Genomic DNA, 55115 nt, shown 5'->3' with positions numbered 1-55115 from the left:
CGAGCGCATGCGTGGGTCGACGAACCGGAACCGTCCCGAGACGAGCCCGAGGCATTCGGCCAGACGCCCGTCCGTGATCACCTCGACGGGACAGTCGGCCGCCGCCACGAGGACGTCCGTGCGGTTGACCACGCTGACCGACGCGATCAGGAGCGCACGGCGCTCGGTCTCGTCCAGCGCGAGGATCGCCGGCTCCAGCGCGGCGTGGACGGCAGCGCCCGCGGGCAGCGGGTCGGGGAGCAGGCGCGCCCCGGCGAGCTGGTCCGCGTCGAGGTGCTCGGCCGCCTCGAGGATGCACACGAGGTTGCCGTGCAGCTCACGGGCCAGGTGCGCGGCGACCGACGGGGCGACCGGGCCCGCGTCGTTGGCGCGCAGCAGCCTCAGCACGTCCGTGCCGTCGACACGGGGCAGCGGACGCGTCCGCACGTCGTAGGGCAGCCGCCCGAAGTCGTCCGACGACGTGGCCGTCCCCAGGAGCACGATGCGTGCCTGACGCTGGGATATCGCGGCGACGGCGACGGCTCGGCTGAGGGCGTCGATCCGGTCGATGTCGTCGGCGACGACGATCAGCGTCCGGTCCGCCAGCGCAACCTTGAGGTACTCGCCGAGTGCAGCGGCCGCCACCTCCGGCAGGTAGGGGTACGTCGGCGCGGCAATGTCGAGGGCCTCGACGAGACGGTCCGCCACCGCGACACCGGTGGCGGCGACCACCTGGGCGACCAGACTCTCGACAGCTCGGCCCGGGCCACGGTCCGTCGGCGCGACCTGCGCGCTCGACCGGACGACGACGTGACCGAGGTCCTCGACGGCGTCGACGGCCTGGTCGAGCAATGTGCTCTTGCCGGAGCCGGTCTCGGCGGTCCACACGATCGCACCGTGACCGGCGTCGACCAGGTCCCGCGCGTTCTCGATCTCCATCGTCCTGGAATCGAGCACCACGCCGCTGCGACCGCTGCGTCGGGCCTGTGGCTCAGCGCGGCTGTCGGTAGTTCGTGTCGTAGACGTCATCGTCGATCCTCCCGTCCGGCGTGGACGACGATGGAAATGTTAACAACCTTGAGAAAGCCTGGATACACCCGTCCACGACTTTTGTCCTGTTGACCGAGCCTGGGAGCGCTTTCACGCCTCGAGGAGGATCGTCACCGGTCCGTCGTTGACGATCTCGACCTGCATGTGAGCGCCGAACTGCCCGGTCGCGACGCGAATACCGCGCTCCACCAGGCCCGCGACCACCTGCTCGACCAGAGGTTCGGCGACCTCCCGCGGGGCAGCCGCGTTCCACGACGGGCGTCGGCCCTTGCGTGTGTCCGCGTAGAGCGTGAACTGGCTGACGACCAGCACCGGTGCGTCCGCATCCTGGACACTGACCTCGCCGTCGAGGAGGCGGAGCTCCGCGATCTTGCGCACGATCAGCGCGACCTGCTCCGGGCCGTCGTCGTGCGTCGCGCCGACGAGCACGCAGAGCCCGGGCTCGGCGATCTGCCCGACGACCTCGTCGTCCACGCGCACCGCCGCGCGGGTCACCCGCTGCACGACCGCCTTCACGAGAGCACCGCCACGATCTCGCCCACGGGCAGCCCGCCGCCGAGGATCGGGCTCTCGCCGATCGTGTCCAGGCCCGGGGTGTCGACGCCGACCGCACGCAGGGCCGCGACGGCGATCGCCGCCCGCGGTCGGTCCGCGCCGTCGAGCACCTTGAACGCCACACCGGTCCCGTCAGGCAGCCCCAGCGCGAAGACGCCGTCGGCACCGTCCTTGGCCACGACACCCGGGATCTCGCGCATCAGGCGCGTGTTGGTCCTTTCGGGACCGCCGACCATCTCGGGCACCGCGGACATCGCCCGGGCGACGCGTGCCTCGGCGCTGCCCGGTGCCGTGCCGGGGGCGGCCGCCACACGGCCGAGCGCACGCGCCAGGCCCGCGAGCGTCGTCGCGAACAGCGGTGCCCCGCACCCGTCGCGAGTCACCGGGAGGCCTGCCTCGTCGCCCGTGAACTCCGTGATCGTCGCGGCGATCGACCGCTGCAGCGGGTGGTCCAGGTCCAGGTAGGTGGCCGTGTCCCACCCGTTGGCGACGCACGTGGCCAGCATCGCCGCGTGCTTGCCGGAGCAGTTCTGCACCACGCGCGCCGGACCGTGACCCCCACCGCGCCAGATCGCGGCCTGCACCGCGTCGTACGGAAGGTCGGGCGTGTTGAGGAGGTCGGACTCGTGCAGCCTGGTCCCCGCGAGGATCTCGCGGGTGCCCGCGACGTGCACCACCGCGCCGTCGTGCGAGGCCGCCGCGAGCGCGAGCAGGCGGTCGGGGAGGTCCAGACCGTCCCGCACCATCGCGACCGCCTGCATGGGCTTCACCGAGGACCGCGGCCAGAACACGACGTTCCCGTCCCCGCGGGCGGTACGCACGGAGCCGTCCGGGGCGGTCACCACCAGATGGCCGAGGTGGACCGACTCCACCAGGTCACCGCGGACGACGAGCGCGAGCTCGACGGCGTCGCGCGCGATCGGGGCCGTCACCATCCGCCCGACCCCTTCCGCGGGCCACGACGCCGGTACGGCGCGAGGCGGGGACGCACGTCCACGAGATAGACGATCGCGGCCACGGCGGCGATGAGGTTCAGGAACCCGAGGTTCATCCGGAGCGGCGGGACCGCGATGAACGCGAGAGCCGCGACGACGGCCAGGATGCCCGTCCAGATCGGCTTGGTCAGCTTGCGCTCCGACGTGAACGCCTCGGCAGGGCGGCGCAGACAGTCGACGAGGGCGAAGACGGCGATGGCGAGGATGGCGACCGAGAGCAGGTCCATCACGAGAAGCTGGGCGGAGTAGAGCACCTCCCGAGCCTACGGGACGACGGTGAGGCCTTCGCGCCGGGCAGCCCCGGCCACCGACTCGTCCCAGGCTGCGACCAGGAGCTCCTCGTGGGCCACCGTCAACGCGCTCGCCACGTGCAGCGCGTCGTCCGTCCGGACGGGTGTCACCGCGTTCTCGACGACCTGGACCGCACGCCGCGACACCTCCGGGGTTAGCTCGACCAGATGAAGACCACCACGGAGCCCTTGCCACGCCGTCAACGCCGTCACGTACGCCGCGTCGTCGAGCGCACCCGCATGGTGGCCTGCACGCAGCACCGCCGGGATCTCCACGACGGCGGCCCGGCTGGTCACCACGAGGTCCGCGCGGTTCCACAGGGTCGCCGCCAGCTCCGAGCCCGTGCCCGGCGTGCAGAGGTGCACGAGGGCGCTCGCGTCCATGTAGACGAGCACGTCAGCGTCGGATCCGTCGGACGAAGCTGGTCACGCCCGAGGTGCGGGCCGTGCGCTCCGGCGCACGGACCTCGGCCCGTGGCGCGTCCGGGGCCGTCAGGACCCCGTCCCGGATCAGCTGGGCGACGAGGTCCGCGGAACCGATCCCGGACAGGCGGGCGACAGGCACGCCACGGTCGGTGATGACCACGTCCTCACCGTCCCGAGCGCGCTCGATCCACTGTTTGAGCTCGGCGCGCAGTGCGCTGACGGCAACGTCCATGCGGGACAAACTACCGGTCGCCCCGCTCGGTGCACCAGGAATCCGCAAGAGATTCTCCGGCGGCTCCTACAGCTCCGGGAGCAGGGCCCGCGCCCGGGCAGGGTCCTCGCCGGCGGCCTCGAGCATGTCGACCACGGGCGACCGGAGGAGCAGCACCAACGACTGGACGTGCCAGTCCCCCTGCCCGAGCTCGTGGGGATCGAGCTCGGTCGCGACCTCCTCGAGGATCTCGCGCGCGACGAACGGGTCGATCCCCCCGGACAGGGCCGACGCGAGCACCCGGCAGCCCGACCCGAACCGCTCGACGACGTCGGCGATCGCCGAGACGTCGTGCTCGGCCAACGGGGTGCCGAGCGCACGCCGGGTCAGCACCCGCACCGACCGCACCGCGCGGTCGGTACGGACCGAGGCGTCCTGGAGCCGCCGGATCTCCGGCAGGTGACGTCGCTGCACCGCGTTGACCCGGGCGACGTCGGCCGAGTTGGTCGCGACCGACTGCCACTCCTGCAACGACGGCTCGGAGGCCCGCAGGCGCACGAGTGCCGTCTCCAGGTCGTCGGCATCGGCGTCGCGCAGTGCGTCAGCCAGGCGCGAGAGTCCGGACGCGAACTCGAAGACCGCGTCCGACGCCGCACGGCGGGGGCGGGCGCGCGGGTCACCGGGGAGCATCACGGCCACGGCGAGCGCGACGGCGGCCCCGACGAGGGCGTCGGTCCACCGGTCGAACGGGGTGACGCCGGTCCCTGGCTGGATGCTGCTGATGACGATCGCCTGCGTCCCCGCCTGCATGGTGAGCATCGGCCCGCGGTCGATGAATCGCGCCAGAAGAGTCGCGACGGCGAGGACGAGCCCCACCTGCCACCACCCGCCACCGATGCCGAGCACGACGAGCTCGCCGAAGAGGACGCCGATCGCGACGCCGACCCCCAGCTCCACGACCTTGCGGACCTCCCGGTCTGCGCTGAAGCCGAGGCAGACCCATGCCGCGACGGGCGCGAAGAAGGGGAACTCGTGACCCACGACGAAGTGTGCGAACGCCCAGGCCCCGGACGCCGCCGCCGAGGCGAGCATGATCGGCCAGAACGCCGCCCGCACGCGGTTGAGGCCCTGGCGGACGCGCGCGTGCACGACGACGCGGGGGCGATCCGTCCGCGCAGAGTCCGACACGTCCCCGCTCATGAGGACAGCGTGCCGTCTCGTGTCAGGCTCGGCACCTTCAGATCATGCTGGCGGGACCGTCGCGGCGGGGAGTGACGCCCCGGGCGACGGGCCGGCGGGCGGCCGGACGGTCGACGGACACGCCGTCGCCGGGGACCACCTGTTCCTGGGCGGCGCTGACGGCACCGCCGTCGCAGTCGACCAGCAGCTCGGCGTCCGACGGCGCGGACCGCTTCAGGACGGCGAGCGCGACGGGTCCCAGCTCGTGGTGGCGGGCGACGGACGTGACCGCACCGAGGGCACGGCCGCCCTCGTCGGCGCGGATCTCCGCGCCGGGCTCCGGCAGCAGGTGCCCGGACCCGTCCAGGTGCAGCATCGTGAGCCGACGGGGCGGGCGTCCGAGGTTGTGGACGCGCGCCACGCTCTCCTGCCCGCGGTAGCAGCCCTTCTGCAGGTGCACGGCGGTCCGCAGCCAGTCAAGCTCGTGCGGGATCGTGCGGTCGTCGACGTCGACCCCGAGGCGTGGCCGCCAGGCGACCACGCGCTCGGCCTCCGACGCCCACGTGCCCGCGAGCTGCCACCCGGCGGCCTCACGGGCGGCGACGGCGTCGACGAGCTCGGCGCGCGGGACCAGGACGAGGCGCCAGGCGCGCTCCGCTCCCGGGTGCTCGTCGGCGGGAGGCCCGTAGCGCGTGCCGCCTGCGGCGACGGCGGGCCAGGGGTCACGCCACGTCACCGGTTCGCCGTCGATCCCCTCGGCGTCGACGGGCTCGCCGATCACGGCGAGCTCTGCCGAGAGGTCCGTGATCTCGACGCGCATCATGAACTTCATCCGGTCGAGCCACGCCGCAAGGTCCGCGGCGTGCGAACCCTCGGTGACCAACCAGGTCGCCTCGCCGTCGTCGACGACGCCTGCGGCGTGCTCGACACGGCCCTGCGGGCTCAGTACAAGAAGCTCCGTCGAGGTCCGCGGGGCGAGGTCCTGCAGGTGCTGCGAGGTGATCGAGTGCAGCCACGACAGCCGGTCCGGACCGGCCACGCGCACGACGCCGAGGTGGGACTGATCGACGACGGCCCCGCCGCGCTCGAGCGCACGCTGCTCGGCGGTCGGGTCGCCGTAGTGCCAGGCGACCCCTGTGTCGGGGCCGGCCGCGGGGACGGCGCCCGGCCGGTCGAGCAGGGGGCTGGCGAGGCCCGTCACTTCTGTGCCAGACGCGCGGACGCGTACGGCTGGAGCTCGTTGCCGAAGGCCGCGAGCTCCTCGTGCCACAGCAGGTCACCCTCGACGAACCCGTACATCCGCTGCGAGGCGGTGACCTCCGTGGCGGTCGTCGTCCGTGCGACGAAGTCGGTCGCCAGCTCGATGCGGCCCTGGCCCACCGTCCCGAGGAACAGGCTGGCCCGCCCGGCGGCGTCCGCGACGATCACCTCGACCGGGAAGCGGTTCTCGGGCAGCCCCTCGGGCCGCTCGCTCGACACCCGCCAGTAGCCGGTCTCCGTCGACCAGACCGTGGACGGGACGTCGTCGTCCACGCTCGCCTCGGCGTCGGGCCACAGACCGACGGCCGGGTCCGCCGGCGTGGGCTGCTCGTCGAGGATCCGGATCGTCGACTCGTAGCGCAGGTACGGGCCGCCGTCGTGGTCGAACGTCACGTCGTTGACGAAGACCGCCTCGTCGACGCCGGGGTAGTTGACGACACCCTGGCCGCGCCAGCTCCCGACCAACCACGCGAGCGGGTAGACCTCCGGGGAGAGGTCGTCGGAAATCTCGAACGGCATGAAAACCTCAGTTCTGACCCTTGTAGAGCTTGTACACGACGTAGAACGCGAACCAGGTGATCGTGACGGTCGCCGCGATCAGCAGGCCGAGGAAGATGAGTTCGAGGGCATGTGTCGACATGCGAGCGATCCTACCCGCCGCGCCGGAGCCTGGGGAGTCGGCACCGGCGGCGTCTACGCTGGCGGCTGTGAACGCACCTATGCCGCGCAGGCTCGTCCTCAAGGCCACGAGCGGCGCCGACCGGCCAGAGACGATCAACCAGGTCTTCACCGTCGCCACCGCCGCACTCGCCGCCGGCACGGAGGTCGGTGTGTGGCTCACCGGCGAGGCGGCGTGGATGGCCGTGCCGGGCCGCGCCGACGACGTCGCGCTGGAGCACGCGGCTCCGTTGGCCGACCTCGTCGCCGCGGTGCTCGAGGCGGGGACGCTGACGGTGTGCACGCAGTGCGCCGCACGGCGCGGGATCACCGAGGCCTCGGTGCTGCCCGGCACGAGGATCGCCGGGTCGTCGCTGTTCGTCGAGGAGATCCTCGACCCGACGGTGCAGGCTCTCGTCTACTGACCCGCGGACGGGTCTACCGGCCGCCGGACGTGCTCTGCCGCGCCCGGAGCCGCTGCCCGAACATGTACAGCTCGCAGCCCAGGCACAGCCCGAACGCCGCGTTGAGCAGCGCCGCCATGAGCGCGATCGCGGCCGCCACGGGAACCGCGCCGGCCGACCAGGTGAGGCCGAGCACCACGCCGATCAGGCAGATCACGAAGCCCACCTGCTGCGCGAAGCGCGGCGGTCGCGGGTCCTCGCGCTCCGTCGGCGGGTCGAGCCGCGGGGCGATCCATCGTCGGTACAGCCGCCCCTGCCACGTCGCGCCCGGCCCCCAGACCGCGCCGATGCCGAACCCGACGGTGACCAGCACGAGCAGGCCCCACGCCTCGGGGGTCGCCCCGAGGAGGACGACGATCGCGAGGAGGAAGGCCGTGATCCCGGCGCCGACGCGGGGTCCGCGCGGGTCGATTCCCTGAGTTGTCATCGTTCTGCTCCGGTGTTCTGCGCGGGGGTCGAGATCTCGGCGCGGGCGCGGGCGACCGCCTCGCGTGCCTGTGTGGGCGTCATCGCACCCGACGCGCGCACGACCTCGGTGCCGTCGGTGCCGACGACCACGACGGTCGGTGTGCGCAGGACGCGCAGCGCCGCGGCCAGGTCCCGGTGCTCGGCGACGTCGAGCTCGACGTGGACGACGCCCTCGTCCGCGGCGGCGACCTCGGACAGCACGCGGGCCGTCTGCCGGCAGGCGCTGCAGATCTCGGCGGACATCTGCATCAGCACGATCCGGTCGTGCGGGAGCCCGAGGTCGGCCCACGGTGCGGCACCTGCCCGCTGCGCGGGCCCCGTGTCGCTCGTACGGACCACACCCTGACGCGAGCGCCACCACACGCCGACGACGACGCTCAGGGCGAGGACGGCCAGGAGCATCCAGAGGTTGTCGGTCATCCGGCCAGCACCCGCCCCACGACGTAGACGATCGCCCCCGTCACCGCGACAGGCACGCAGATGGCGGCGACGCCGGCCGCCCGGCTGTCGCGGACCACGGGCACCCGGTCGAAGAGAAGGTGGTTGGACGCCACGACCACACCGGCGACGACCCCGGCCCAGAGTCCGCGCGTCAGTCCGAGGTCGGGCATGAGCCAGCCGACCAGCCCGGCGGCGGCGACGGCGACGCCGACGGTCGCGACCTCGCTCCACCAGCCGCGGAGCGGGAGCGCCGCGAACGCGGCGGCGATCGCCAGACCGACGGCGCAGGCCACGACGAGCGGCACGCCGGAGTCCCCCCGTGCCGAGGCGAGCCAGCCGGCCGCGGCGACCGCCACGACCACCCCGGAGACAGTTCCCGTCACCGAGTCGACCAGGCGTTCGCGCCCGTCACGTCGGAGGAACTCGTTGACGAACGCGAGCAGGAGGGCCATCGCGAGGACCAGCGGAAGGTTGCGCAGAGCCTGCTCGCCCTCGGTCAGGTAGACGGTCGCGACGGCACCGAGCCCGGCCAGCGCGATGACGAATCGCGTGCCTCCGGCGGCAGGGAGATCCAGGAGCGCGGGCCACCCGATCACGACGAGCAGGACCAGCAGCGTGGCCGCGCCGGCAAGCACCGTGGGGCCGAAGTACGCGGCGACGGCGACGAGGGCGGCGAGGCAGGCGGTCGCGACCGAGCGGTTCTCGGTGCGCATCAGCGGGTCTCGGGTCGGGTGGACACGCGTCAGATTCTCGCAGACGACGCGCCCGAGAGGCGACGTCGGCCGCGAACCGCGCGGCCACGGGCTCCGGGCACGGTAACCTGGGCCACCGTTCGAGTGGTCTGCACTGTAGGAGGTATGCCGGTGGCCGTCCTCTTAATTCTCACGCCGTCCAACGGCGGGTCCGCGGACGTGCTGCCCTCGTTGGGCCTGATGAACCACCGGATCCGCGTCCTTCCGATGGAACCGTCGGCGCTCGTGGACGCCCCCGACGCAGACGTGGTCCTGCTCGACGCGCGCCGCGACCTGGTCGCCGCGCGCACCACGTCCCGCATGCTCCGCGCGACAGGGATGGACGTCCCGCTCGTCCTCGTGATGACCGAGGGAGGGTTCACCGTCGTCAACGCGGAGTGGGGGGCCGACGAGATCATCCTGGACTCCGCCGGGCCCGCGGAGGTCGAGGCGCGGCTCCGACTCGTGCGCGAGGCGTCGCCGAGCCGCGCGACCGACGAGCACGAGGAGATCGCCGCCGGGGAGCTGGCGATCGACATCAGCGGCTACTCGGCACGGCTCCGCGGGCAGCCCCTCGACCTCACGTACAAGGAGTTCGAGCTCCTCAAGCACCTCGTGCAGCACCCGGGGCGCGTCTTCACCCGCGCACAGCTTCTCCAGGAGGTCTGGGGCTACGACTACTACGGGGGCACGCGCACGGTCGACGTCCACATCCGACGACTGCGGGCCAAGCTCGGCGCCGAGCACGACCAGCTGATCGGCACGGTCCGCAACGTCGGCTACCTGTTCAACGCGCCGAAGGAGAACGGCCCCGAGGTGACCGTGGTCGACGACGGCAGCCTCTCGTGATCGCGGACTACACGGTCGCGCTCCAGCCGGGCCCGTGGCGGCACGAGATGGTCCCGGCCAACGGGTCGCGGTTCCACGTCGCCCTCGCCGACCCGCCGTGCCCGGCGGGCGTCACCCGGACGCGGAACGACTCCCCGCTGGTGCTCCTGCTGCACGGGTTCGCCCAGACGTGGTGGGCGTGGCGCCACCAGATCCCCGCGCTCTGCGACGCCGGGTACCGGGTCGCCGCGATGGACCTGCGCGGTACCGGCGGATCGGACAAGCCTCCGCTGGGCTACGACGCGCCCGCACGGACCCGCGACGTCGCCGGGGTGGTCCGCGCGCTCGGCGCCGACCGCGCCGTCGTGATCGGTCACGGCTCCGGCGGTGCGCTCGCGTGGGGCACGGCCGCGCTCCAGCCCGCCGTCGTGGCCGGCGTCGGGTGCGTGGCCAGCCCGCACCCCGCCCGGCTCAACGTCCCGCTGCGCAAGGCCCTGACACCCGTCGCTCTGCGCCGTCTGGCCTTCGCCCAGGTGCCGACGCTGCCCGAGCGGGGGCTGGTGAGCGGCGAGCTCGTCGACGAGTACCTCGCCGAGGCCTCCGTCGTCCCGCCGGCACACGACGTCGTCACGGCCTACCAGGCCGCGCTGCGCATCCCGTTCACCGCCCACAGCACGATGGAGGCCGTGCGGTGGACCGTGCGCTCCGCGGGACGTCCGAGCGGTCGCCGGTACCTCGCCGCGCTGCGTCGTCCGGTGACGGTCCCTGCTCTGCAGGTGCACGGCGAGCGCGACCCGTACCTGCGGCGGTCGACCGTCGACACTGACGCCGCGGCGATCGCGCGCCATCTCCGGTTCGAGTCGCTCGACGGCGTCGGCCACCTCGTGCCCGAGGAGGCACCGGAGCGCGTGAGCTCGCTGCTCGTCGACTGGCTCGACGAGACCCAGGAGCGCCGGTCTACGACGTCTTGACGAGCCGTTCGGCTCGGACCGGGTCCTGCTCCCCGACCCCCGAGGACGGGCACAGGTGCGCGAGGGCGCACGCCCCGCACGCCGGCGTGCGGGCGTGGCAAACCCGACGCCCGTGGAAGATCGTGCGGTGCGAGAAGATCGTCCACTCGCGCTTCTCGATCAGCCCCGCGACGGCGGACTCGACCTTGACCGGATCCTCCTCGGCGGTCCACCCCCACCGGCGCACGAGCCGCCCGACGTGCGTGTCCACGGTCAGCCCGGGCACGCCGAACGCGTCACTCAGCACGACGTTCGCTGTCTTGCGGCCGACGCCCGGCAGAGAGACGAGCGCGTCCAGGTCGGCCGGGACCTCGCCGTCGTACCGCTCGACCAACGCCTGACCGATCCCGACGACGGACCGCGCCTTGGCCCGGAAGAACCCGGTGGGCCGCAGGATCTCCTCGAGCTCCTCGCGGTCTGCCCCGGCGAGCGCCGCCGCGTCGGGGAACCGGGCGAAGAGCTCCGGCGTGGTCGCGTTGACGCGCTTGTCCGTCGTCTGGGCGGAGAGCACCGTGGCGACCAGCAGCTCCAGCGGTGAACGGAAGTCGAGCTCGCAGTGCGCGTCCGGGTGGACCACGGCAAGCTCGCGGTTGGTGCGTCGCGCCCGGCGGACCAGTGCGAGTCGGCTCTCGGTCGTCACGCCCGCAGCCTACCGACCGCCCGCAGGACCCGCCCTGACCTCCGCGGTCTTCACAAAGTCGGCGCATTTGCACCGATGGTGCAAACTTGGTGGTGACGGATCCCGACGGGATCGACGTCCGCGGGTGATCCCGTACGGACGGTCGGACGGACGACGAAGGACATTACGCGTGGACGACGACGTTGTGCTCTCGGCCCCTCTCTTCGCCACCATGGAACGCGAAGAGACCCGGCGACTCTTTGAGTCGATGACCGAGATCGACCTTTCTCGCGGCGAGGTGCTGTTCCGCGAGGGCGAGCCCGGCGACCGGCTCTATGTGATCGGCAGCGGCAAGATCAAGCTCGGCCGCCGCTCCACGGACGGCCGCGAGAACCTGCTGTCCATCCTCGGCCCCGGCGAGATGTTCGGCGAGCTCTCCCTGTTCGACCCGGGCCCCCGCACCGCGACGGCCTCCGCCGTCTCCGAGGCCACGGTCCACGAGCTGGCCCACCAGTCGCTCGTGTCCTGGATCGAGGCGCACCCGGGCGTCGCGACGCACCTGCTGCACGCGCTCGCGCGTCGTCTGCGCCGCACCAACGAGACGCTGGCGGACCTCGTGTTCTCCGACGTGCCCGGCCGCGTCGCCAAGGCGCTCCTCGACCTGTCGAACCGGTTCGGCGAGCAGACCGACGAGGGTCTGCGCGTCGCCCACGACCTCACGCAGGAGGAGCTCGCGCAGCTCGTCGGTGCCTCGCGCGAGACGGTGAACAAGGCTCTGGCCGACTTCGCCGCCCGCAACTGGGTCCGCCGCGAGGGACGTGCCATCGTCCTCCTGGACGTCGACCGCCTGGAGCGCCGCGCGCGCTGACACGCCCCGCACGCACGAAGGCCGCCCGATCGTCGATCGGGCGGCCTTCGTCGTCGGGCCCCGCGGACTCGCACGGGACACCGCAGCCCTACTCCTCGAGCTCGACGACGAGCTCGACCTCGACGGGGGCGTCGAGCGGGAGCACGGCGACCCCCACCGCGGAGCGCGCGTGCACGCCCGCGTCCCCGAAGAGCTCGCCGATCAGCGTGCTCGCCCCGTTCACGACGGCGGGCTGTGCGGTGAACGAGGGGTCGCTCGCCACGTAGCCGACCACCTTGACGACGCGCGCCACCCGGTCGAGCGAGCCCGCGACGTCGTGGATCGCGGCCAGGGCGTTGAGCACGCACACCCGTGCCTGCTCGGCGGCGGCCTCGGGCGTCACGTCGGCACCGACCTTGCCCGTCACGGGCAGCGTCCCGTCGACCAGCGGCAGCTGCCCGGCGGTGTAGACGTACCGACCCGACCGCACGGCGGGCACGTACGAGGCGAGCGGTGCCGCGACCGGGGGAAGCTCGAGGCCGAGCTCGGCGAGGCGCCGCGCGATCGTGCCGGGTGCGGAGGCCGTCACGCCTCGCCCGTCGGACGCTTGAGGTAGGCGACGAGCCCGTTGCCGTCAGGTCCGGGGACGACCTGGACGAGCTCCCAGCCGTCGGAGCCCCACGTGTCGAGCACAGCCTTGGTGTTGTGAATGATGAGCGGAATGGTCGCGTATTCCCAGGTGGTAGCCATGTGCCGAGCCTAGCCGGACGACGGGGCCTCACATCTCGTCGACGCGTCCGTCGCGATCCCCACACGATCATCACACCTTGGCCACGCCCGTCCCCCGCTCCGGCAGGCCCCTCCCGTAGGCTAGGGCCATGGTCAATCGGTCTCACGGACGCCACGTCAACGTGGTGCAGCTGCTCGCGCTGATCCTTGCCCTGGTCCTCCTCGCCGGCGTCGGCGGGATCCTCGCCGGCGGCCTGCTGGTGCCGCTGGCCGCCGGGGCGAAGACCGTGACCGACACCGCCGTGCAGGTCTTCGACGACCTGCCCGACGAGCTGGAGCCCGGGCCTCTGTCGGAGCAGTCGGTGATCGTGGCCAACGACGGCAAGACCGTCATCGCCCGCTACTGGACCGAGAACCGCATCGTCGTCCCGCAGGACGAGGTCTCGGACAACATGCAGAACGCCGTAGTCGCGACCGAGGACAAGCGGTTCTACGAGCACGGGGGCGTCGACGTCGAGGGCACCGCCCGTGCCGCCGTCAACAACTTCGCGGGCGGCGACCAGCAGGGTGCGTCGACGCTGACCCAGCAGTACGTCAAGAACGTGCTGATCGAGAAGGCCGTCCGCGACGACGACCCGCTCGCGATCGAGGCGGCGCAGGAGAGCACGCTGGAGCGCAAGGCCAAGGAGGCCAAGCTCGCGATCTCCCTCGAGAAGCAGATGACCAAGGACGAGATCCTCGAGGCCTACCTCAACATCGCGCAGTTCGGTGTGGGCATCTACGGCGTCGAGACGGCCGCCCGCTACTACTTCGGCAAGAACGCCGCCGACCTCAACGTCACCGAGTCGGCCACGATCGCCGGGATCACCAAGTCCCCGACGGCGTACGACCCGACCCGCAACCCCGAGGACACCGAGAGCCGCCGCAACATCGTCCTCAAGCTGATGTACGAGCAGGGGTACATCACCAAGGACGAGTACGACACCGCGCGCTCGAGCAGCATCGAGGACACCCTCGACGTGCACCCCACCGAGGCGGGCTGCCAGGCCAACCAGACGTACGCGTGGTTCTGCGACTACGTGACCAAGGAGATCGTCGACAACGAGCTCTACGGCGAGACCGCCGAGGAGCGTCAGGAGCTGCTCTACCGCGGCGGGCTGACCATCACGACGACGATCGACCCGGACATGCAGAAGGAGGCCCAGAAGTCCGTCGCCGCCGGCGTGCCGGCCGACGACGACTCCGGTCTCGAGAGCGCGCTCGCCTCGATCGAGCCCGGCACGGGCAAGATCCTCGCGATGGCGCAGAACCGTCCGTACGACGCGACCACGGAACCCGAGCCGTTCACGACGGCGATCAACTACTCCGCGGACCCCGCCCACGGCAACTCCGGCGGGTTCCAGGTGGGCTCGACGTTCAAGCCGTTCGTGCTCGCCGAGTGGCTGCGCTCCGGCCACACGCTGTACGACGAGGTCCCAGCGGCGAAGCAGACGTACGTCGTCAACCAGTTCGACACCTCGCCCTGCGCGCGCCTCTCGAGCGAGACGTGGAGCCCGGCCAACGCCGAGGGTGTCGCGTCCGGCAACATCTCCGCGCTCGAAGCCACCAAGAAGTCCGTGAACTCGGCGTACGTGGCCATGGGCAAGCAGCTCAACCTCTGCGACCTCGCCGACACCGCGTGGGACATCGGCTACCGCCCCACCACCACCGCGATCGCCACGGACACCCACGCCAAGGGCGACAAGCTCAATGCACCGACCGAGGAGGACGTCAACGTCTTCGCACCGATGATCATCGGTACCCAGGCCTCCGCGCCGCTGCTCCAGGCCTCCGCGTACGGCACCTTCGCCTCCGGCGGTACCTACTGCGAGCCGCTGGCGATCACGAAGGTCACCGACACGGACGGCAACACGATCGTCGAGCCGGAGTCGACCTGCACCGAGGAGGCGATCGACCCCGACATCGCCAACACCGTCGCGTACGCGATGACGCAGGCGTTCACCCCCGGCGGCACGGCCTCGAACGACGGCCTTGCCGACGGTCGACCCGCCGCCGCGAAGACGGGAACGACGAACCTCAGCAGCCAGACGTGGTTCAACGGCTACACCCCGCAGATCTCGACGAGCGTCTGGGTGGGCAACGCCGAGTCCGAGGACGACCACCTCCAGTTCGAGGTGAACGGCGTCTGGTACACCCCGCTCTACGGTGGCGACGTCGCCGGGCCGATCTGGACGGACTTCATGGACGACGCCGTCGCCGGGATGCCCGTCGAGGACTTCGGGACACCGAGCGCCAGCATGATCGGCACTCCTGCCCCGCCGCCCGCGCCCGCGCCCGCGCCGACGTCCGACGACTCGGACGACTCCGACTCCGACTCCGGCGACTCGGACGGCGGCGACGGTGGTGACGGTGGTGACGCCGACGGCGGCGGCAACGGCAACAGCGGTGGGAACGGCAACGGCAACGGCAACGGCGGAGACGACTCCGGGAGCGAGGACTGAGCGCGCGACGCACGGCAGCGCGGACGGTCGCCTGGACGGCCGGGCTCGGCCTCGCGGGCATCGCCTACGCGCACGTGGAGACCAAGCTCTTCACGGTCCGTGAGGCCACGCTGCCGGTCCTCCCGGCGGGGATGGCCGACCTCCGTGTCCTGCACATCTCCGACCTGCACCTGACGCCCACGCAGCAGCGCAAGATCGACTGGGTCCGCTCGCTCGCCGAGCTGCGACCGGACGTCGTCGTCGACACCGGCGACAACATGGCGCACCGTCAGGCGCTCGCACCGCTGCTGCACGCCTTGGAGCCGCTCCTGGCGTCCTCCGCGGGGACGTTCGTGATGGGCTCGAACGACTACTACGCCCCGCACGCCAAGAACCCCGCCCGGTACCTGCTCCCCGACGCACGGGTCCCGCGCCGCAACCCGGAGCGCGATCTCCCGGCCGAGGAGCTCGCGCGCGAGCTCCGGTCCGCGGGGTGGAAGGACCTCACCAACCGGCGCGACGTGCTCGAGGTGGGAGGTCGTCGCATCGAGCTCGCCGGGGTCGACGACCCGCATCTCGACCTGGACGTGTTCCCGACGCCGGCGCCGCGCTCCCCCGGGGCGTTCCGGCTCGGTGTCGCGCACGCCCCGTACCGGCGCGTGCTGAACGCGATGCACGACGACGACTCCGACCTGATCCTGGCCGGCCACACCCACGGCGGGCAGCTCTGCGTGCCGTTCTACGGCGCTCTTGTCACCAACTGCGACCTGGACCGCCGCCGTGTCTCCGGCGTCCACGGGTGGCCCGGCGAACGCCCGGACAGGCCGGGTGGTGAGGGCTCCACGATGATGCACGTCTCGGCCGGGGCCGGGACGTCGCCGTACGCGCCGGTGCGATTCGCGTGCCGCCCGGAGGCCACGTTGCTGACCCTGACAGCCGCTCCGTAGCGCCGGTTTCGTCGAACGGGCATGTGTCGGCTATTCTGAGCAGGCTTCGCTACGCAGTGGAGCACCGGGGTGTGGCGCAGCTTGGTAGCGCGCGTCGTTCGGGACGACGAGGTCGCAGGTTCAAATCCTGTCACCCCGACCAGCACGAAGGCCTGAGATCCAGTGGATCTCAGGCCTTCGTCGTTCTCGGGCCTTCCGGCGTGCCTTCACCCGGCCCGCGCCCGTCGCGCTCCGCTACTCCTCGGTCTCGCAGAGCACCTGCGGGTCGCCGGAGACGACCGTCGGCGAGAGGCGGACGGTCTGCACGGTGTCGACGCCGAGGGTCGAGACGGCGAGCGCAAGATGCTGCACCCGCGTCCCCGTCCGCGCGTCGCCCTCGGGTGGGTCGGGCACCACCCATGCCGTGACGCTCTCCCCGGGGCCCACACGGCTGCTGCTCTCCCCCGGGCTCCCGTCGCTCTCGAAGACGACCAGGACGCCGTCGTGCGCCCCGGAGAGTGTCGCTGCGACGCTGCCGTCGTTGACGAGCTCGACCCGTGCCGCGGGTCCGTCGACGGCGACGACGGCCCGCGTCCCGCCCGCCGTCTCGCAGTGGGGCGCCGAGTCGGGCGTCGTCCCGGCCGCCACCTCGGTGGTGCCGGTGGCGACGGTCGTGGCTGCTGCTGCGGGCGTCTGGACGAACCGTGGGCCCTGCCGGGCCGCGACCTGCCAGATCACGACGACGACGATCGCCACGATCAGCGTGACGGCGACCAGCATGTGCAGGTGGTGCCGGTGGGCGAGCTCGTGACGCGCGGCGTCAGGTGAGGGTGTCGGCGCCGGAGCGCCCGGGGGCGGCGTCGATGTCGACATCGACGGCGGTGGACGGCTCGGCTGCTCCCCCATGTCCTGACCCTAGTGAGCCGTCCGGGGCACCGCCCGTCGAGGCGGGGGTGATTCTCCCGGCGACGACGACGTAGCCGAGCCCGACGACGACGGCACCGCCCACGAGGTTGCCGAGCCCGACCCAGACGACGTTCTCGCCGAACGTCGCCCACGTCGTCATGTCTCCGGTGAACAGACCGAGGCTGAAGGTCGTCATGTTGGCGACGACGTGCTCGAACCCGGAGGCGATGAACGCGAAGACGGCCCAGAAGATCACGATCGCCCTGCCGACCTCGGTCTTCAGCCGACCGCAGGCCCAGATGGCCGCGCAGACGAGGATGTTGCAGAGGACCCCGCGGAAGAACATCTCCCCGGCGGTCTCGTGGGCCTTGTGGTCGAGCATCGACGCCAGCATCTCGTGCGCCGCGGGGTTCGACTCGAGCACCTTGGACTGCACGACCATCCACGCGAACGCCATGGAACCCAGGAGATTGCCCACCAGGCACAGGGCGAGGGTCCCGACCGCCGTCGTGAACCGCACTGCGCGGGTCGCCACGCCCTGGCTGAGGATCATCATCGCGGAGGTGGCGAGCTCGGACCCGGCGAAGACGACGAGGGTCAGGGCCGCCGCGAAGACGACGCCCGAGACGAGCTGGCACGCCGGGTCCCCGGCGGCGAGGAACGGGCCCGCCGTCGCCAGCATGAGCACGACGCCGACACCGATGTACATCCCGGCGAGCATCGCGGAGACGGCGTAGCGGAACGGGTGCTGCCGCGCCGTCGACACCTTGACCTTGGCGGCGTGGCTCTGCTCGGTCACGGTCTCGGGGAGGGTCAGCACGTCCATACTTTGTGCCTATTTTCACAAGCCTGCACCGGTGCCCGCGGAGCGGACGAGCCACGTCCACCTACCGGTCGACGCGAAGCCACTCCCCCGCACCGAAATACACCGAGTACACCGTGCAGTGCACGACGACGTGCCGCAGGTCCGCCACGTCGACGCCGTCGGGCACGGGGAAGGACAGCTCGGGAGTCCGGTCGGGCACCCGGCCCAGCTGGACCGCCGAGCGGTCCACGCGCCCGTCCTCGCGGGCCGTCACGTAGAGCCGGACGTCGGGGGCGCCCGGGGCGACCCAGAAGTCCGTCAGCCGCACGACGGCGGAGCCGTCGGCCTCGCGCTCCAGGACCGCCCTGCCGCGGGCCTCGTGCCCGGTGATCGTCGCGGTGGCGTCGGTCGTCATCGGTCCGTCCTTCCGTCGTCGTCGGCGTGCTCGGTCGCGAGCGGGCGGGCCAGGCGCGTGACCTGCGCGGACAGCGCGTGCAGGTCGTCCTCCGTCCGCGCCGCCACGAGATAGGTCTCTCGGTCCCGTGCACGGTCGCGCATCGCGGCACGACGCTGCGTGAGCAGGATCAGCGGGCCGTAGAACGCCGAGATCACGCCGAGCCCGCCCGCAAGCCCCGCGACCATGATCATCGGGTAGGGCTCGAACGGCCGCCAGACGACGTTCACCGCGATCCAGACGACCATCGCCGTCGCGAGCGCCAGCGAGAACCACCAGGACGCCACGACGGCGGCGACCCTCGAGGCGGCCCGCTCTGCGGCCCCCATCGGAGCCTCGGCGAACATGCTCAGCGCGTGCCCGCATTGCGGGCAGGACGGCGGGGTGTCGGCGTGGTCCACCCCGCCATCGTGACCCGTCCGGCGCACGCGCGCCCCCTGGGGGCGCAAGCGGTCAGGCGCGCCGGGCGCGCACCGCCGCCGCGAGCTCGCGCAGGAGGTCGGCGGTCGTGTCCCAGTCCATGCACTTGTCCGTCACGGACTTGCCGTACTCCAGGCCGCTGGGCGCCGGTGCCTGCGCGCCCGCCACGAGGAACGACTCCATCATCAGGCCCGTGATGCCTGCCTCGCCGGACGCCAGACGCTCGGCGATCTCGCGCACGACCTCCGCCTGACGCACGTGGTCCTTGCCCGAGTTGCCGTGCGAGGCGTCGACGACGAGACCGTGCTCGACGGCGCCACCCAGGCCCGAGGTGCGCGCGACGTCGAGGGCTGCGGCGACGTCGTCGGGCGAGTAGTTGGGCCCGCCCCGGCCGCCCCGGAGGATCACGTGGCAGTCCGGGTTGCCGGCAGTCTCGACGGCCGCGGCACGCCCCACGGAGTCCATGCCGAAGAAGGTGTGCTCGCTCGCGGCGGTGATGCAGCCGTCGACGGCGATGCGGATGTCGCCGTCCGTGGCGTTCTTGAAGCCCACCGGCATCGACAGGCCGCTGGCGAGCTGGCGGTGCACCTGCGACTCGGCGTTGCGGGCGCCGATCGCGCCCCAGCTCACGGCGTCCGCGATGTACTGCGGGCTGGTCGGCTCGAGGAACTCGCACGCCGCCGGGACCCCTGCGTCGAGGACGCCGAGGAGCACCTCCCGGGCCAGGCGCAGGCCACGGTTGACGTCGTGGGTGCCGTCGAGATCGGGGTCGTTGATCAGGCCCTTCCACCCGACGGTGGTCCGGGGCTTCTCGAAGTACACGCGCATGACGACGACCAGGTCCTGCTCCGTCTCCCGCGCGACGGCGGCCAGGCGCCGCGCGTAGTCGAGCGCAGCCTCCGGGTCGTGGACCGAGCACGGCCCGACGATGACGACGAGCCGGTCGTCCGTCCCGTCGAGCACGTCGCGCACGGCACGGCGCGACGACGTCACGAGGTCCGATCGTGCGTCACCCAGCGGGAGGTCCGCGAGCATCTCCGCCGGAGCGGGCAACGGGTCGAGGGCGCGGACGCGGAGATCGCTCGTGCCGGTGCGCGGGGCGTAGTCGGGTGTCGTGGTCACGTCGTCCATCGTGACACCTGCGGCACCCTCCGGCGCGGAGGTGTCCACCGTTCGTGCTGCCGGGACGAGCGTGGGATCGAGGTCGAGCGAGGTCGAGGTCATGCGAGGGGCTCCTGGTTTCTGATCTGCTCAGGCGGAGCCGGCTCACCGCATCCTGTGTCCGGAGCGGCCCGTCTGAATGACGAAGGGCCCGGACGCGGGTTGCGTCCTGGCCCTGTTCTGGCTCCGGTGGGTGTGGTTGGTCAGGCGTGCGCCCGCTCGGCCCCACCAGGAGCCAGCGTAAAGCGCCAATACCAACGGATGTCCACGAGCAGAACGTAGCACGCGCCGTCGAGCGGACGCCGACAGGTGTCCACGATGCGGTCCGTCACGGCGAGAGGAAATCTGCGGGCGGTGCGTCTAGCGTCGGCCCATGGCCATTCCCGAGCACGTCGCCCACCTCCGCTCCCGCGTCGGCACCGATCTCCTGTGGATGCCTGGTGTCACCGGCGTCGTCCTGCGCGACGACGGGCGTCTCCTGCTGGGCCGGCGCGCCGACTCAGGACGCTGGGCCCTCCTGAGCGGGATCCTCGACCCGGGTGAGGAGCCGGCCCGCGGGTTCGCACGGGAGGTGCTCGAGGAGTCGGCGGTCGTCGTCGAGGTCGTCGGCCTGGTCTCGCTCACGACGACGCCCGTCATCGTCTACCCGAACGGGGACCGCACCCAGTACCTCGACGCGTTCTTCCTGGCCCGGGCGGTCTCCGACGAGGCCGCCGAGCGCGCGCAGGTCAACGACGACGAGTCGCTGGCGATCGGGTGGTTCTCGGTCGACGACCTTCCCGACGTCCCACCGTCCGTCTCGTCGAGGATCGCCGAGGCCCTCGACTTCGCGCGGGAGCCGGGGCCGACCCGGTTCGTCTGAACCACCTCAGTCGCGGGCGTAGCGCACCCTCAGTCGCGGGCGTACCGCTCGACGAACGCCCGCATGATCCGGCCCGGCGCACGGACGTCGCGTGACCGGGCGCGGTCCGCCACCGCCTGCGCCTCGTCCGCCGGGAAGTACCCGTACTCGCGGTAGACGCCGATCCGCTCGACGATCCCGTCGACGTCCAGCTCGGGGTGGAACTGGGTGGCGTAGGCGTTGGGGCCCACCCGGAACATCTGCACCGGGCAGTTCGCCGACCGGGCGAGCAGCACGGCGCCCCGCGGCAGCACACGGCACGCCTCCTTGTGCCCGACGTAGGCGGCGAACTCGTCCGGCAGGTCGGCGCACAGCGGGTCGGCGCGGCCCTCGGGCGTGAGCTGGACGGTCACGGGCCCGACCTCCTCGCCGTACGTGGTGTCGACGACGCCGCCGCCGTGGAGCCCGAGGGTCCCGACGCCGTAGCAGGCCCCGAGGAACGGGAACCGGCGGTCCAGGATCTCGTCCAGCAGCGGGGCGAGCTCGGCCTCAACCCTGCGCTGGGTGGGGCTCTTGGTCGCGGCGTCGTCGGAGGAGTTGAACGGCCCGCCGCCGAGGACGACACCCGAGTAGTCGTCCAGGTCGACCGCGGGCATCGGCCCCTGCTCCATCCGCACGCGGTGCAGCTGATGCTCCTCGAGCCCGCCGAACCGGCGGAACGCCGCGTACTCCCCGTCGGCGGCGACGTCCTCGGCGCGCGTCGCCAGGAGCAGGAACGGCTTCATGTCCGGGAGCCTAGGTGCGCTGCGGCCCGCACGCCCGTCCAGGGCCGCGGGCCGCAGACCGTGCACCGTCAGCCGACGCGCGGGCGCACCTGGAGATCGCGGAACATGAACCACAGCGCGGTCGCGGACGCCGCGAGCGCGACAGCGCACCCGACGACCACCACGGCCGGCGACGGCAGCGGCAGTCCGGTGACGAGTCCCACCGTCGTCGCGTACTCCGCGAGCGCCGGCGGCAGGAGGAGCAGGAGGAGGACCGCCGTCCCGACCCACCCGCCGAACCGGTAGTAGCTGATCGCGATCGCGTTGCCGGTGAAGACGTAGACGATGCACAGCGCGACCTGCGTGCCGAGGTACGTGAGGATCGGGAACGGGTCGCCGACGACGGGCACGTCGAGCCACCCGAGCACCACCGGCTGGACGACGACAAGCAGCGTCGAGACCGCCGCGAACATGAGGCCGACGGCCGCCCCGCCACGCAGGAACCCGCGCGTCAGGGTCCTGCGCGTGCCTCCCGCGGCGAGATGCACCGGAGTGATCATCAGGGGCAGCAAGATCGCCATCACGAAGAGGAAGAAGCGCGCGGAACCGGCCGGCCCTGCTGCCGGGTTGATGCCGACGCCTCCGTTGCGGACCTCGATCGTGATGACGACGACCGCTGCGACGACAGAGACCACGAAGTACCAGATCCCGATGTACCAGGTCCCGCCGACGGCGTACTGGGTGACCGCGCGCGTGGCACGGCGTTCGTGGTCGGCGACGGCCTCGCGGCGTGCCTCGAGGGTGGTGGTCATCGCTCCTCCTGCGGCTGTGCGACGGGGGCGCCGGAGCCCGGCTGGGCCGGGGCGACGTCCGTGGCGGTGAGGTGGACGAAGAGGTCCTGCAGCGTGACTCCGTCGAGCTCGAGACCGTCGGAGACGGCGGCGGCTCGCTGTGCTGCGTCGAAGGACCCGAGGACGGCGACCTGGGCCGTGCGCCCGAGCCGCTGCTCGGACAGGACCCGCCGGTCCCCGACGTGCCGCGCCACGACGTCGGCGGGGCCGGTGAGGCTCGTGCCGCGCCCCCGGAGGTCCTCGGCGGGCTCGCTGAGCAGCGTGCGTCCGTGGTCGAGGATCGCGACGTGCTCGAAGAGCCGCTCGATCTCCTCGATCAGGTGGCTGGACAGGACGATCGTGCGGGGATGCTCGGCGTAGTCGGCGAGGAGCAGGTCGTAGAACGCGTACCGGCTGGGTGCGTCCATGCCGAGGTAGACCTCGTCGAAGATCGTCAGCGGTGCGCGGGAGGCCAGGCCCACGGCCGCCGCGACGGCGGACTTCTTGCCCCGGGACAGCGCCTCGTACTTGGTGCACCGGTCGACCTCGAGGGTGTCGAGCACCAGACCGGCGAGATCGGCGTCCCAGGCGGGACGCAGCAGCTCGTAGTGCGAGAGCGACTCCGAGACGCGCTCGTCGCCCCAGACGTCGCCGGACTCGCGGACGAGCTGGACGTTCATGCTCGCCCAGGGGTTCTCGTACGCGGCCTCGAGGCTTCCCGGCTCGCCGACCAGCACCTCGCCCGAGGTCGGGCGACGGAACCCTGCGAGGAGGGAGAGCAGCGTCGACTTGCCGGCTCCGTTGCGGCCGAGCAGCCCCGTGATGGTCCCGGCGGGGATGGTCAGGTCGGTGCGGTCGAGGGCGGGCTCGCCGTCGCGGTCGTAGCGCACGACGACGTCCCGCAGCTCGGCAGCGAAGGGCGCCACGGTCTCGGCGGACTCGGGCTTCGCGGTCATGAGGTCACCTCGTCGGGCCGGGGATCCTGTGCGGGGGCGGAGGTCTGCGCGGCGGCAGGCCGAGCGGCCGAGGCGCGTCGCCGGACGTGGTCGAGCACCGTGCTCAGCGGGATGCCGAGCACCTCTGCGCGGTCGAGCGCCGGGTCGAGCACCTCGGCGACGTACGCCGCACGGTTGGCGGCGAGCAGCGTCTCGTGGGCGCCCGGGGCGACGAACATGCCGACACCGCGGCGCTTGTAGAGCACCCCCTCGTCCACCAGGCCGTTGAAGGCCTTGGCTGCGGTCGCCGGATTGATGCGGAACGTCGTCGCGAACTGTGTGGTGGACATGACCTGCTCCTCCTCCCGGAGCTCGCCGGAGAGCACCTGTGCGCGGAGATGGTCGGCGATCTGCACGTAGATCGGCTCTGGCCCGTCGAACATGCCCTCTCCTTTCATCCTCGTTGGTTCGTTACTTGACCAATGAACCACAGAACGCGTGAGTGGCGCAAGAGGAGACTCACCGAGGGTCTGCGTGCGCAGAGCCACACTGGGTACGCTCGTCCGATGCTTCCCTCCGGCCGAGCACCCGCAAGATGCGCCCGATGACGAGGCGCCTGATCGTCCCCGGCCTCGTCGTCCTGATGATCGGCTCGTACTTCGCGGCGTTCGAGGTCACCGGCGCGGCCTCGACGGTGCTGCGCATCGCGTCCGCCGTCTTCTTCGTCGCGTCGGTCGTCGCGTTCAATCTCCTCGTCACCCGACGGCGCAGACCTCGGGGGCCCGCGCGTCCGCGGTGAGGACGGACCTTCGGACAGACGAACGACGGGAGGCGGCGGGGCATCCGCCCCACCGCATCCCGTCCGGGCTCTCGAACGTCAGTCGCCGAGGGCGGCGGCGTCCACGGCGTCGAGGGTCTGCAGCTCGGCGAGGTCGGCAGCGACGAGCTCGGCGATCTGCACGGCGTTCAGCGCGGCGCCCTTGCGCAGGTTGTCGTTCGCGACGAACAGGACCAGGCCACGACCGCCGGGCACGCTCTGGTCCTGCCGGATGCGCCCGACGAACGACGGGTCGGCCCCGGCGGCGAGCAGCGGCGTCGGGACGTCGGCCAGGGCGACACCCGGGGCGTCGGCCAGCAGCTCACGCGCACGCTCCGGCGTGATCGGCTCGGCGAACTCGGCGTGGATCGCGAGCGCGTGCCCGGAGAACACCGGCACCCGCACGCACGTCCCCGCGACGGCGAGCTCCGGCAGCGCGAGGATCTTGCGCGACTCGTTGCGGAGCTTCTGCTCCTCGTCGGTCTCTCCCGACCCGTCATCCACCACGGACCCGGCCATCGGCAGCACGTTGAACGCGATAGGCGCCACGTACTTGACCGGGTCCGGGAAGGCGACCGACGCGCCGTCGTGCACCAGCCCGAGCGTGTCCTGCCCGACGGCGGAGCGCACCTGGGTGTCGAGCTCTTCCGCCCCGGCGAGGCCGGACCCCGAGACGGCCTGGTACGTGGCGACGACCAGGCGCTCCAGGCCCGCGACGTCGGCGAGCGGCTTGAGCACCGGCATCGCCGCCATCGTCGTGCAGTTCGGGTTGGCGACGATGCCCTTGGACGCCTCGGAGATCGCGTCCGGGTTGACCTCGGAGACGACGAGCGGGACGTCGGGGTCCAGGCGCCAGGCCGACGAGTTGTCGATCACCAGCGCGCCGGCCTCCGCGAACCGGGGGGCGTGCTCGCGCGAGGTGCCACCGCCGGCGGAGAACAGCGCGACGTCGATGCCGGCGAGGTCGTCCGTCGCGGTGGCCGCGACGTCCTCGACGACGACGTCGTACCCGCGGAACGGGAGCGTCGTCCCGGCCGACCGGGCCGACGCGAAGAACCGGATCGTCGAGACCGGGTAGTCGCGCTCCTCGAGCAGACGACGCATCACGGCACCGACCTGCCCGGTGGCACCGACGACGGCGACGGCGACGCCCTCGGGGGCGATCTCAGCGGGGATCGTGGTCATCTCTGCCACCCCTCTCAGCGGCCGGTGCCGGCGTAGACGACGGCCTCGGCCTCGGTGTCGAGGTCGAACGCCGTGTGCACGGCGCGGACCGCGTCGTCGAGCGAGTCGGCGCGGGTCACCACCGAGATCCGGATCTCCGAGGTGGAGATCATCTCGATGTTGACGTTGGCGTCGCTCAGCGCCGCGAAGAACTTCGCAGAGACGCCGGGGTGCGACTTCATGCCCGCACCGATCAGCGACAGCTTGCCGATCTGGTCGTCGATCTGCAGCGACTCGAAGGTCACGTCGTCACGCAGCGCGTCGAGCGCCGTCGTGGCCTCGACGACCTGGTCGGCCGGGAGGGTGAACGAGATGTCCGTCTTCCCGGTCGCGGCGGCCGAGACGTTCTGGACGATCATGTCGATGTTCACGCCCGCGGACGCGACGTTCTCGAAGATGCGGGCGGCCGTGCCGGGGACGTCGGGGACACCGACGACGGTGATCTTGGCTTCGCTGCGGTCGTGGGCGACGCCGGAGATGATCGGGGCTTCCATGCTCGACTCCTGCTCGGACTCGTGGGATCGGGGCTGCGAGAGGCTCGCGAAGAGTGCGTCCGAGAGTCCGGGCGCGTCAGGCACGTCGGCATCGGGGTTGATGACGAGCGTGCCGGGATGGGCCGCGTACGACGAGCGGACGTGGATGGGGACGTTGTACCGCCGCGCGTACTCGACGCAGCGCAGGACGAGGACCTTGGCGCCCGACGCCGCCATCTCCAGCATCTCTTCGAAGGAGATGCGGTCGATCTTGCGCGCGGAGGGGACGATGCGGGGGTCCGCGGTGAACACGCCGTCGACGTCCGTGTAGATCTCACAGACGTCGGCGCCGAGCCCGGCGGCCAGCGCGACCGCCGTCGTGTCCGACCCGCCGCGCCCGAGCGTCGTCACGTCGCCCGCCTCCGGGTTGACGCCCTGGAAGCCCGCGACGATCGCGACGTGGCCCTTCTCGACCGTCTCGCGGATGCGACTCGGGACGACGTCGACGATCCGCGCGCGGCCGTGGACGGCGTCCGTGATGAGGCCGGCCTGCTGACCGGTGAAGGACTTGGCGCGGATCCCGAGGTTCGTGATCGCCATCGCGAGCAGCGACATCGAGATGCGCTCGCCCGCCGTGAGGAGGATGTCCATCTCTCGCTGCGGGGGCAGCGGGGTGATCTCCCGGGCCAGGTCGATCAGCTCGTCCGTCGTGTCCCCCATCGCGGAGACCACGACGACGACGTCGTTCCCTGCCCGTTTCGCCTCGGCGATGCGCTTCGCCACGCGCTTGATGCTCTCGGCGTCACCGACCGATGACCCGCCGAACTTCTGCACAATCAGTGCCATGGTGTGCTCCGTCTGTCGCCGGCCTCCGTCTCTCTCAACGGCCCGCCGGGTGCTTGATGGTTCACGACATCGTAGGCGCGTCCCGGTCGGCGGACCGCGATTCGTCCGTATACCGGGACTTCCCCGACCGGACGGCTCGAGCGGTCAGCCCGCGACGACGTCGTACCCGAGCGTGCAGATCAACGCACCCACCACGACGACGAACACGACCCGGACGAACCCGCTCCCCCGGGCGACGGCCATCCGGGCCCCCACGTACCCGCCGCAGAGGTTCGCGACACCGACGACGAGACCCAGCGCCCAGAGCACCGCGCCGTACGGGATGAAGAAGATCAGCGCACCGAGGTTGGTCGCGAAGTTGACGATCTTCGCGAGCGCGGACGCCGGCAGGAACGCGTACCCGAGCACGCTGACGAGCGAGATGACGAGGAACGTCCCGGTTCCCGGGCCGAGCAGCCCGTCGTAGAAGCCGATGACGAGGCCGAGGCCTGCGGCGATCCAGCGGTGGCCGTTGCCCTCCCAGCGCAGGTCGCTCGTGCGCCCGAGCTGCGGCTTGGCGATCGTGTAGACGGCGACCGCGACCAGCACGACCAGGATGATCGGTGTGAAGAGCTCCTCCGGGATGCGGGAGGCGAGCGCCGCGCCGCCGATCGCCCCGACCAGAGCAAACGCCGCCATCGGCATGGCCGTCCGCATGTCGGGGCCGACGCGCCGGTAGTACGTCGTCGCCGAGACCGAGGTGCCCATGATCGAGGCGAGCTTGTTGGTCGCCAGCGCCTGGACGGGGCTGATGCCCGGGACGAGGAGCAGCGCGGGCAGCTGGACGAGCCCGCCACCGCCCACCACGGCGTCGATCCAGCCTGCGACGAAGCCCGCGACGATCAGCAGGACGATCGTCAGCAGGTCGATCTCGAGCCCGCCCGACTCGAGGACCGTCACGCCTGCAGGGCGTCGTACTCGGCTTCCGCCGCGACGTCGTCATCCACGTCGAGGCGCAGGTGCGCGAGTACCATCACGAGCACGCGAGCCACGCCCGACGCCCGCTCCCCCCAGGACGACAGGTAGGAGAACTGCCACCACCACAGCGCCTCGGCGCGCCGGCCCGCGTCATAGTGCTGCAGACCCTTGGCGAGCGCCTCCGCGACCGTCGCGACGTCGTCGGACACCGCCGCACGCCCCACCTCGGCGCCCAGCACGGGGTCGACGACCTCCGCGTACTCGTCGAGCGAGTCGAACTGCAGGGCCAGGGACTCCCGCAGCGGGCCGAGGTCGGCCTCGTCGCCCGCGTCCGGCTCGAAGCGCTCCGGCGGCACGACGTCGACCATCGCCCCGAGGCGCGCACCGGCGGCGACCACGTCGGACACGGCGAGCAGCAGCACCGGGATCACCGCCCCGGACGTCGCACCGGAGCCGACCTCGACCGCCGTCGTCAGGAACGTGCGTGCCTGCTCGGCGAAGGCGTCGGCGACCTCGCCGAGATTCGTCCGGGACTCACCCACCGACCAACCGCCTTCCCTCGAACGCCCGACCGAGAGTCACCTCGTCGGCGTACTCCAAGTCTCCACCGACGGGCAGCCCGGACGCGAGTCGAGTCACGCGCAGACCCATCGGGGCGAGCAGTCGCGACAGGTACGTCGCCGTGGCCTCCCCCTCGACGTTCGGGTCGGTCGCGATGATGATCTCCTCGACCACGCCGTCGGCCAACCGCGTCATGAGCTGGCTCATGCGCAGGTCGTCCGGCCCGACGTTCTCGATCGGGTTGATGGCGCCGCCGAGCACATGGTACTTGCCGCGGTACTCACGCGTCCGCTCGACGGCAACGACGTCCTTGGCCTCCTCGACGACGCAGATGGTCGCCGGGGAACGACGCGGATCCGCACAGATCCGGCAGGTCGCGGACTCGGCGACGTTGCCGCACGTCTCGCAGAACTGCACGCGCGCCTTCACCTCGGTGAGTGCGTCGGCGAGCCGGCGCACGTCGGAGGTGTCGGCCGCCAGCAGATGGAAAGCGATCCGCTGCGCACTCTTGGGCCCGACGCCGGGTAGCCGGCCGAGCTCGTCGATCAGGTCTTGGACCGCGCCTTCATACACCCCGTCAGCCTACGGCGTACCGGCGACAGTCCGGCGCCGCACACCCGTGCGGGCCGCACCGACTACTGGCCCTCGGTGATCTCCTCGATCACGACGCCGCCCAGCATCGACTTCACGAGCGGGACACCGACCAGGCCGGTGGACGCGAGGTCCGGGTCGTCGGCAGACGTGTCCTCCTCGCCGGAGTCGTAGGAGGGCTTCACGGTCTGGCGTGGGGCCGGACGCGCTGCTCCGGCGTTCAGCCGGGCGTTGGCGATCGCGCGCTCCGCCGCCGTCGGGGCGGCGGGTGGTCGCGGTGCGCTCGTCGGGGCGGGTGCCGAGGATTCCGGGGCAGCGGGTTCCGGGTCCGGGTCCGGGTCCGGGTCGTCCGCGGTCTCGTCGCTCACGACCGATGGCGCCGAGACCCGGTTGCGGGGCGTACCGGCCAGCCAGGCGGCGTCGGCGGCGTCGTCCGTCGCCGACGAGGGCTGCTGGGCGACCGGTGCCGGCGAAGCCTGCGCGTCCGACCCCGAGGCCGGCTGCGTCGACGAGCTCGTGACCGACGACGACGCGGCAGGCCCGTCCCCGGACCCCGGGTCAGGGGTCCGCGACCCGCCGCCGCCGTCTCCACCCGACGCGTCGTCGACGGCGAACTCGACCCGGACGGGCGAACCGGCGACGGTCGAGACCGCCGGCGGCACGGCGTCCGGCCCGCCGAGGTCGCGGAACCGAGCGAACGAGCCCTGGTCGCGGAAACGGAGGGTCAGCAGGTCGTCGCCGAACTCGTACTGCGCGTTGCCGCGCATGATGGCGGGCAGCAGACCGTTGGCCTCACCGACCGCCTCCATGAGCCGGGACCAGCCCTGTCGCAGCACAGACTTCAGCGCGTCAGCTGCCAGGACAGGACCGTCCGACGTCGCGGGCTCCGGGCCGGACGGCTCGCTCGCCTCGGGCTCGGGCTCGCCCTCCGGCGCGGGCTCGGCTTCCGGTTCGACGTCAGCCCCCGGTCCCGCTTCCGGCTCGGGTGTCGACTCCAGCTCAGGGGTCGGTTCGGGTGCAGGGGTCGGTTCGGGTGCAGGCGTCGGCTCCGGCTCAGGCGTCGGCTCCGGCTCAGGCGTCGGCTCCGGCTCAGGCGTCGGCTCCGGTTCGGGCTTCGGTGCGACCGGCACCACCGGGGCGGCCTCGGCCGCCGGCTTCGACTTCCCCAGCGCCGCGCGGACCGCGTCGGCCCCGCGCGCCGTGGAGGCCGGGTTCGGCCGGGAGGACGTCGAGCCGGCTCCCGCGCGACTCTCCTCCGCACGACCGACCGTGGCCGGTGCAGCACCGACGCCTCCCCCGACGCCGCGCTCCAACCGCTCGACGCGTGCCGCGAGCGCCTGCGCCGCACCGTCGCCGGCGGGCACGAGCAGACGTGCACAGAGGAGTTCGAGGTGCAGGCGCGGTGACGTCGCACCGGTCATCTCGGTCAGCGTCGCGTTGACAAGGTCCGCGGCCCGGGAGAGCTCGGCCAGGCCGAGCCGCTCCGCCTGGTTCTGCATGCGGACCATCTGGTCGGCCGGGACGTCGCGCAGGACGGCCGCGGCGGCGTCGCCCGAGACGGCGATGATCACGAGGTCACGCAGGCGTTCGAGGAGGTCCTCGACGAACCGTCGCGGGTCGTGCCCGCTGGCGATCACGGTGTCGACCACGCGGAACATCGCGGCCCCGTCGGCGTTCGCCATCGCGTCGACGACGTCGTCGAGCAGCGTGGCGTGCGTGAACCCGAGGAGCGCGACGGCTCGCTCGTAGTCGACCTCGCCGTCCTCGGCACCGGCGAGCAGCTGGTCCATCACCGAGAGCGAGTCGCGGGCCGAGCCGCCGCCGGCGCGCACGACGAGCGGGATGACGCCGGCGCCGATCCGCATGCCCTCGAGGTCGCAGAGGTGCTCGATGTAGGGGCCGAGGACGTCCGGCGGGATCAGGCGGAACGGGTAGTGGTGCGTGCGCGAACGGATCGTGCCGATGACCTTGTCGGGCTCCGTCGTCGCGAAGATGAACTTCACGTGCGCGGGCGGCTCCTCGACGATCTTGAGGAGGGCGTTGAACCCGGCCGGCGAGACCATGTGCGCCTCGTCGATGATGAAGATCTTGAACCGGTCCCGGGTGGGGGCGAACGAGGCGCGTTCACGCAGGTCGCGCGCGTCGTCGACACCACCGTGCGAGGCCGCGTCGATCTCGACGACGTCCAGGCTCCCCGACCCGCCGTGGCCGAGCTCACGGCACGAGTCGCACTCCCCGCACGGGGTCGGGGTGGGGCCCTGCGCGCAGTTGAGGCACCGTGCCAGGATCCGGGCCGACGTCGTCTTGCCGCAGCCGCGTGGGCCGGAGAACAGGTAGGCGTGCGTGATGCGGTCGGACCGGAGCGCCTGCCCGATCGGCCCGGTCACATGGTCCTGCCCGATCACGTCCGCGAACGTGTCGGGGCGGTAGCGGCGGTACAGGGCGGTGCTCACCCCGGTCACTCTAGACGTCGAGACCGACACGAACATCCTGCAGGGATCGCGCCGTCGTCCCCGGTCAGTGCGTCGTGATCGGTGCCAGGTACAGGCCGGGGTCGCAGCCGCCCTCGCCCGGCTCGAGCTGGATGCGGTCGAAGCCGGAGAACCGCCACGCGGACTCGCCGACGTGTCGCACCCCGACGATGCAGTCGCGGGCCCGCAGCACCCCGACGGTGGCGACCAGCACGTCGGAGCCCTGGTCGGCCCGCACGTCCACGAACTCCGGGAACGCCTCGCGCAGTGCGGCCTCCGCCGTGGCGGGTGTCGCGTCGTCGGGGAGCGCGTCGAGTGCCGCCAGGACGGTCGCCTCGGCGTTTGGGTCCAGGGACGGCAGCGGCGTCGGCTCGGGGGCGGGCGCCCCGCCCAGGTCGTCGGGGCAGTCGATCTCGTCGCGGGTCGCCTCGGCGTCGTGCTCGTAGGCGTGCACGGTGAACCGCCAGCAGGTCAGCGACGTTCCCGCCGAGACCCCGGGGTCGAAGAACTCTCCGGACGATCCCCGGACCTCCGCCCGGATCGCCACCTCCACCGCGGCGCCCTCGTCGCTCCCGGAGTCTCCGTCCCAGCCGAGCACGGTGACGCCGTCCGGGCCGTCGGCGACGACCTGCGCCGCCAGGTTCTCCGCGCCGAGGGGGTCGGCGTACCGGGGCTCGAGATCCTCGGCGATCTGCTCAGCCGTCGCCTCGGCCTGCTGCTCGGCCACGCGGTCCCCGTCGTCCGGGACGGAGACCTCGTAGAACAGCCAGCCGACCAGGACCACGGCGAGGACGAGGAGCGCCCCCAGACCGATTCCGACGACCCTCAGTACGCTGCCCCCTGCAGACCTCGACGACGACATGCGCCGATCCTTCCACTAGAACCGGACGCCCGCGACGACGTCCCCGGCCATCTCACGCGGAGCGCGGGAAGGGAGCCACGGCGGAGCCTCGAGGTGTCCCGTGACGGTCCGGCGCAGCGGGCGGCCCCATCGACGGTCGACGAGGTGCAGGACGACCACCGAGATCACGACGGAGACCAGCAGAGCGCCGGCGAGCGCCACCCAGCGGCCGGCCCGGACGTCGAGGACCTCGATCACGGCCCACCCGAAGTACTCGTGCAGCAGGTAGAGCGGGTACGTCAGTGCGCCGAGCGTGCCCAGGAATCCCCAGTTCACCCGCTGCACCGGCCGCACAAGGACGGCCAGGCCCACCAGCCCGATCGCGACGACGACGAGCCCGGCCATCGCCCAGGCGTTCACCCCGCCCCCGGAGACGATCGCGTCGACGGAGCCCGTCTGGTGCGCGCCGGCGAGCCACGCCGCGAGCACGACGTTGAGGGTGAGCGCCCCGACCCGGGCCCGGCTGAACCCGAACCGGTGCAGCAGAAAGAGCATCATCCCGGCCGCGAACAGCGGCATCCAGCCGACGATCGTGAACGTCGCACCGAGACTCGGGTCGACGAGGTACGCCACCGTGAACCCGGTCGAGGCCAGCGTGGAGCCGACGACGAGCCGCCGCTCGGTGATCCCGGCGGCGAGCAGGAGCCCGACGAGGACGTAGAACTGCAGCTCGACCCAGAGCGTCCAGTAGACGCCGTCGACGGCGGGTACCCCGAGGGGTTCGCTCAGCATCGTCAGGTTCACCACGACGTCGGACGCGGAGCGCGGGGTGAACGTCGGCCACCACAGCCGCAGCGCCGCCGTCATGAGCACCGCGGTCCAGAACACGGGGAACAGCCGGCCCGCGCGGGAGCCGATGAAGTCCGGGATCGACCGGCCCCACGCCGACATCAGGATCACGAACCCGCTGATGACGAAGAACAGGTGGACGCCGACGTACCCGTAGCGCGTGAGCTCGGAGAGCACCGGGAAGACCTCCACCGGAAGCCCCTCGGCCCACCGCGAGTGGTCACGGGCCGTGAAGTGGAACAGGACGACGGCGAACGCCGCGACGAACCGGAGCCCGTCAAGCACGTGAAGACGCATATCCACCCAAGGTTGTCCGACAGCAGGACACTCGAGAGCAGGCTCTCGAGTGCAGCCACGGACTCTGCCAACCTTCGGGCAACTCGCATCTCGGGCCCGGGCGGAGACGCAAAGGACCCCCCGTACACCCGCCAGAGCCCACCTGCCCTTGCTGCCTTCCGGCCCTGGGGGAGTTCAGTGAGGTAACGCCGTACGAGGGGTCTGCCCCTAGCCTAGCGGCTGATGCGCCCGGATCGAAAACCGGCCCGGCCCCGCCTCGTGACCAACTGCACGACGACGCGGATTCGGTTCCCACGGCATCTGTCCGGTACCCTCGGATGGCTGCCGTACGTCCGTCGGGACGTGGGTCAGTACCAGGAGGATTCGCCTAGCGGCCTATGGCGCACGCTTGGAAAGCGTGTTGGGTGTGAAAGCCCTCGGGGGTTCGAATCCCCCATCCTCCGCAGAGACAGCGGCCCGTTGCACGCACGTGCAGCGGGCCGCTGTCGTTGACGGACTCGATGCCCTGATTTCCGCGGGCCCCCGGGTCGTCTCCACGTCAGCGACCCGTCTGGCCGAGACCGCTCGACAACCAGCGCACGCCCTCGAGTTCACTCCCTGGCCCTCCCCTCTCCGCCGACACCGTCTGTGGAAAGATCCGGGGCTGAACGACCGACGACACGATGCTGTGCCGTCGAGCGACAGAGAACCGGGGGGCTACTCAACACATGTACGGAATTCGCGGTACGACCTGGCGCCAGCCCGGTTGTTTCGCCACAGTCCTCATCGTTCTGGCGGCGATCTCCCTCGCACCCATCGCCTCAGGATTGCTCGGCAGCCTGATCCTCTGGGTGTGGAAGCTGACGACCACTCCCGAGACGGTCGACGTGGCCATGATGTACCTGAGCATCTTCGCGATCTTCGCAGGCGGACTCGTCTGGGCGGGGTTCCGGATTCATCGCCATCTCACGGCGCGCACGGTGTTCTGGTGCCCACGGTGCGGCGTGACGACGGACCCTCGTTTCGAGATCTGCCGCGCGTGCGGACGAGTGAAGTCGCACCGGTGAGCGCGACGGCTCGGGGGCCGAACCTCACGCGTCGTCGCGTCACCCTCGTCTGGCTCCTCATGGCCGCCGTCGGGCTCGTCTGGGCGAACGAGGAGACCGTGGTCGCCGTCCAGGTTCTCGGCCTCGCCGTGGTGGTGGTGCAGACGGTCCGGCTCATGGTCCACGGGCTCCGCGGGGACGCCGGTCGGGCTCGCGGCGCTCTGCTCGGGCTCGCGGCCGGCGCCGTCCTCACGGTCGTCGCGACCGTCGTCCCCGTCTGGACGTAGGGCCGGGCCTGTCTCAGAGCATCCCTCGTTCGCGCGCGACGGCGACCGCCCCGGTGCGTGACTGCGTGCCCAGCTTGGTGTTGATGTGGGCCAGGTGCGACTTCACGGTCGCGACGGACAGGAAGAGCTCGCGGGCGATCGCGTCGTTCGAGCGTCCGGCCGCGACGAGGCCGAGCACCTCGAGCTCCCGGGCGCTGAGGTTCTGCTCGGGGGCGCGCATCCGGCCGAAGATCCGCTGCTGCACCGCCGCTCCGAACGACATCTCTCCCGCGGCGGCCGAGCGGATGGCGCGGGCCAGCTCCTCCGTCGGCGCGTCCTTCAGGACGTACCCGGTGGCTCCGGACTCGATGGCGGCGAGGATGTCGGCGTCCGACCCGTACATGGTCACGACGAGCACGGGCACGGCGTAGGTCTCGACGATGGCGCCGGTCGCCTCGACACCGCCCATCGCGGTCGTCCCGAAGCGCAGGTCCATCAGGATGACGTCCGCGGTATCGCCGTCGCGCAGCCAGTCGAGCAGCGCCTCGGCGGTCGCCGACTCGTGCACCACCTGCATGTCGTCATGGGAGTCGACGACGGCGCGCAGGCCGGCGCGGACGACGGGGTGGTCGTCGGCCAGGACGACGTCGATCATGCGGTCACCTCCGGGTCGGGCACGGTCGCCCCGGGCGGCGGCCCAGCCTCGTGGACGGGGAAAGTGACCGCGAGCGCCGTCCCTCGCCCGGGTGCCGACTCGAGGACGACGGTCCCGGCGAGCTCGTGGACGCGCGAGCGGATCGCGGGAAGGCCGAAGCCGCCGCTCCCGGAACCTCGCGTCGGGGAGACGGCGGGGTCGAACCCGTGCCCGTCGTCGACGACGTCGAGGGTCACCCGCTCGGGCTCGTAGGTGAGGGTGAGGCGCGCGTGGGCGGCGTCGGCGTGCCGGCTGACGTTCGCGAGCGCGGACTGCGCGATCCGCAGGACGGCCGTCTCCACCGGGACGGGCAGCGCGCGCGGCTCCCCGCAGGTCTCGACGTCGACGGTCAGGGGCGTCGCGTCGTCGGAGGACGCGGTGGCGGTCCGTCCGGCGACGCGGCGGAGCGCTCCGACGAGCGTCGTGCGGTGCAGATCGGCCGGCGTGAGGTCCTCGACGAGCCGGCGCGCGTCCGCGAGGCTGTCCTGGGCCGCGGTGCGGGCCTGGTCGACGAGGCGACGGGCTCGGGCGTCGTCGGCGCCGATCGCGGGTTCGGCGGTGCGCAGCAGCAGCTCGATCGCGGTGAGCGACTGCGCGACGGTGTCGTGGATGTCGCGGGCGACCCGTTCCCGCTCGGCGGCGACGGCGTTCTCACGGTCGGCGGCCGCGAGGTGCAGGCGCGCGGCGGTGAGCTCCTCGACCGTGCGCTGACGGGCCTCCGACTCCCGGACGAGAGCCTCGAGCCCCAGCACCACCCCGATCGCCACGGCTGCCCCGAAGAGCGGGCCGAGGACGAACCCGGTCCAGGAGTCGCCCGGGCTCACCTGCACGAGCAGCCCCTCGGCGATCGCCAGGGCGGCGGTCGCGAGGACCATCAACGGCCCCCGGTGCGGGCCGAGGACGTGCATCTGCAGGAACATCAGCGGGAAGGCGATCCAGAGCGCCCCGGGCGTCAACCAGAGCAGGACGGCCCACGGGAGGAGCAGCGCGAGGATCCACGTCGTGTCGGGCCACCAGGCACCGCGGGGTGCGGAGATGGGACGCTGCTGGACGCGGACGGTGAGCCGTCCCCACACGTAGACCCCGAGGAGCACGACGGCCGCGAGCGCCGCGGGTGCCCTCGACCCGGCGGGGGCCGCGACGACCGCGACGACGACGAGCGCGCCCGTCAGCACGTCGAGCCCCACGAAGAGGCCGCGCGCCACGGGTGGCCTTGGGTGCCGGTTCACCCGATCCACGGTAGTCGCGTGCTGGAACCGCGCATCGTCCGAAAGGTTGACCGCGGCGTCGACCTTCGGCGCGGGAGAGTCACTCCCGCGCCCGATGACCCGGGGGTGTGCGCGACGGAGGCTGGAACCAGTCCCACCACCCGGAGGTTTCCGTGTTCGTCGCCCTACGTGACCTGAAGAACGCCCGCGGTCGATTCGTCCTGATGTCCGTCGTGATCATCCTGATCACGTTCCTCGTCACCTTCCTCTCCTCGTTGACCGCCGGGCTCGCCCGGGAGTCGACGTCGGCCGTCACGGACCTGCCGTCCGACCATCTGGCGTTCTCGATGCCGAGCGCCGACGACAGCCCCGAGTTCACGGCCTCCCGCGTGACCGCGGACCAGTGGACCGGCTGGGAGGACGTCGACGGCGTCGAGTCGGCCGATCCCCTGGGCGTGGCGACGACGCGGGCCGAGTCCGCGAGCACCACCGCGGGGGTCACCGCGCTCGGCGTGGAGCCCGGGTCGGGCCTGGTCCCGGGCGGCGACGTCGCGTCCGGGGAGGTCGTGCTCACCCCGGGTGCGGCCGCCGACCTCGACGCCGAGGTCGGCGACGCCGTCACGATGGGGGGCAGCGACCTCACGGTGGCGGCCGTCGTCGACGCGGACGAGTCGTTCTCGCACTCCCCCGTCGTGTGGACGACGCTCGACGACTGGCAGGCGATCGGCGCCCGCGGCGCGACGGGCGAGAGCGACGGCCCGGTCGCCTCGGTGGTCGCCCTGTCGAGCTCTGGCACCGACGCGTTCGCGACGGCGGACGCCGATCTCGGCACCACGACGGTCACGACGTCCGACGCCCGCTCGGCGGTCCCGTCGTTCGCCGGCGAGAACCTCTCCCTGACGACGATGCAGCTGTTCCTGCTCGTGATCTCCGCGCTCGTCGTGGGTGCGTTCTTCACCGTCTGGACGATCAGCCGGTCCGCGGACATCGCGGTCCTCAAGGCGCTCGGGGCCTCGACCCCGTATCTGCTCAAGGACGCACTCGGCCAGGCGGCGCTCGTCCTGACCGGCGGTGTCGCCGTGGGCACGGGCCTGACCGTCCCGGGGGCCGCCGTGCTTCCCGCCGCAGTCCCGGTCTCGGTGTCCTGGTCCACGACCCTCGTCCCGGCGGTCGCGCTCGTCGTCCTCGGGCTCGTGGGCGCGGCGGTCTCCGTCGCCCGGATCACCCGGGTCGACCCGCACGCCGCCCTCGCCGCGCACTGACCTGCTCGGAACCCGCCCCACCACGTACCGACCGAAGGAGAACCCGGTGGATCTGCACCTGGAGCACGTCACCCTCGTCTACCCCGACGGGGAGAGCACCCTCACCGCCGTCGACGACGTCAGTCTCACCGTCCCGGCCGGGACCACGACGGCGCTGCTCGGGCCGTCGGGCGCCGGCAAGTCGAGCCTTCTGGCCGTCGCGGCGGGGCTGACGGCCCCGTCCTGGGGGCAGGTCCGGATCGGCGAGAGCGTCGTCTTCGAGCCGACGACGTCGGTCGCGGACGCCACGCGCGTGCGCCGGGACCGCATCGGGATGGTGTTCCAGGCGCCGCAGCTCCTCGGGTCGCTGACCGCGCTGGAGCAGCTGGAGCTCCACGCCCACCTGCGCGGCGAGAAGCCGGCGAGCCTGCGCGACCGCTCGCTCGAGCTCCTCGACGCGGTGGGCGTCGTCGACCACGCGGCGAAGCGGCCCGCCCAGCTCTCGGGCGGTCAGCGACAGCGGATCGCGATCGCTCGGGCACTGGTGGGTGAGCCCGACGTGCTGCTCGTCGACGAGCCGACCTCCGCCCTGGACCACGAGCGCGGCGTCCAGGTGGTCGAGCTGATCACCGGCCTGGCCCGGTCCACCGGGGCTGCCACCGTGCTGGTCTCGCACGACTCCTCGACGCTGGCATCCGTGGACGCGACCGTGCAGATGGTCGACGCGCGCCTCGACAGCGTCTGAACAGGCGTATAGCCTGTTGAACATGCGTTCAGCAGGCAGCTCGACCCCCCCGCCCGAGGACCTCACCGCCCGGGCGAGGATCCGCGACGCCGCGATCGTGCGCTGGGGCACCGACGGGTTCGGCACGGGTCTGCGCGCGGTCGCCGCCGACGCCGGTGTCAGCGCCGGGCTCGTCATCCACCACTTCGGGTCCAAGGACGGGCTGCGAGCCGCGTGCGACGAGCACGTCTTCGAAATCGTCCGGACCAGCAAGACCGAGTCGGTCGGCGGCACGGGCGACCCCCTCGCCCAGCTCGCGTCGATGGACGAGTACGCCCCGCTCCTCGCCTACGTCGTGCGCACGCTCCAGGCCGGCGGCCCGGCCGCCCGCGCGTTCGTCGAGCGGATGATCGACGACGCCGCGGGGTACGTGCGGGCCGGGGTCGCCGCCGGCACCATCAGGCCCTCCCGGGACGAGCACGCCCGCGCCCGGTTCATGACACTGGCCTCGCTCGGGGCGCTCCTGCTGCACGTCGCGCTCGACGAGCCCGACATCGCCGCACGGCCCGCCGCGACCATGCGCGCGTGGAGCGACAGCATCGCGCTCCCCGCCCTCGAGCTCTACACGGACGGGTTCTTCACCTCGGGCGAGATCCTCGACGGGTACCTCGCCTACAGCAGCGACCCGCCGCCGTCGGACGCGCCCCCACACCCCTGAGCCACTCCCCCACCCTGGAGAAGCATGTCCACCACCGACACCCCCGTCGAGATCCACGACCTCGTCAAGACGTTCGGCACGGTCCGGGCCCTCGACGGATTCAGCATGACCGTCCGCCGCGGCGAGGTCGCCGGGTTCCTCGGCCCCAACGGCGCCGGCAAGTCCACCACGATCCGCGTCCTGCTCGGCCTGATCAAGGCCGACGGCGGGAGCGCCCGCCTGCTCGGCGGCGACCCGTGGGCCGACGCCGTCGACCTGCACCGGCGCCTCGCCTACGTGCCCGGCGACGTCAACCTCTGGCCCAATCTCTCGGGCGGCGAGGCCATCGACCTGCTGACCCGGCTGCGCGGCCCCGTCGACCCGGGCCGCCGCGCCGACCTCCTCGAACGCTTCGAGCTCGACCCGTCGAAGAAGGCCCGCACCTACTCCAAGGGCAACCGGCAGAAGGTCGCGCTCGTCGCGGCGCTCGCCGCCGACACCGAGCTCCTGATCCTCGACGAGCCGACCTCAGGGCTGGACCCGCTGATGGAGTCCGTCTTCACCGACTGCGTCCGCGAGGCCACCGACCGGGGCGCGTCGGTGCTGCTGTCGAGCCACATCCTCGGCGAGGTGGAGAAGCTCTGCGACACGGTCACGATCATCCGCGCCGGCAAGGACGTCCAGTCCGGCACGCTCGACGACCTGCGGCACCTGACCCGCTCGACGTACACCGCCGACGTCACCGGCGACCCCGGGGACCTCACAGCGATCGACGCGGTCCACGACCTCACGGTGAGCCCGGTCGGCGACGGCGGAGTCGTCACCGTCTCGTTCTCGGCGGACAACGACCGCACCGACGAGGTGGTCGCCGCGCTCTCCGGCCTGGGCCTGCGCCGTCTGGTCACCGCACCGCCGTCGCTCGAGGAGATGTTCCTGCGCCACTACGGCGACGACGTCACCGGCTCCCGGACGGTCCAGGGATGACCGGCACCTGGACCCTCGTCCGGCACGGCCTGCGCCGGGACCGGCTCCGGATCGCGATCTGGGCGGTCGCGGCCTCGCTGATGTTCCCGTACGGGATCCTCGCGCTCGACGCGATCTACCCGACCGCCGCCGACCGGCAGGTGCGAGCCGACCTCGTCTCGACCCCGGCCGCCACGATCATGACCGGCCCGGGCTACGGCATGGAGGACTACACGCTCGGCGCGATGACGGCCAACGAGTTCACGCCGTTCGTCGTCGTCGCGATCTGCATCATGTCGATCCTGCTGGCCGTCCGGCACACCCGCGCGGAGGAGGAGACGGGGCGCACCGAGCTCGTCCGGGCCGGCGTCGTCGGGCGCAGCGCGCAGGGGGTCTCCGCGTTCGTCGTCGTCACCGTGGCGAACCTGGCGGTCGCGACACTGAGCACCGTGCTGATCCTCGCCTCCGGTGCCGGAATCGACGGGTCGGCGATCACCGTCGTCGACACCCTCGCACTGACCTCCGGCATGGCCCTGACCGGGATGGCCTTCGGCGCCGTGGCCCTGGTGACCGCGCAGGTCACCGAGCACGCGCGCACCGCCAGCGGCCTCGCCATGGCCGCCCTCGGCGCGGCCTTCGTCGTGCGCGCCGCGGGCGACATCCAGGAGACCCACGGCTCGACGCTCTCCTGGTTCTCCCCGCTGGCGTGGGCGCAGCAGATGCGCCCGTTCGTCGACCTGCGGTGGTGGCCGCTCGCGCTCACCCTGGCACTCGTCGTCGTTCTCCTGGCGGTCGCCTCGACGCTCAGCGCGAGGCGCGACCTCGGGGCCGGGCTCGTCGCGCCGCGGAGCGGGCGGGCGACGGCACGGCCCGGGCTGCGGTCCCCGTTCGCTCTCGCCTGGCGACTTCAGCGCGCCTCGGTCGTCGCGTGGGGTGCCGGGATCGGGCTGCTCGCACTCCTGTCCGGGACGTTCGCCAGCTCGATGGACGACATGCTCGAGATGGTCGAGGGCAACGAGGCCGCCGCGGCGATCTTCGGCGACGCCGACCAGATCCTCGACGGCTTCAACTCCGTGATGATCCTCTACCTCGGCCTGATGGTGACGGCGTTCGCGATCTCGTCGATCTCGCGTGCGCGCGCCGAGGAGCAGTCCGGCCGTGCCGAGCCGCTGTTCGCCGGCCCCGTCGCCCGCACGCGCTGGCTCGGTGCCCAGCTCGCGGTCACCGCCGTCGGCACGGTCCTGGTCCTCGTCGTGGCGGCCGTCGGGCTCGCCGCGGGCGAGCTGGTCGCGGGGGTCGGGAACGACGTCGCGCTGGACGTCGCGGTGGGGACGCTCGCGTACCTGCCGGCGGTCGCCGTCGTGGTCGGGGCAGTCCTGGCGCTCTACGGCCTGGTCGGGCGCGACCTCGGCGTCGGGTGGCTCCTCCTGGTCTACGGGTTCGTGGCCGGGCTGTTCGGCCCGCTGTTCGAGCTCCCCGAGTGGGCGATGCGCCTCTCGCCGTTCTACTCCGTGCCCGACGTCGCCGACACGGATCCCACGGCAGGGCCGCTCATCATCCTCACGGCCGTTGCGGCAGCGCTGATCCTCGCGGCATTTGTCGGGTTCCGACGACGCGACCTCACCACTGGATGAGAAGTTCCCAGTGTCAGGGCGCCCCTCACCTAGACTGGCCCGCATGATCTTCAGGTCCGTCGGCGAGGGGCGCCCGTACCCCGAGCACGGTCGAGAGAACCCGAGCGACTGGTCGGACGTCCCGCCACGCCAGGTGCGGCTCGACGAGCTCGTCACGACCAAGCGCATCCTCCACCTCGACGGTCTGCTGGCCGAGGACTCCACGTTCTACGGCGACCTCTTCGCTCACGTCGTCGAGTTCCGCGGCGTCCTGTACCTTGAGGACGGCTTGCACCGGGCGATGCGGGCGGCGCTTCAGCAGCGGCCGGTGCTCCACGCGCGGGTCTTGACGATCGACGACGAGCAGGTGGGCACCCCGTGACAACTCCGCAGCAGCCGACGGCACGTGACCGTCGACGGCGACGCGAGCACGAGCGCCAGGCCCTCGTGTTCGGGATCCTGATCGCGATCCTCGCCGTGATTGGCGTCGGGTCTCTCGCCGTCTACACCGGGGCGGTCGAGTCGCCCTTCAACCGCGGGTTCACCACCATCGGCGAGAGCAAGGACACGCTCCAGCAGCCCTGTGTCCCCGACGAGACGATGCCGGTCTCGTACAAGTCCGTCTCGGTCACCGTGCTGAACGCGAGCGGCCGCACCGGCATCGCGACCATCACCGGCGACATGCTCGCCGACCGCGGGTTCCAGGTCGCCGAGGTGGGCAACGCGCTGGACGAGAACGGCAACGCCGAGGAGCTCCCGTACACGTTGGTCAGCTCCAACGCCGCCGGCCTCGCCGCCGCGTACACGGTGGCGGCCCAGCTGACGAACTCCGCCGTCGTGCTCGACGACCGGCCGGAGCCCACCGTCGACGTCCGGGTCGGCGCGAACTTCGACGGACTCATCCCCGAGGACGAGGTCACGCTCGAGGCCGACGTCCCGCTCACGAGCCCGGACCAGTGCACCGACGTCGAGGACATCACGCCCCGCCACTCCCCGGAGCCGGAACCCGAGGCGACAGAGGAAGGCGCGGACAGCACGGAGGCCTCGAGCTGATGACGATCCGCCCGGCGCGCGCCTCGGACCCCTCCGAGGTCGACGCGCTCTACGACATCTGCCTGCGCACCGGCGCCGACGGCCAGGACGCCTCGGGCCGCTTCGAGGACCCCCGCCTGCTCGGCGAGGTCTATCTCGGCGCGTATCTGGCGCTGGAGCCGTCGCTCGCCTTCGTCGTGACGTCCGAGGACGACCGACCCCTCGGCTACGTGCTCGGCGTGCCGGACACCACGTCGTTCGAGGAGCGCCTCGAGTCCGAGTGGTGGCCCGCGCTGCGCGAGCGCTACCCGCTCGACGGCGTCTCGCCCGACTCCCCCGACGCCGGCCTCGTACGTCAGATCCACGCGCCGCACCGCACCGAGGCGCCCTGGCTCGCGGACTACCCCGCACACCTGCACGTCGACCTGCTCCCCGAGGCGCAGGGCGGCGGCAACGGGCGCCGGCTCCTCGAGGAGCTCTTCGACGCCCTCCGTGACCACGGGATCCCCGGCGTCCACCTCGGGGTCTCGGACACCAACACGTCGGCGATCGGGTTCTACCGACACCTCGGGTTCGAGCCCCTGCCGGCCGGCAGCACCGTGCTCGGCCTCACCCTCGACTGAGCCTCAGCCGACGTGCGGCGCGACCTCGCGGGCGACGAGGTCGAGGTGGTCGAGGTCGGCCAGGTCGAGGACCTGGAGGTAGACCCGCTCTGCGCCGTCGGCGACGACGCGGTTGAGCGTCTCGACGGCCTCGGGCACGGTCCCCGCGATCCCGTTCTGACGCAGCTCGGCGGGCTCTCGACCGATCGCGGCCGCGCGGCGCGTGAACTCCGCCTCGTCCTTCCCGACGCACAGCACGAGCGCGACGGACCGTGTCAGCGGCGTCGTCCGCCCGGACTCGTCCGCGACGGACTGCACCTCACGGAAGCGGTCGGCGATCGAGTCGAGCGCGGGGAACGCCTGGTTGTACTCGGCGGCGAACCGGGCGGCGAGCTGCGGCGTCCGACGCTTCCCCCCACCACCGACGATCACGGGGATCGTGGGCTGCGTCGGCTTGGGCAGTGCGGGTGACTCGGTGAGGTCGTATTGCGCGCCGTGGAAGTCGAAGGTCTCGCCGAGCGCCGTCCCCCACAGCCCGGTCAGAACCTCGAGCTGCTCCTCCAGCATCCCGAAGCGCTTGTCGGGGAACGGGATGCCGTACGCCTCGTGCTCGCGCTGGAACCAGCCCGTGCCGAGCCCGAGCTCCACGCGGCCGCCCGACATCTGGTCGACCTGCGCCGCCTGGATCGCGAGGATTCCCGGGTGCCGGTACGTGACCGAGGAGACGAGCGTGCCGAGGCGGATCGTGCTGGTCTCGCGCGCGAGCCCCGCGAGCGTCGTCCAGGCGTCCGTCGGCCCCGGCAGTCCGTCGCCGCCCATCGCGAGGTAGTGGTCCGAGCGGAAGAAGGCGTCGAACCCGAGCTCCTCGGTCGCCTTCGCGACGGCAAGCAGGTCGTCGTAGGTCGCGCCCTGCTGAGGCTCGGTGAAGATTCGCAGATCAGTCATGCTCCCAGCCTGCCACGCGACGACAGGCGCCGGCACGCCTACGGTGAGCAGATGCGACTGTCCACCTGCATCCTGCCGATCTACCCCTGGGCCGAGGGCGCGGGTATCTGGCGCCGCGCGGAGGAGCTCGGTCTCGACACGGCGTACACCTACGACCACCTGTCGTGGCGGTCGTTCCGCGACGGCCCCTGGTTCGGTGCGGTGCCGACGCTGGCGGCGGCCGCGGCGACGACGTCGCGGATCCGGCTGGGCACGCTCGTCACCTCCCCGAACTTCCGCGAGCCGGTGACGCTCGCGAAGGACCTGATGACGCTGGACGACGTCTCGTCCGGCCGGATGACGCTCGGGATCGGTGCGGGGACGTCGTCGGGCTTCGACGCGACCGTGTTCGGCGACGATCCGTGGCCGATGCGGGAGCGCACGGAGCGGTTCGAGGAGTTCGTCGGGCTGTTGGACCGGCTGCTGACCGAGCCAGCCGTCACGTACGACGGCACGTATTACTCGGCGCACGAGGCGCGCACCATCCCCGGGTGCGTGCAGGACCCGCGGGTTCCGTTCGTCGTCGCGGGCGGCGGCCCACGCGGGATGAGGCTCGCCGCGCGGTACGGACAGGGTTGGGTGACGACCGGCGCGAGCCTGCCCGACGACGCGACCCCCGCGGACTCGTCGGCGGCGGTCGCGTCGCAGGTCTCGACCGTCCGCGCGGCGTGCGAGGCCGAGGGGCGCGACCCCGCCACGCTGCACACCGTCCTGCTCGCCGGCTTCACCCCGGACCGGCTGTTCGACTCGGTCGAGGCGTTCGACGACGTCGTCGGGCGCTACGCGGAGGCGGGGATCGACGAGATCGTGCTGCACCACCCGATCCCGGACTCCCCGTTTGCCGCAGACCTGGACGCGTACGAGGCGGTCGTCGCGCACCACACGGGCGCGTAGGCGCCGGGGCGCGCCTCGGTCTGTCACCACCCGTGGGCGCGAGTAGGGTCCGAGTATGGGCCGCTCTCCACATCACGAGGCCGTCGAGGCCGCCATCGACCTCTTTACCCGCCAGGGGTACGAGAACACGACCGTCGACGAGATCGCGGACGCCGCCGGGATCTCCCGGGCGACGTTCTTCCGACGCTTCGGCTCGAAGGAGGACGTGGTGTTCGCCGACCACGAGGTCCTGCTGGAGCAGGTGGTCGGCCAGCTCGCCGAGTCCCGTCAGAGCCCGCGCAGCACGGACCCTCTGGTCGAGGTCTGTCGGGCCGCGCGGCTCGTGTTCGACCACCACATCAGCCAGCCCGACACGTCGCTCGCGCGTCACGCCCTGCTGCAGCAGGTCCCCGGCCTGCGAGACCGTGAGCTCATCACCACCCACCGCTACGAGCGGGCCTTCACGCGCTATCTGCGCGCCACGCTCCCGACCGAGCGACAGACCACCACGACGACGATCGCCTTCTCGGCCTCCGTCGTCGCGGTCCACAACGCGTACCTGCGCGCGTGGCTGCGTGACCCCGACGGCGACCCGCGCCCCGGCCTGGAGGAGGGCTTCGCAGACCTTCGGCGCGCGGCGCGCGCGTCCTCGGCCCGGGCGCCGCTGACGGAGACGACGGCGGGGTCGGCCTCGGGCGACGCCGTCGCCGCTCCCGCGCACCATGCTGAGACGGCCGACGGCGGGGCGTCCGACCGTGTGGTGGTCACGGTGCTGGAGGTCCCCGCCGGGCGGACGGCCGACGACGTCGCGCGCGCGGTGCGTGAGGCGCTCGCCTAGGTGCCGGGGTAGCCCTCGGTCGCGTGCTGCCGACCTCAATCCTGATACTGCGTATCTTGACGTGAGACGCAATCGCGCGCACGATGAGAGGTGCGGGCGATGACTCGTCGCCGCACCACGCGACCGGGAGATCCCATGGCTACGTCCACCGACACCCAGCACACCGCCACCACCCCCGGCGGAACGCCCGCAGAGCGGCTCGTCGAGCCCGACTACGGTCTCCTCGAGCCGCTCGACGTCGACTACGCCGGTGCGTTCGCCGGTGCCACCGAGGCCGACCGTGAGCACTGGGCGACCGTCCGGACCTTCGTCCAGGACGACGTCCTGCCCGTGATCGACGGGTACTGGGAGCGCGCGGAGGTCCCCCGCGAGCTGATCGCGCGCCTCGGCGAGCTCGACCTGCTCCGGGAGAGCGTCGACGTCCCCGGCCACCCGAAGCACAGCCCGCTCGCCGACGGCCTCGCCTCGATGGAGATGTCGCGCGGCGACGGCTCGGTCGCCACGATCTGCGGCGTCCAGGGCGGCCTCGCCCTGCGCTCAATCATGCTGCTCGGCTCCGAGGAGCAGAAGGCCGAGTGGGGCGAGCCCATCGCACGCGGCGAGAAGCTGGCCGCGTTCGCGCTGACCGAGCCCACCCACGGCTCCGACTCCGTCTCGTTGGAGACCACCGCCACCACCGTCGAGGGCGGGTACGTCATCAACGGTGCCAAGAAGTGGATCGGCAACGGGGCCAACTGCGACGTCTCCGTCGTCTGGGCCCGCGGCGACGACGGCCAGGTCCACGGCTACATCGTCCCCCAGGACTCCCCCGGGTACGAGGCCAAGGTCATCGAGGGCAAGGTCTCGCTGCGCGCGATCCACCAGGCTCACATCACCCTGACCGGCGTGTTCGTCCCGTCGGAGAACCTGCTGCCCGAGGCCCGCTCGTTCAAGGACACCTCGCGCGTCCTCGGCGCGACCCGCCTGTCCGTGGCGTGGTCCGCCGTCGGGCACGCCACCGCCTGCTACGAGACCGCGGTCGCGTACGCCAAGAGCCGCGTCCAGTTCGGCCGCCCCCTCGCCAAGAGCCAGATGGTCCAGGAGCGCCTGACCTCGATGCTCAGCACCCTCACCCAGATGCAGCTGCTGGTGGTCGCGATGACGGAGCAGGACGCCGCCGGGACCCTCACGGGCCCCCAGGCGTCGCTGACCAAGTACACGTGCACCCGCGGCGCCCGCGAGATCGCGTCGGTCGCACGCGACATGCTGGGCGGCAACGGAATCCTGCTGCAGAACCGCGTCGCCCGGCACTTCGCCGACATCGAGGCGCTGCACACCTACGAGGGCACCGAGTCCGTCCAGGCCCTGATCGTGGGCCGCGACATCACCGGCATGTCCGCGTTCGCCTGATCCCCCCACCACTGATACGGAGACTCTTGTGAGCGACGACGCCACCACCCCCGTCCTGATCCACGGGGCACGCACCCCCTTCACCAAGTTCCGCGGGGCCCTCGCCTCGTTGAGCGTGACCGACCTCGGCGCGCACGCGATCCGCGGCGCGATGGCCGCCTCGAAGATCGACCCCGCCGACGTCGACGCCGTCATCATGGGCCACGTCGTCCAGGCCGGTGCCGGGCAGGGTCCCGCCCGCCAGGCCGCCGTCGGCGCCGGGATCGGCTGGGACGTCCCCGCGACGACGATCAACAAGCTCTGCCTGTCCGGCCTCACGGCGATCATCGACGCCGCGCGGCTCGTCCGCACCGGCGAGGCGTCCGTCGTCGTCGCCGGCGGCATGGAGTCGATGACCAACGCCCCGCACCTGGTGCAGCACTCCCGCGCCGGCTTCGCGTTCGGCGACGTGACGATGGCCGACTCGCTGACGCACGACGGCCTGCGCGACCCGTTCGACGGCATGATCATGGGCGAGGCCACGGACCGCGGGTGCACCACCCGCGGCATCGGGCGCGAGGAGCAGGACGCGTTCGCGGCCCGCTCGCACCAGCGCGCGGCCGCCGCGTCGCAGGCCGGACGCCTGGCCGACGAGATCGTCCCGGTCGAGATCCCGCAGCGTCGTGGTGAGCCCGTCGTCGTCTCCCAGGACGAGGGGATCCGCGCCGGAACCACCCCCGAGACGCTCGCCGGGCTCCGTCCCGCGTTCGTCCCGGACGGGACCATCACGGCCGGCTCCTCCTCGCCGCTGTCCGACGGCGCCGCCGCGGTCGTCGTGGCGTCGAAGGCATTCGCGATCGAGCACGGCCTGACCTGGCTCGCCGAGATCGGCAGCGCCGGGCAGACCGCCGGCCCTGACAACTCGCTGCACTCCCAGCCCGCGCGGGCGCTGGCCGCCGCCCTCGACCGTGAGGGCGCCAAGGCCGACGAGCTCGACCTCGTCGAGATCAACGAGGCCTTCGCGGCCGTCGCGATCCAGTCGGTGCAGGACCTCGGGGTCTCCGAAGACGTCGTCAACACCGACGGCGGAGCCATCGCCCTCGGGCACCCGGTCGGGGCCTCCGGCGCCCGGCTCGCGCTGCACGTGGCCCTCGGCCTCGCGGCTCGCGGTGGCGGCCTCGGTGCCGCGTCGCTCTGCGGCGGCGGCGGACAGGGTGACGCACTGATCTTCCGCGCGTAGCTCGCACACCGCACCTCGCCGAGGTATACCCCTGCCCGGGTATACCTCGGCGTCGTCGTGTGGAGGGGCTACAGGTGCCTGTGGATAACTTCTCGGGTCGGGCCCACCGGTCACGTAGCGTCCTCGATACGTGACGAAAGGGACGCACACCGATGCTCGAGGCGCACGCACTTCAACTGAAGTACCCGGGGGCCGAGCGAGCCGCCGTCGCAGGGGTGGACCTCGTCGTCGAGCCCGAGGAGGTCGTCGCCGTCACCGGGCCGTCGGGGTGCGGAAAGTCGACGCTGCTGCACCTGCTCGCCGGGGTTCTCGTCCCCGACGCCGGGACGGTTCACCTCCGCGGAAGGTCCTTGTCCGGCTCGTCGTCCGACGGCCGCGCGCTCGCACGACGCCGCGAGATCGGCATGGTCTTTCAGGACGGCCGGCTGGTGCCTGAGCTCCCCGCCGTCGAGGACGTCATGCTGCCGCTCCTGGTCGACGGGATACGACGAGGCGAGGCACGACGGCGCGCGACGGCGGCCCTGGAGTCCGTGGGACTGGGCGAGCTGACGGGTCGGCGGCCGACAAAGATGTCGGGCGGCCAGGCGCAACGCGTCGCGATCGCCCGGGCCCTGGTCCACGAGCCGTCCGTCGTGCTCGCGGACGAGCCGACCGGTGCGCTCGACCGCGCCACCGGGACCGCCGTGATGGATCTGCTGGTCTCGTCGGTCCGTGCCCGTGGAGGCGCACTCGTGGTCGTCACGCACGACGAGCAGGTCGCGGCCGTCGCCGACCGGCGCGTGGCGATGCTCGACGGCGTCGTCTCGCCGGCGGGTGCGCAGGGCAGCGCCTCGGGTGCGCCGCGCGCGGCGAGTGTTCGATGAGACGGCTCGGGCTTCGCCTCGCTCTCGCGGGCGAGGGAGCTGCCCGGTGGGGCTCGGCAATGACGGTGCTCGCCGCCGTCCTCGGCACGACGGGTCTCCTCCTGCTGCTCTCCGTGGGACCAGCGCTCGAGACGCGCGCCGACCGCTTCGCATGGACGACCGCTGACTTCGGGTCCTGGGCCGACCCCGCGGCCGACGCCGACGGATGGGTCACGATCACCGACGACAACCGGTTCCCCGACCGCGTCGAAGCCCCTGACGGAACCGTTGCACAGGGCGGCTTCACGTCCTACGTCGGCGACGACGCCGTCACGGTCGTCGAGCTCGGGCACGCGGGCCTCGACGCCCCCGTGCCACCCGGCGTCGACGCGATACCCGCCCCCGGGGAGGCGTACTACAGCCCGGCACTGGTCGAGCGGCTCGCCGAGGTCGGGCAGGCCGAACGGTACGGAGCGGACGTCGGACGAGTCGATGCCGGTGCGCTGCGGTACTCCGACGACCTGGTCGCCGTCCGCGGGGTGACGCCCACGGACGCCCATCTGGCGTGGAGCACACGGGTCACCGGGTACGACGAGCGCGCCATGGCCCGGCCGTTGGTGCCGCTCGAGCTCCTGGTCTTCGCCACCGGCGTCGGTGCCGTCCTGGCGGTCGTCGTCGTTCTCGTGCTGACCGCGATCCGCCTGACCGAGACGACCCGCCGTCGTCGTACCGCCACGCTCGTCCTCCTCGGCGCCGACACCCGCGCCGTCGCGAGGATCGCGGAGGGAGAGGCACTCCTCCCGGGCGTCGCGGGCGCTCTGGGCGGGCTGGGTGCATTTCTCGCCGTCCGTCCACTGGTGGCGCGGATCGGGTACGAGGATGCGCAGTTCTACGCCTCGGACCTCTGGCCCGGATGGGTCGGTGTGATCACCTCGCTGGGTCTCATCCTGGGAGCCTGTCTCGTCGGTGCCCGCGGAAGCGTGCGTGACCTGGACGTCGACCCGCTCGGGCTGACCCGTTCCCCGGAGCGTCGCCCCCGCCCGTGGCGATGGGGCGGACTACTGCTCATCACAACCCCGGCTCTTGCCCTGCTCGGGGTGCCGGACGAGATGCCGGTTGTCGCAGCGTCGATGGGAGCGGCCGTTCTCGGGCTCCTCGTCGTCGCACCGGTCGTCGTTCAAGTGCTCGGGCGCCTGGCCGCGCGCGGGCGCAGCGCAGCCTCGATCCTCGGCGGACGCCGGTTGGCTGCTCACGCGCGCACGCACGCCGGGCCCCTTGCCCCGTTGATCATCGCAACACTGCTTGCTCCCTTCTTTGCGGCGCTCGTCCCCGCGGCCGCGACCTCGATCGACGACGAGGTGGTCATCGGCCAGAACGAGCTCACGGCAGTCGCGGACGTCGTCAACGCCACGAAGTCAGAATCCGCCGCGCTCGCCGACCATCTGCGCGAAGTGGACGGAGTGGAACGCGTCGCCCGGGTCGCCGAGGCCACCCTGGTCGGACCGGTGCAGACGGAGCTCTGGGTCGGGGACTGCTCCGAGATCACCGCCGCCGGACACCTCGACGTCCCGTGCGTGACGGGCTCGATGACGCTCGACCCGAGCGTCCAGCTCCCCGACGACGACCGGCCGATGATCGAGCCGAGAGCTGCTCTCGACGTGACGACAGACATCTCGGGCACGACCGCCGAGGAAACCTGGTTCGAGGCTCCCTCCGGGGTGGCCCGCGCGGACTTCCCCGCGGGCGTAGACATGAGGTCCGGCATCGTCGCGCGCGACCTCGACGCTGCTGACGCCCCGGTCCGGGCAACCCAGCTCTTCGTCGCCCACCGACCCGGCGCGGACGTCGAGCAGATGCGCACGCTGGTCGAGCAGTCCTCCCCCGGGGCCCACCTGTCCACCCGGACGACCTCGTTCAACGGGCTGTCCGAGCTGCTGCGCCACTACTACTCGGCCGTGAAGCTGCTCGCTCTCGCTCTCGCCCTCGCCGTCGCCGCGGTGCTCGCAGCTGCCATCGGCTTCGCGTCCGCACAGGCACATCGCGGGCCGGCAGACGCCATGCTGCACGCCACCGGAATCCCCACCCGGACCCTGGCGCGCGCTTCGGCGATCGAGACGGCACTGCCGGCCGCCGTCCTCGCCTGTGCGAGCGGGATCGTCGGATCCGCGACCGCAGTCTTCGCGCTGCACCTCGCGAACCGGCCCGTCCCCTGGGTCGACCTCGGACTGTGGACGTTCGGCGCTCCGGTCGCGGCCGCGACGACCCTCGGGGCCGTGGCGCTGATGACGGCATCGCGCGCCCCGGCCGGGCGTCGTCACGACTAGCCACGACTCCGGCTAGAGCAACCGGAGGAACGCTCGTGCCGCCGGGCTGAGATTGAATTCGCTCCATGCGAGGTACTCGACCCGCGAGGGCCCGTCGACGACGGGTACCGCGACGAGGCCGTCGACGGCGCGCACGTATCTCGACGGCAGCAGCGTCACCGCAAGGTTCTCCCGGGCGAGGTCGAGCAGGATCTCGGTGGACATCGCCTCGAACGGAACGTCGCGCGAGATCCCGGCCGCGCTGAACGCGAGGTCGCTCTGCGCGCGCCCCGGGCTCCCGACCGGAAAGTCTGCGAAAGCCTCCTGTGCAAGATCGTCGATCCCGATCGACTCGTGGTCGGCAAGGCGGTGCTGGCGGGCGAGCACGGCGACGAGCCGATCGGTCCCGATCTCCCGCCAGTCGACTCCGCGGGGCTCACGCCCTGCGGGGAGTCCCAGGAGACCGACGTCGGTCTCCCCCGCGGCGATCTCCGCCGCGATCGTGTCGCTGCCACCCACCTGGAGCGCGACCCGTACGTGGGGGTGGGCGTCGCGGAACTCCTTGAGCACGGCTGGGACGCTGACCGCGGTCACCGTCGGGATCATCCCGACGGTCAGCCTGCCCCGGACCTCCCCGGCGGCGGCGGCCGCCTCGTCTCCGGCCCGCTCTGCCGCGTCGAGACTCGCACGGGCACCGGGGAGGAAGGCGCGGCCCGCGGCGGTGAGCTCCACGCGTCGGCTGGTGCGGGCGAACAGCGCGACGCCGAGCTCCTTCTCCAGCGCCTTGATCTGGTGGCTCAGCGCCGACTGCACGACGAAGCAGCGCGCCGCGGCCTTGGTGAAGCTGGAGAGCTCGGCGACGGCGACGACGTACCTCAGCTGCTGGAGTTCCATCTATCTATCTTCACCAGCGATGGATGGGATGACAAGCATGTGTTGGACTCATTGATCGACCGACCGCAGGATCAAGACATGACCGCCACCGCCCCGCCCCCGACGGCGACCCCAGCATCCGTGCACGGGCGACAGCTCGCCCGTCGCACCGCGCTCACCGCGCTCGCCCCGGCCGTCTGGGGCACCACCTACGTCGTCACGACCGAGCTCCTGCCCGCCGGACACCCGCTCTTCGCCGCCCTGATGCGCGCACTGCCCGCGGGAATCCTCGCGATCCTGATCACGCGCACTCTGCCCCGCGGTGACTGGTGGTGGAAGGCAGCCGTGCTCGGGACCCTCAACATCGGGATCTTCTTCGCCCTGCTGTTCGTCACGGCAGAGCGCCTCCCCGGCGGAGTCGCCGCCACCCTCGGTGCGACACAGCCGATCCTCGTCGCGTTCCTCGTCGTGGCCGTGCTCCACGAGCGGCTTTCACGATGGCGACTCGCCTGGGGCGTCGTCGGCGTGATCGGCGTCGGCCTGGTGGTGCTCGGACCGGGTGCAGGGCTCGACGTCGTCGGCGTGCTCGCGGGGGTGGGCGGCGCACTCTCGATGGGGCTCGGGATTGTCCTCACGAAGCGATGGGGGCGGCCCGCGGGGGTCAGCGCCCTGGGTCTCGCCGGCTGGCAACTCACCGCCGGCGGGCTCGTCCTCCTCCTCCCGACGCTCGTCGTCGAGGGGGTGCCGACCGACATCGATGCCGCCGCAGTCGCCGGATACCTCTGGCTCGGGCTCGTCGGCGGGCTGCTCGCCTACAGCGTGTGGTTCGCGGGGATTCGAGTCCTGCCCGTGACCGCGACCGCCCTGCTCGGCCTGCTCTCCCCGCTCGTCGCGACCGGGCTGGGCGCCGTCGTGCTCGGCGAGCGCTTCACGGCTGTCCAGACCCTCGGCCTGCTGCTCGCCCTCGCGGCGATGCTCGCCGGGCAGCTCGCGCCACAGCGGCGAAGGACAAGCACCCCGCCACGAGGGCCAAGGTCGGCGAAGTAGACGACAGGTTCACCGGCGGATCAGTGTCCGCTCGGCGTCAGTATCGCCGCGCGCGACACGACCGGGCACACCCTGGTGTACCCGGTCGCGTTTGACGACGGACTGCCGGCGGCCGTCCCGGTCGACATCTCCGGGGCGTTCCACGAGAGACTCCTCGCGCCGCGCTGAGACCGTGGCTAGTGGTCGTGGTCCTCGTGGTCGTGGTCCGCGTGCTCGTCCTCGTCGTGGTTCGTCTCGTACTCCTCGACCCCGTCACCGGTGACGCCCGTGAGCTCGTTGGGGACGACGTCGAGCGTGGCCGTGTTCCAGACCTCGCCGGACAGGATGTCGACGGCGTGGATGCTGCTGGTAGCCGGGTCGCTGACGAAGGCGGTGCCGTCGTTCACCCAGATCGCCGGGCGCGGTTCCTGCCAGTCCTCAGGCACGGTCCAGGCGTCGACGACGGGCCAGGAGTTCGTGAGCTCGCCGGTGGTCGGGTCGATCACGTGCAGCGCGCCGTCGGTGCCGAGCACCAGCGCCTCACCGTCGTCGCCGCGTGCGAGTGAGCGGAACGTGTACGAGGCGGGAAGCTCGACGAGCTGGATCGTGCCCGCCTCGGCGTCGATCAGCGAGACCTGGGTGGGGTCCTGGTCCTCGCCCTCCTTGTAGTCGCCGAGGACCACCGACGACGAGTGCGAGCCCGCCAGCGTGCCGAATCCTCCCGGGCTGGTGGGCGAGTCGACCTTGGTGACGGCTCCGTCCTTCACGATCACGACGCCGTCCTCGCAGCCGAGCACGACGGCCTCGCCCTGGGCGGTCGCCTCGCCGTGGACGCTCGGGCACTCGTCGGTCGCCGCGATCTCGGCGTCGTCGGCGTCGAGCACGCGGACGCCGGAGCGCTCGTCCTCGGTCCCGTCGGTCAGCACCAGGGTGCCGTCGGTGAGCTCGACCGCGACACCGTGGTGGGCTGCGGGCGTCGTGTAGGTCCGCGCGTCCTGTCCGGGGCCGTCAGCTACGTGCTCGGCGTCGACGATCGTGATCTCGCCGGTGCCGTCGTCCCAGAAGTTGGTCCGTCCGGCGTGCACGACGGCGTGGCCGGGCGTCTCGGCCTCGTAGGTCACGTCGGTGAGCACGGGGTCCGCGGTGAAGTAGTGCGCGTGGTCGCCGTGAGCCTGGGCCCAGGTGCCGGTGTCGAGGAGCTGGAAGCCCTCGCTCGTGGAGAGTGCGGCGTGCCGGCCGTCACCGGCGGGGTTGGCGCGGAGGAAGCCGTCGAGCGCCACGTCCCCCACGACGTCGAGGGTGTTGGCATCGAGAACCTGCACCCCGCCGTCGTAGGTCACGACGAGTCGCGGTGTCAGGGCGGCGGCCTCGGTGACGTCCGACGTCGCCTCGTCGGTCGAGCCCGACGCTGCGGACTCGTCCTCGGACTCGGTCGTGGCGCACCCGGCGAGGAGGCCGAGCGAGAGGAGGGCGGCCGCCGTCGTGCGGGCGGCGGGAGCAAGAGTGCGTGTCATG

61 protein-coding genes, 2 tRNA genes and 1 other RNA gene (2 of these 64 running past the window's edge) are annotated in these 55115 nt (G+C 72.1%); 26 read left to right on the top strand and 38 right to left on the bottom strand.

Annotated elements, in window-relative coordinates; genetic code table 11:
• From Q343_RS0106930 to Q343_RS0106890, 9 genes are all read right to left on the bottom strand, one after another.
• Nucleotides 1-918: the start of a helix-turn-helix transcriptional regulator gene (locus Q343_RS0106930; protein ID WP_029252865.1), read on the bottom strand. It extends 1857 nt beyond the left edge of the window; only the first 918 of its 2775 coding nucleotides appear in the window; its start codon is at nt 916-918; the stop codon falls past the left edge of the window.
• A gap of 201 nt (nt 919-1119) precedes the next feature.
• Nucleotides 1120-1545: a D-aminoacyl-tRNA deacylase gene (gene dtd / locus Q343_RS0106925; RefSeq protein WP_029252864.1), complete on the bottom strand. Its 426-nt coding sequence runs from the start codon at nt 1543-1545 to the stop codon at nt 1120-1122.
• Complete coding sequence (locus Q343_RS0106920; protein ID WP_029252863.1) at nt 1542-2519, bottom strand: asparaginase; 978 nt, start codon at nt 2517-2519, stop codon at nt 1542-1544. Before Q343_RS0106920 ends, dtd begins: the two co-directional genes overlap by 4 nt.
• The gene (locus Q343_RS0106915) at nt 2513-2833 is read right to left on the bottom strand and encodes a DUF2516 family protein (protein WP_231959294.1); all 321 of its coding nucleotides are present in this window, start codon (nt 2831-2833) and stop codon (nt 2513-2515) included. Before Q343_RS0106915 ends, Q343_RS0106920 begins: the two co-directional genes overlap by 7 nt.
• Nucleotides 2834-2842: 9 nt before the next feature.
• The gene (locus Q343_RS0106910; RefSeq protein WP_029252861.1) at nt 2843-3253 is read right to left on the bottom strand and encodes a type II toxin-antitoxin system VapC family toxin; all 411 of its coding nucleotides are present in this window, start codon (nt 3251-3253) and stop codon (nt 2843-2845) included.
• 13 nt (nt 3254-3266) lie between these two features.
• The gene (locus Q343_RS13900; RefSeq protein ID WP_043109741.1) at nt 3267-3527 is read right to left on the bottom strand and encodes a type II toxin-antitoxin system Phd/YefM family antitoxin; all 261 of its coding nucleotides are present in this window, start codon (nt 3525-3527) and stop codon (nt 3267-3269) included.
• A gap of 66 nt (nt 3528-3593) precedes the next feature.
• Nucleotides 3594-4706 (bottom strand): FUSC family protein, encoded by a 1113-nt coding sequence (locus tag Q343_RS0106900; protein WP_029252859.1) that lies wholly within the window; start codon nt 4704-4706, stop codon nt 3594-3596.
• Between the two features lie 37 nt (nt 4707-4743).
• Nucleotides 4744-5886, bottom strand: coding sequence for a CAF17-like 4Fe-4S cluster assembly/insertion protein YgfZ (ygfZ, locus tag Q343_RS0106895; protein ID WP_029252858.1), 1143 nt, complete (start codon nt 5884-5886; stop codon nt 4744-4746).
• Nucleotides 5883-6464, bottom strand: coding sequence for a heme-binding beta-barrel domain-containing protein (locus Q343_RS0106890; RefSeq protein WP_029252857.1), 582 nt, complete (start codon nt 6462-6464; stop codon nt 5883-5885). Before Q343_RS0106890 ends, ygfZ begins: the two co-directional genes overlap by 4 nt.
• Nucleotides 6465-6652: 188 nt before the next feature.
• Here Q343_RS0106890 and Q343_RS0106880 point away from each other — a divergent pair, with 188 nt between their 5' ends.
• A complete protein-coding gene (locus Q343_RS0106880; RefSeq protein ID WP_231959293.1) occupies nt 6653-7027 on the top strand; it encodes a DsrE family protein in 375 nt (124 codons plus the stop codon).
• A 13-nt stretch (nt 7028-7040) separates the two neighbouring features.
• Here Q343_RS0106880 and Q343_RS0106875 read toward each other — a convergent pair whose 3' ends face one another.
• The 3 genes from Q343_RS0106875 to Q343_RS0106865 are packed head-to-tail and all read right to left on the bottom strand — an operon-like array spanning nt 7041 to nt 8688.
• A complete protein-coding gene (locus tag Q343_RS0106875; protein ID WP_029252855.1) occupies nt 7041-7493 on the bottom strand; it encodes a DUF4395 domain-containing protein in 453 nt (150 codons plus the stop codon).
• Complete coding sequence (locus tag Q343_RS0106870; RefSeq protein WP_043109739.1) at nt 7490-7954, bottom strand: thioredoxin family protein; 465 nt, start codon at nt 7952-7954, stop codon at nt 7490-7492. Before Q343_RS0106870 ends, Q343_RS0106875 begins: the two co-directional genes overlap by 4 nt.
• Complete coding sequence (locus Q343_RS0106865; protein WP_029252853.1) at nt 7951-8688, bottom strand: hypothetical protein; 738 nt, start codon at nt 8686-8688, stop codon at nt 7951-7953. Before Q343_RS0106865 ends, Q343_RS0106870 begins: the two co-directional genes overlap by 4 nt.
• A 150-nt stretch (nt 8689-8838) precedes the next feature.
• Here Q343_RS0106865 and Q343_RS0106860 point away from each other — a divergent pair, with 150 nt between their 5' ends.
• Together Q343_RS0106860 and Q343_RS0106855 are read left to right on the top strand one after the other, a co-directional pair.
• On the top strand, nt 8839-9555 hold the full coding sequence (locus Q343_RS0106860) for a winged helix-turn-helix transcriptional regulator (RefSeq protein WP_052367046.1): 717 nt from the start codon (nt 8839-8841) through the stop codon (nt 9553-9555).
• Nucleotides 9552-10505 carry an alpha/beta fold hydrolase gene (locus tag Q343_RS0106855; RefSeq protein WP_029252851.1) on the top strand — a complete coding sequence of 318 codons (954 nt, stop codon included), beginning with the start codon at nt 9552-9554 and terminating at the stop codon, nt 10503-10505. The genes Q343_RS0106860 and Q343_RS0106855 overlap by 4 nt, the downstream gene beginning before the upstream one ends.
• On the opposite strand, the gene nth is transcribed toward Q343_RS0106855, so the two are convergent.
• The gene (nth, locus tag Q343_RS0106850; RefSeq protein WP_029252850.1) at nt 10492-11184 is read right to left on the bottom strand and encodes an endonuclease III; all 693 of its coding nucleotides are present in this window, start codon (nt 11182-11184) and stop codon (nt 10492-10494) included. The two genes, Q343_RS0106855 and nth, sit on opposite strands and share 14 nt — an antisense overlap.
• Nucleotides 11185-11353: 169 nt before the next feature.
• Between nth and Q343_RS0106845 the strand changes: the two genes are divergently transcribed.
• Nucleotides 11354-12031 (top strand): Crp/Fnr family transcriptional regulator, encoded by a 678-nt coding sequence (locus Q343_RS0106845; RefSeq protein ID WP_029252849.1) that lies wholly within the window; start codon nt 11354-11356, stop codon nt 12029-12031.
• Between the two features lie 88 nt (nt 12032-12119).
• Here the strand turns inward: Q343_RS0106845 and Q343_RS0106840 are convergent, their stop codons facing one another.
• A complete protein-coding gene (locus Q343_RS0106840; protein ID WP_029252848.1) occupies nt 12120-12599 on the bottom strand; it encodes a RidA family protein in 480 nt (159 codons plus the stop codon).
• Nucleotides 12596-12760, bottom strand: a complete 165-nt coding sequence (sp36, locus tag Q343_RS15330; RefSeq protein WP_169738964.1) for a Sp36 family protein — start codon at nt 12758-12760, stop codon at nt 12596-12598. Before sp36 ends, Q343_RS0106840 begins: the two co-directional genes overlap by 4 nt.
• 128 nt (nt 12761-12888) lie before the next feature.
• On the opposite strand from sp36, the gene Q343_RS0106830 reads away from it, so the two are divergent.
• From Q343_RS0106830 to Q343_RS0106820, 3 genes are all read left to right on the top strand, one after another.
• Complete coding sequence (locus tag Q343_RS0106830) at nt 12889-15240, top strand: transglycosylase domain-containing protein (RefSeq protein ID WP_029252847.1); 2352 nt, start codon at nt 12889-12891, stop codon at nt 15238-15240.
• Nucleotides 15241-15314: 74 nt separating this feature from the next.
• Entirely contained in the window at nt 15315-16166 is an 852-nt protein-coding gene (locus Q343_RS0106825; RefSeq protein WP_345940089.1) for a metallophosphoesterase, read from the top strand.
• Nucleotides 16167-16231: 65 nt separating this feature from the next.
• Nucleotides 16232-16308: transfer RNA gene (locus Q343_RS0106820), tRNA-Pro, on the top strand.
• A 92-nt stretch (nt 16309-16400) separates the two neighbouring features.
• Here Q343_RS0106820 and Q343_RS0106815 read toward each other — a convergent pair.
• The 5 genes from Q343_RS0106815 to Q343_RS0106795 all read right to left on the bottom strand — a co-directional run bounded on the left by Q343_RS0106815 (nt 16401) and on the right by Q343_RS0106795 (nt 19861).
• On the bottom strand, nt 16401-16925 hold the full coding sequence (locus Q343_RS0106815) for a hypothetical protein (RefSeq protein WP_029252845.1): 525 nt from the start codon (nt 16923-16925) through the stop codon (nt 16401-16403).
• Nucleotides 16926-16965: 40 nt separating this feature from the next.
• Nucleotides 16966-17877: a formate/nitrite transporter family protein gene (locus Q343_RS0106810; RefSeq protein ID WP_248616767.1), complete on the bottom strand. Its 912-nt coding sequence runs from the start codon at nt 17875-17877 to the stop codon at nt 16966-16968.
• A 61-nt stretch (nt 17878-17938) separates the two neighbouring features.
• Nucleotides 17939-18271 carry a DM13 domain-containing protein gene (locus Q343_RS0106805; protein WP_029252843.1) on the bottom strand — a complete coding sequence of 111 codons (333 nt, stop codon included), beginning with the start codon at nt 18269-18271 and terminating at the stop codon, nt 17939-17941.
• Nucleotides 18268-18711, bottom strand: coding sequence for a DUF1003 domain-containing protein (locus Q343_RS0106800; RefSeq protein ID WP_029252842.1), 444 nt, complete (start codon nt 18709-18711; stop codon nt 18268-18270). Before Q343_RS0106800 ends, Q343_RS0106805 begins: the two co-directional genes overlap by 4 nt.
• Nucleotides 18712-18763: 52 nt before the next feature.
• A complete protein-coding gene (locus Q343_RS0106795) occupies nt 18764-19861 on the bottom strand; it encodes a 3-deoxy-7-phosphoheptulonate synthase (protein ID WP_052367044.1) in 1098 nt (365 codons plus the stop codon).
• A 403-nt stretch (nt 19862-20264) separates the two neighbouring features.
• Between Q343_RS0106795 and Q343_RS0106790 the strand changes: the two genes are divergently transcribed.
• Nucleotides 20265-20753, top strand: a complete 489-nt coding sequence (locus Q343_RS0106790; protein WP_029252840.1) for an NUDIX domain-containing protein — start codon at nt 20265-20267, stop codon at nt 20751-20753.
• Between the two features lie 29 nt (nt 20754-20782).
• Here the strand turns inward: Q343_RS0106790 and Q343_RS0106785 are convergent, their stop codons facing one another.
• The 4 genes from Q343_RS0106785 to Q343_RS0106770 form a co-directional block, all read right to left on the bottom strand.
• Nucleotides 20783-21517: a glutamine amidotransferase gene (locus tag Q343_RS0106785; protein WP_029252839.1), complete on the bottom strand. Its 735-nt coding sequence runs from the start codon at nt 21515-21517 to the stop codon at nt 20783-20785.
• A gap of 68 nt (nt 21518-21585) precedes the next feature.
• Nucleotides 21586-22308 carry a hypothetical protein gene (locus Q343_RS0106780; protein ID WP_029252838.1) on the bottom strand — a complete coding sequence of 241 codons (723 nt, stop codon included), beginning with the start codon at nt 22306-22308 and terminating at the stop codon, nt 21586-21588.
• Nucleotides 22305-23282 (bottom strand): ATP-binding cassette domain-containing protein, encoded by a 978-nt coding sequence (locus Q343_RS0106775; RefSeq protein ID WP_052366968.1) that lies wholly within the window; start codon nt 23280-23282, stop codon nt 22305-22307. Before Q343_RS0106775 ends, Q343_RS0106780 begins: the two co-directional genes overlap by 4 nt.
• Nucleotides 23279-23704 carry a GntR family transcriptional regulator gene (locus tag Q343_RS0106770; protein ID WP_029252836.1) on the bottom strand — a complete coding sequence of 142 codons (426 nt, stop codon included), beginning with the start codon at nt 23702-23704 and terminating at the stop codon, nt 23279-23281. Before Q343_RS0106770 ends, Q343_RS0106775 begins: the two co-directional genes overlap by 4 nt.
• 161 nt (nt 23705-23865) lie before the next feature.
• Here Q343_RS0106770 and Q343_RS0106765 point away from each other — a divergent pair, with 161 nt between their 5' ends.
• A complete protein-coding gene (locus Q343_RS0106765; RefSeq protein ID WP_155990667.1) occupies nt 23866-24060 on the top strand; it encodes a hypothetical protein in 195 nt (64 codons plus the stop codon).
• 78 nt (nt 24061-24138) lie between these two features.
• On the opposite strand, the gene Q343_RS0106760 is transcribed toward Q343_RS0106765, so the two are convergent.
• From Q343_RS0106760 to ffs, 9 genes are all read right to left on the bottom strand, one after another.
• Nucleotides 24139-25263, bottom strand: coding sequence for an aspartate-semialdehyde dehydrogenase (locus Q343_RS0106760; protein WP_043109863.1), 1125 nt, complete (start codon nt 25261-25263; stop codon nt 24139-24141).
• Between the two features lie 14 nt (nt 25264-25277).
• The gene (locus tag Q343_RS0106755) at nt 25278-26621 is read right to left on the bottom strand and encodes an aspartate kinase (protein WP_029252833.1); all 1344 of its coding nucleotides are present in this window, start codon (nt 26619-26621) and stop codon (nt 25278-25280) included.
• Between the two features lie 144 nt (nt 26622-26765).
• Nucleotides 26766-27560: a sulfite exporter TauE/SafE family protein gene (locus Q343_RS0106750; protein ID WP_172829011.1), complete on the bottom strand. Its 795-nt coding sequence runs from the start codon at nt 27558-27560 to the stop codon at nt 26766-26768.
• Nucleotides 27557-28120, bottom strand: coding sequence for a DUF5063 domain-containing protein (locus Q343_RS0106745; protein WP_029252831.1), 564 nt, complete (start codon nt 28118-28120; stop codon nt 27557-27559). Before Q343_RS0106745 ends, Q343_RS0106750 begins: the two co-directional genes overlap by 4 nt.
• Nucleotides 28113-28712 carry a recombination mediator RecR gene (gene recR, locus Q343_RS0106740; RefSeq protein WP_029252830.1) on the bottom strand — a complete coding sequence of 200 codons (600 nt, stop codon included), beginning with the start codon at nt 28710-28712 and terminating at the stop codon, nt 28113-28115. Before recR ends, Q343_RS0106745 begins: the two co-directional genes overlap by 8 nt.
• Before the next feature lie 62 nt (nt 28713-28774).
• The gene (locus Q343_RS0106735) at nt 28775-31183 is read right to left on the bottom strand and encodes a DNA polymerase III subunit gamma and tau (protein WP_029252829.1); all 2409 of its coding nucleotides are present in this window, start codon (nt 31181-31183) and stop codon (nt 28775-28777) included.
• A gap of 64 nt (nt 31184-31247) precedes the next feature.
• A complete protein-coding gene (locus tag Q343_RS14485; protein WP_052366967.1) occupies nt 31248-32063 on the bottom strand; it encodes a hypothetical protein in 816 nt (271 codons plus the stop codon).
• A gap of 15 nt (nt 32064-32078) precedes the next feature.
• Nucleotides 32079-33176 carry an acyltransferase family protein gene (locus Q343_RS0106725; protein ID WP_162175472.1) on the bottom strand — a complete coding sequence of 366 codons (1098 nt, stop codon included), beginning with the start codon at nt 33174-33176 and terminating at the stop codon, nt 32079-32081.
• A gap of 120 nt (nt 33177-33296) precedes the next feature.
• Nucleotides 33297-33393: signal recognition particle sRNA small type (gene ffs / locus Q343_RS14845), an RNA gene on the bottom strand.
• 151 nt (nt 33394-33544) lie between these two features.
• Here ffs and Q343_RS0106720 point away from each other — a divergent pair.
• Both Q343_RS0106720 and Q343_RS0106710 read left to right on the top strand, forming a co-directional pair.
• Nucleotides 33545-33631, top strand: a tRNA-Ser gene (locus Q343_RS0106720).
• Nucleotides 33632-34230: 599 nt separating this feature from the next.
• Nucleotides 34231-34500: a hypothetical protein gene (locus tag Q343_RS0106710; RefSeq protein WP_029252825.1), complete on the top strand. Its 270-nt coding sequence runs from the start codon at nt 34231-34233 to the stop codon at nt 34498-34500.
• A gap of 13 nt (nt 34501-34513) precedes the next feature.
• Here Q343_RS0106710 and Q343_RS0106705 read toward each other — a convergent pair whose 3' ends face one another.
• Nucleotides 34514-35134 carry a response regulator transcription factor gene (locus Q343_RS0106705; RefSeq protein ID WP_029252824.1) on the bottom strand — a complete coding sequence of 207 codons (621 nt, stop codon included), beginning with the start codon at nt 35132-35134 and terminating at the stop codon, nt 34514-34516.
• A complete protein-coding gene (locus Q343_RS0106700) occupies nt 35131-36402 on the bottom strand; it encodes a sensor histidine kinase (RefSeq protein ID WP_155990665.1) in 1272 nt (423 codons plus the stop codon). Before Q343_RS0106700 ends, Q343_RS0106705 begins: the two co-directional genes overlap by 4 nt.
• A 152-nt stretch (nt 36403-36554) precedes the next feature.
• On the opposite strand from Q343_RS0106700, the gene Q343_RS0106695 reads away from it, so the two are divergent.
• From Q343_RS0106695 to Q343_RS0106660, 8 genes are read left to right on the top strand one after another with little or no spacing between them, the layout of a single operon-like run.
• Complete coding sequence (locus tag Q343_RS0106695) at nt 36555-37643, top strand: ABC transporter permease (RefSeq protein ID WP_029252822.1); 1089 nt, start codon at nt 36555-36557, stop codon at nt 37641-37643.
• Nucleotides 37644-37689: 46 nt separating this feature from the next.
• On the top strand, nt 37690-38367 hold the full coding sequence (locus Q343_RS0106690; RefSeq protein WP_029252821.1) for an ABC transporter ATP-binding protein: 678 nt from the start codon (nt 37690-37692) through the stop codon (nt 38365-38367).
• A 22-nt stretch (nt 38368-38389) separates the two neighbouring features.
• Nucleotides 38390-39064 carry a TetR/AcrR family transcriptional regulator gene (locus tag Q343_RS0106685; protein ID WP_029252820.1) on the top strand — a complete coding sequence of 225 codons (675 nt, stop codon included), beginning with the start codon at nt 38390-38392 and terminating at the stop codon, nt 39062-39064.
• A gap of 24 nt (nt 39065-39088) precedes the next feature.
• The gene (locus tag Q343_RS0106680) at nt 39089-40027 is read left to right on the top strand and encodes an ABC transporter ATP-binding protein (RefSeq protein ID WP_029252819.1); all 939 of its coding nucleotides are present in this window, start codon (nt 39089-39091) and stop codon (nt 40025-40027) included.
• Entirely contained in the window at nt 40024-41640 is a 1617-nt protein-coding gene (locus Q343_RS0106675) for an ABC transporter permease (RefSeq protein WP_029252818.1), read from the top strand. The genes Q343_RS0106680 and Q343_RS0106675 overlap by 4 nt, the downstream gene beginning before the upstream one ends.
• A gap of 43 nt (nt 41641-41683) precedes the next feature.
• Nucleotides 41684-42001, top strand: a complete 318-nt coding sequence (locus Q343_RS0106670) for a type II toxin-antitoxin system VapB family antitoxin (protein WP_029252817.1) — start codon at nt 41684-41686, stop codon at nt 41999-42001.
• The gene (locus Q343_RS0106665; RefSeq protein ID WP_052366965.1) at nt 41998-42672 is read left to right on the top strand and encodes a LytR C-terminal domain-containing protein; all 675 of its coding nucleotides are present in this window, start codon (nt 41998-42000) and stop codon (nt 42670-42672) included. The genes Q343_RS0106670 and Q343_RS0106665 overlap by 4 nt, the downstream gene beginning before the upstream one ends.
• The gene (locus Q343_RS0106660; protein WP_029252815.1) at nt 42672-43274 is read left to right on the top strand and encodes a GNAT family N-acetyltransferase; all 603 of its coding nucleotides are present in this window, start codon (nt 42672-42674) and stop codon (nt 43272-43274) included. The genes Q343_RS0106665 and Q343_RS0106660 overlap by 1 nt, the downstream gene beginning before the upstream one ends.
• A 3-nt stretch (nt 43275-43277) precedes the next feature.
• Here Q343_RS0106660 and Q343_RS0106655 read toward each other — a convergent pair whose 3' ends face one another.
• A complete protein-coding gene (locus Q343_RS0106655) occupies nt 43278-44198 on the bottom strand; it encodes an LLM class F420-dependent oxidoreductase (RefSeq protein ID WP_029252814.1) in 921 nt (306 codons plus the stop codon).
• Between the two features lie 51 nt (nt 44199-44249).
• Between Q343_RS0106655 and Q343_RS0106650 the strand changes: the two genes are divergently transcribed.
• The 6 genes from Q343_RS0106650 (at nt 44250) to Q343_RS0106625 (ending at nt 51722) form a co-directional block, all read left to right on the top strand.
• Nucleotides 44250-45131, top strand: a complete 882-nt coding sequence (locus Q343_RS0106650; protein WP_029252813.1) for an LLM class flavin-dependent oxidoreductase — start codon at nt 44250-44252, stop codon at nt 45129-45131.
• Between the two features lie 55 nt (nt 45132-45186).
• Entirely contained in the window at nt 45187-45948 is a 762-nt protein-coding gene (locus Q343_RS0106645; protein ID WP_029252812.1) for a TetR/AcrR family transcriptional regulator, read from the top strand.
• 135 nt (nt 45949-46083) lie between these two features.
• On the top strand, nt 46084-47337 hold the full coding sequence (locus Q343_RS0106640; RefSeq protein ID WP_029252811.1) for an acyl-CoA dehydrogenase family protein: 1254 nt from the start codon (nt 46084-46086) through the stop codon (nt 47335-47337).
• Nucleotides 47338-47365: 28 nt separating this feature from the next.
• The gene (locus Q343_RS0106635; RefSeq protein ID WP_029252810.1) at nt 47366-48556 is read left to right on the top strand and encodes an acetyl-CoA C-acyltransferase; all 1191 of its coding nucleotides are present in this window, start codon (nt 47366-47368) and stop codon (nt 48554-48556) included.
• Nucleotides 48557-48708: 152 nt separating this feature from the next.
• Nucleotides 48709-49419 carry an ABC transporter ATP-binding protein gene (locus Q343_RS0106630; protein WP_029252809.1) on the top strand — a complete coding sequence of 237 codons (711 nt, stop codon included), beginning with the start codon at nt 48709-48711 and terminating at the stop codon, nt 49417-49419.
• Nucleotides 49416-51722 (top strand): FtsX-like permease family protein, encoded by a 2307-nt coding sequence (locus Q343_RS0106625; protein WP_155990664.1) that lies wholly within the window; start codon nt 49416-49418, stop codon nt 51720-51722. Before Q343_RS0106630 ends, Q343_RS0106625 begins: the two co-directional genes overlap by 4 nt.
• 12 nt (nt 51723-51734) lie before the next feature.
• Here Q343_RS0106625 and Q343_RS0106620 read toward each other — a convergent pair whose 3' ends face one another.
• Nucleotides 51735-52595: a LysR family transcriptional regulator gene (locus tag Q343_RS0106620; RefSeq protein ID WP_029252807.1), complete on the bottom strand. Its 861-nt coding sequence runs from the start codon at nt 52593-52595 to the stop codon at nt 51735-51737.
• 78 nt (nt 52596-52673) lie between these two features.
• Between Q343_RS0106620 and Q343_RS0106615 the strand changes: the two genes are divergently transcribed.
• Nucleotides 52674-53621 (top strand): EamA family transporter, encoded by a 948-nt coding sequence (locus tag Q343_RS0106615; RefSeq protein WP_081829680.1) that lies wholly within the window; start codon nt 52674-52676, stop codon nt 53619-53621.
• Between the two features lie 176 nt (nt 53622-53797).
• Here Q343_RS0106615 and aztD read toward each other — a convergent pair whose 3' ends face one another.
• Nucleotides 53798-55115, bottom strand: partial view of a zinc metallochaperone AztD gene (gene aztD / locus Q343_RS0106605; protein ID WP_211248981.1) — the 3' portion only. It continues 71 nt past the right edge of the window; the window shows 1318 of its 1389 coding nt (coding positions 72-1389); its start codon lies off the right edge, out of view — the gene reads right to left on this strand; it ends in the stop codon at nt 53798-53800.

This window comes from Paraoerskovia marina DSM 21750 (assembly GCF_000701465.1).
Taxonomy (GTDB): domain Bacteria; phylum Actinomycetota; class Actinomycetes; order Actinomycetales; family Cellulomonadaceae; genus Paraoerskovia; species Paraoerskovia marina.
Note: the sequence above shows the minus strand (reverse complement) of the source record. Positions and strands in the feature narration are given on the sequence as shown.

Bases quoted from the DNA above. Each gene is read 5' to 3' on its own strand.
- Q343_RS0106785 (WP_029252839.1), bottom strand. From the start codon at position 21,517: ATGAAGCCGTTCCTGCTCCTGGCGACGCGCGCCGAGGACGTCGCCGCC.
- Q343_RS0106780 (WP_029252838.1), bottom strand. From the start codon at position 22,308: ATGACCACCACCCTCGAGGCACGCCGCGAGGCCGTCGCCGACCACGAA.
- Q343_RS0106670 (WP_029252817.1), top strand. From the start codon at position 41,684: ATGATCTTCAGGTCCGTCGGCGAGGGGCGCCCGTACCCCGAGCACGGT.
- Q343_RS0106870 (WP_043109739.1), bottom strand. From the start codon at position 7,954: ATGACCGACAACCTCTGGATGCTCCTGGCCGTCCTCGCCCTGAGCGTC.
- sp36 (WP_169738964.1), bottom strand. From the start codon at position 12,760: ATGGCTACCACCTGGGAATACGCGACCATTCCGCTCATCATTCACAAC.
- Q343_RS0106675 (WP_029252818.1), top strand. From the start codon at position 40,024: ATGACCGGCACCTGGACCCTCGTCCGGCACGGCCTGCGCCGGGACCGG.
- Q343_RS0106865 (WP_029252853.1), bottom strand. From the start codon at position 8,688: ATGCGCACCGAGAACCGCTCGGTCGCGACCGCCTGCCTCGCCGCCCTC.
- Q343_RS0106790 (WP_029252840.1), top strand. From the start codon at position 20,265: ATGGCCATTCCCGAGCACGTCGCCCACCTCCGCTCCCGCGTCGGCACC.
- Q343_RS0106685 (WP_029252820.1), top strand. From the start codon at position 38,390: ATGCGTTCAGCAGGCAGCTCGACCCCCCCGCCCGAGGACCTCACCGCC.
- Q343_RS0106890 (WP_029252857.1), bottom strand. From the start codon at position 6,464: ATGCCGTTCGAGATTTCCGACGACCTCTCCCCGGAGGTCTACCCGCTC.
- Q343_RS0106620 (WP_029252807.1), bottom strand. From the start codon at position 52,595: ATGGAACTCCAGCAGCTGAGGTACGTCGTCGCCGTCGCCGAGCTCTCC.
- Q343_RS0106775 (WP_052366968.1), bottom strand. From the start codon at position 23,282: ATGACCGCGAAGCCCGAGTCCGCCGAGACCGTGGCGCCCTTCGCTGCC.
- Q343_RS0106795 (WP_052367044.1), bottom strand. From the start codon at position 19,861: ATGGACGACGTGACCACGACACCCGACTACGCCCCGCGCACCGGCACG.
- Q343_RS0106625 (WP_155990664.1), top strand. From the start codon at position 49,416: ATGAGACGGCTCGGGCTTCGCCTCGCTCTCGCGGGCGAGGGAGCTGCC.
- Q343_RS0106645 (WP_029252812.1), top strand. From the start codon at position 45,187: ATGGGCCGCTCTCCACATCACGAGGCCGTCGAGGCCGCCATCGACCTC.
- Q343_RS0106760 (WP_043109863.1), bottom strand. From the start codon at position 25,263: ATGACCACGATCCCCGCTGAGATCGCCCCCGAGGGCGTCGCCGTCGCC.
- Q343_RS14485 (WP_052366967.1), bottom strand. From the start codon at position 32,063: ATGTCGTCGTCGAGGTCTGCAGGGGGCAGCGTACTGAGGGTCGTCGGA.
- Q343_RS0106830 (WP_029252847.1), top strand. From the start codon at position 12,889: ATGGTCAATCGGTCTCACGGACGCCACGTCAACGTGGTGCAGCTGCTC.
- Q343_RS0106875 (WP_029252855.1), bottom strand. From the start codon at position 7,493: ATGACAACTCAGGGAATCGACCCGCGCGGACCCCGCGTCGGCGCCGGG.
- Q343_RS0106765 (WP_155990667.1), top strand. From the start codon at position 23,866: ATGACGAGGCGCCTGATCGTCCCCGGCCTCGTCGTCCTGATGATCGGC.
- Q343_RS0106920 (WP_029252863.1), bottom strand. From the start codon at position 2,519: ATGGTGACGGCCCCGATCGCGCGCGACGCCGTCGAGCTCGCGCTCGTC.
- Q343_RS0106910 (WP_029252861.1), bottom strand. From the start codon at position 3,253: ATGGACGCGAGCGCCCTCGTGCACCTCTGCACGCCGGGCACGGGCTCG.
- Q343_RS0106630 (WP_029252809.1), top strand. From the start codon at position 48,709: ATGCTCGAGGCGCACGCACTTCAACTGAAGTACCCGGGGGCCGAGCGA.
- Q343_RS0106680 (WP_029252819.1), top strand. From the start codon at position 39,089: ATGTCCACCACCGACACCCCCGTCGAGATCCACGACCTCGTCAAGACG.
- Q343_RS0106770 (WP_029252836.1), bottom strand. From the start codon at position 23,704: ATGTTCGACGGGCCAGAGCCGATCTACGTGCAGATCGCCGACCATCTC.
- Q343_RS0106810 (WP_248616767.1), bottom strand. From the start codon at position 17,877: ATGGACGTGCTGACCCTCCCCGAGACCGTGACCGAGCAGAGCCACGCC.
- Q343_RS0106815 (WP_029252845.1), bottom strand. From the start codon at position 16,925: ATGCTGGTCGCCGTCACGCTGATCGTGGCGATCGTCGTCGTCGTGATC.
- Q343_RS0106660 (WP_029252815.1), top strand. From the start codon at position 42,672: ATGACGATCCGCCCGGCGCGCGCCTCGGACCCCTCCGAGGTCGACGCG.
- Q343_RS0106705 (WP_029252824.1), bottom strand. From the start codon at position 35,134: ATGATCGACGTCGTCCTGGCCGACGACCACCCCGTCGTCCGCGCCGGC.
- Q343_RS0106755 (WP_029252833.1), bottom strand. From the start codon at position 26,621: ATGGCACTGATTGTGCAGAAGTTCGGCGGGTCATCGGTCGGTGACGCC.
- Q343_RS0106640 (WP_029252811.1), top strand. From the start codon at position 46,084: ATGGCTACGTCCACCGACACCCAGCACACCGCCACCACCCCCGGCGGA.
- Q343_RS0106650 (WP_029252813.1), top strand. From the start codon at position 44,250: ATGCGACTGTCCACCTGCATCCTGCCGATCTACCCCTGGGCCGAGGGC.
- Q343_RS0106655 (WP_029252814.1), bottom strand. From the start codon at position 44,198: ATGACTGATCTGCGAATCTTCACCGAGCCTCAGCAGGGCGCGACCTAC.
- Q343_RS13900 (WP_043109741.1), bottom strand. From the start codon at position 3,527: ATGGACGTTGCCGTCAGCGCACTGCGCGCCGAGCTCAAACAGTGGATC.
- Q343_RS0106615 (WP_081829680.1), top strand. From the start codon at position 52,674: ATGACCGCCACCGCCCCGCCCCCGACGGCGACCCCAGCATCCGTGCAC.
- Q343_RS0106805 (WP_029252843.1), bottom strand. From the start codon at position 18,271: ATGACGACCGACGCCACCGCGACGATCACCGGGCACGAGGCCCGCGGC.
- Q343_RS0106900 (WP_029252859.1), bottom strand. From the start codon at position 4,706: ATGAGCGGGGACGTGTCGGACTCTGCGCGGACGGATCGCCCCCGCGTC.